Source organism: Stenotrophomonas maltophilia, from assembly GCF_002799245.1.
Taxonomy (GTDB): Bacteria; Pseudomonadota; Gammaproteobacteria; order Xanthomonadales; family Xanthomonadaceae; genus Stenotrophomonas; species Stenotrophomonas maltophilia_S.
Genome location: NZ_NEQV01000001.1, coordinates 1,166,287 through 1,222,781 on the forward strand (window position 1 = coordinate 1,166,287; position 56,495 = coordinate 1,222,781).

Consider the following 56,495-nt stretch of genomic DNA (forward strand, 5'->3'; position numbering starts at 1 on the left):
CGGACATCCGCCTCGACCTTGATTTCAGCGATCGCCTGGTCGATGTCATCGAGGAAGGTTTCGATGCCGTGCTGCGCGTCGGCGAGCCCAGCGACTCGCGCATGAACGCACGGCGCCTGGGCGTGTTCCCGCGCCGCATCGTCGCCTCGCCGGCTTACCTGCAGCGCCGCGGCATTCCGCGCACGCCGGCGGAACTGATGCAGCACACGCTGCTGCACTACCGTTTCCCCAGCACCGGCAAGCTGGAACTGTGGCCGATCCACTGGCCCGACCATGAAACACCGCAGGAACTGCCGGTGCACATGGTGGCCAACACCATCGAAGCGCGGGTGGCCCTGGCGCTGCGCGATATCGGCCTGGCCTTCGTGCCGGTGCACTCGGTGCGCGATGCGCTGGCAGACGGTCGCCTGCTCACCGTGCTGGACGAGCACGTGCATTCCTGCGGCATCTTCCATCTGCTGTGGCCCTCGGGCCGCCACGTACTGCCCAAGCTGCGGGTGTTCATCGACTTCGTCAGCGCCCGCCTGGAAACCGTGCCGTAACCCGTAGATCCACGCCATGCGTGGATGCGTCTCGCGGCGAAAGACAGCCGGGCATGGGCCCGGCTCTACAGAGGCCATCAAACCATTCAGCCTGCGCCGCTATACTGGCCGCTCATTCCTCCCAGAGGCTCGCGACCAATGCGCCATTGATGCCGCCGTCTTCCCAACAGACGGCCTGACTCTTCCCGCCCCTGCGCGCAGGGGAGAACCCGGCATCCATGGAGGTCGCATGACCACACATTCCCTCACGCTCGATCGCGTGTCGTATCGGCTGGCCGACGGCCGCCCGCTGTTTTCCGATCTGTCGTTTTCCTTCGATCCGCTCACCACCGGCCTGGTCGGTGCCAATGGCATCGGCAAGAGCGTGCTCGCACGCCTGCTGGCCGGCCGGCTGTTGCCCGACAGCGGCCAGGTACGCGGCAGCGGCCGCGTGTTCCTGCTGCCGACACCGGGCTATCCACCGTCCGGCACCGTGGGTGAGCTCGCCGGCGTCGGCGCAGAACTGGCGGCGCTGGCGCGCATCGAAGCGGGCAGCGTGGACGAGGCCGACTTCGCCTGCGTCGGTGAGCGTTGGGACCTGCGCGAGCGCCTGCAGCAGCAATGGCAGGCGCTGCGGCTGCCCGGCGATCTCGATCCTTCCCAACCCGCTGCGCGCCTCAGTGGCGGCCAGGCCATGCAGGTGGCGCTGTCCGGCGCCTGGGCCAGCGGCGCCGACTGGCTGATCCTGGACGAGCCCAGCAACCACCTCGATGCACGCCACCGCCAGCAGTTGTACGAACAGCTGCAACTGTGGCGCGGCGGACTGCTGGCGATCAGTCATGATCGCGAGCTGTTGGCACACATGCAGCAGATCGTCGAGCTCGACACGCGCGGTCTGCATCGCTATGGCGGACCCTGGCAGCACTACGCCGACGCGCGTGCCGCCGAACGCGAAGCGGCCGCGGCACAGCTCGACCACGCGCGCGCGCAGCACCGGCAGCAGCAGCGCAGCGCGCGCGAGCAGCACGAACGCCAGCAGCAACGCCAGGCACGCGGCAATCGCGATGCGAAGCAGGCCAACCAGGCGCCCATCCTGCTGGGCCGGCAGAAGCAGCGCGCCGAAGCCAGCCACGGTCGATCGCAGCAGATCCAGGCCGAGCGCCTGCAGGTCAGCGCCGACCAGCTGCGCGCAGCCGCATCGGCGGCGCACGCTGCGCCGGAACTGGCGCTGTTTGCCGGTGAAGGCGAACGTGGCAGCGCGCGCCTGCTGCAGGCAGAGTCGTTGGTGCTGCCACATGGCTGTGCTGCCCCGCTGCAGCTGGAGATCCGTCGCGGCCAGCGCATCGCCGTGGTCGGTGACAATGGCAGTGGCAAGTCCACGCTGCTGCGCGTGTTGGCCGGCCAGCTGCCTGCACGCAGTGGCACCGTGCAACGCCATGCACCACTGGCGCTGCTGGACCAGCAGCTGTTGGGGTTGTCCGGCGAGTGCAGCATTCTCGACACCGTGCAGGCCGCCAACCCGGCGGCCGATGCTGGTGAACTGCGCACGCGGCTTGCCCTGCTCGGGCTGGATGCACAACGTATCCAGCGGGCAGCCCATGGCCTCAGCGATGGCGAACGCGTGAAGGGCGCGCTGGCCAGCGTCCTGTATGCCGATCCCGCGCCCCAGATGCTGCTGCTGGACGAGCCGGGCAACGCCCTGGATCTGGGCGCATTGCAGGCACTGGAGGAACTGCTTGCGGCCTGGCCGGGTGCCCTGATGATGGTCAGCCACGACCGGCATCTGCTGCAGGCGTTGCAGCCGACGCAGGTGTTGCAGGTCGGTGCCGATGGCTGGCAGTGGCGCGACGCCCTGTAGAGCCGAGCCCACGCTCGGCTGCTGTAGATCCACGCCACGCGTGGATGCAATGATCCGACGGCCGAGCGTAGGCTCGGCTCTACAGGTGCTGTCCGCTCAGCGTTTCCACACCGGGAACGCCTGCGGCAGCTGATGCCACAGCAGCGGACCCGCCCGCAGCTCCTGTTCGTTGAGCAGGCAGGCATCCAGCTCCGCGCGTACCAGGCGCTCATCCATGTGCACGCCGATCACCACCAGCTCCTGGCGGCGGTCTCCCCACAACGGGTGCCACAGCCGCTGCATCGCCGAATGCGCGGCCGCATCCGGGAATTCTTCCAGCCCCGGCAATGGCGCGCTCCAGCAGTCGGCCTGCTGCCGCGCCCAGCCCAGGTCGCTGTAGGGCAGCGGCGTGGGAGGCAACAACGGCGCGGTGTCCTCCAGCCCGGCGCGCACGCGATCGCGCGCGGCGTACCAGAAGCCGGCCGCCTGCGTGCGCGTCGCTGCGCCCACCGTGTTCAGTTCGCCCACCCAGTCCATGCGGTTTGCCAGCCAGAACCAGCCCTTGCTGCGGATCACGCCTGGCATGCCCGACTGCAGCGCGCGCGCGAAGCGCGCGGGATGGAACGGGCGGCGCGAGCGATACACGAAGCTGCCGATGCCGTACTCCTCGGTTTCGGGCGTGTGCTCGCCACGCAGTTCCTTCACCCAACCCGGCGCACGTTGCGCACGCTCGAAATCGAAGCGGCCGGTATCGAGCAGCTCGGCCAGCGGCACGTCACCGAAGCTGGACAGCAGCAGCTTCGCGTCGCGGTTCAAGCCGCGCAGCACGGCCAGCGTGTCCTGCAGCACTTCATCGTCCACCTGGTCGACCTTGCTGATCACGATCACGTCGGCGAACTCGACCTGCTCGCACAGCAGGTCGACCACGCCGCGATCGTCATCCGGCCCGGCCTGCTGGCCACGCTCGGCCAGGCGCAAGGTCGAGCCGAAGTCGGCGAGGAACGCGCTGCCATCCACCACCGTCACCATCGTGTCCAGGCGCGCGATGTCACTCAGGCTGAAACCCTGCTCGTCGCGCACGGCGAACGTGGCTGCCACCGGCATCGGCTCGCCGATCCCGGTCGACTCGATCAACAGGTAGTCATAGCGGCCGGCGTCGGCCAGGCGCCGCACTTCCTGCAGCAGGTCATCGCGCAGCGTGCAGCAGATGCAGCCATTGCTGAACTCCACCAGCGTCTCTTCGGTGCGGCGCAGTTCGGCCCCACCCTCGCGCACCAGCTGCGCGTCGATGTTGACCTCGCTCATGTCGTTGACGATGACCGCCACGCGCAGGCCCTCGCGGTTGCGCAGGATCTGGTTGAGCAGGGTGGTCTTGCCGGCCCCGAGGAAGCCGGACAGCACGGTGACCGGAAGGCGACGGTCGGCGCGGGAAACAGTGTTCATGTCGGAGCGGGTTGGCTGTGGAACGGAAATGTTACTGTATAACATTTGTTGCGCAAGGATCCTCCCCCGATGAAGTCGCCCTCTGCCGCCCTGCTCGATGCTGGCGCGGTCGCCCTGTCCAGCCTGTGCCTGCTGCACTGCCTGGCGCTGCCCCTGCTTGCCGCCGCGCTGCCGCTGTTCGGCACCTGGGCCGAAGCGGAATGGGTACACCTGCTGTTCGTGGCCGTTGCCCTGCCGCTGACCGGCTATGCGCTGTGGCGGGCCGAGCGGCGTCATCCGCTGCCCGTGCTGGCCTGGGCCACTGCCGGTGCCGGGCTCGGGCTGCTGCTGGCCGGCGCGCTGGCGCTGCCCTGGCATGACTGGGAAACACCGATGACCGTCACCGGCAGCCTGCTGCTGGCCGCCACGCACATCTGGAACGCACGCCACCGGCACGGGTAGTGCCGGCCGCTGGCCGGCAACCTCATGAACTTCGGATGCACCCTGTGGTAGCCGGCCAGCGGCCGGCACTACTTGCCGTAGCGGCGCAGCAGCTCCACCAGCACCTCGGCCTCGGCCGCCCGCTGCTGCGGGTCTTCGGCGCCCACCACGTGTTCCTGCAGGTGCTCGTGCAGCAGCTCCATCAACAGGCTGTGGGCGGCACCGCGCACGGCGGCGACCTGCACCAGCACGTCGGCACAGTCACCGGCTTCACCCTCGGACGTGTCCAGCGCCTGCTCCAACGCCGCCACCTGACCCGCGATGCGGCGTACCCGGGTCAGCAGCTGCTTTCGATTCTTGTGTACGTGGGCCATGCCGGGATCCTATACCCTATGGGGGTATCCACTCCACCCCTTTGGTCCCCCATGCATCTGGACGCCCTCGCCGCCGCCCGTCGCCACGAACACCGCTTCGACGACGGCAACCCGCTGGCCGAACGCAATACCCGCCGCGCCATGTGGCTCACCGTCAGCATGATGCTGGTGGAGATCATCGGCGGCTGGTGGTTCAACTCCATGGCCGTGCTTGCCGACGGCTGGCACATGAGCTCGCACGCACTGGCGCTGGGCCTGTCGGTGTTCGCCTACCGCTGCGCGCGCCGCTACGCGCACGACCCGCGCTTCGCCTTCGGCACCTGGAAGATCGAGATCCTGGCCGGCTATACCAGTGCCATCGCCCTGCTGGGAGTCGCCGCGCTGATGGCCGTGCAATCGCTGGAGCGGCTGTGGGTACCGGCGCCGATCCACTACAACGAAGCCATCGCCATCGCTGTGGTCGGGCTGGGCGTGAACCTGCTGTGTGCCTGGTGGCTGCACGACAGCCCGGGCCACGCGCATCATCACCACGGTCATGACCATGGCGGCCATGGTCACGGGCATGACCACGATCACCACGATCACGGCCACCACGACCACGGCCATGCGCACGGTCACGATCTCAACCTGCGCTCGGCCTATGTGCACGTGCTGGCCGACGCCGCCACCTCGGTGCTGGCCATCGTCGCCCTGCTCGGCGGCAAGCTGCTTGGCCTCACCTGGCTGGACCCGGTGATGGGCCTGGTGGGCGCGGTGCTGGTGACGGTGTGGGCGATCGGCCTGCTACGCGACAGCGGCCGCATCCTGCTCGACGCACAGATGGACGCGCCGGTGGTGGCCGAAGTACGCGAGGTGATCGAACAGGGCCCGTGGCCGGCACGCCTGGCCGACCTGCACGTCTGGCAGGTCGGCCGCGGCAAATACGCGGTCAGCGCCAGCGTGGTCACCAGCGACGTCACTCTGGATGCCGATACCGTGCGCAATGCACTGGCGATTCATGAAGAGCTGGTGCATGTGACCGTGGAGATCCACCGCAGCTGATCCCGCCCGCCTGCGGTCGAACCTGTAGCCGAGCCCATGCTCGGCCAGCCGTTGCCCTTGTAGAGCCGAGCCCATGCTCGGCTGTCGCGGGCCATCAGCCGAGCAGGGCTCGGCCCTACAGTCAAAGCTTCAGCATCATCCGCAGCAGGTACATCAGCAGCGGCAGCGCGCTCAGCACCGCACCGCCGATGCCGATCCACGGCCAGCGCTCACCGCGCACGCGCGAGGCCACCGCCAGGCCGCAGCCCACCAACGCCGCACCCAGCACGCCCACACCCAACCCTGCGGCCAGGCCATTGCCGCCTGCAGTCACCGCGGCCTGCGCCGCCAATGTGCCTGCTCCCCAACCCACGGCGATCCCCAGCCAACTGGCTACGCCGCACCACGGTGCCTTGCCCTGCGCCATCCGAAAACCCCTGTGCTCTTGCCGAATTTCTGTACGGGCCACGCCCGCATGCTGCCTACACTAGCCGCACCCGCCCCGTAGGGACATCCCATGCGCACGCTCCGCCTGCTGCTGCCCGGTGCCCTCCTGCTGCTCACCGCCTGCGGCGAGGACGCGCGGCTTCCCTTCTCCGCCGACCCGTTGCAGGGCTGCTTCGCCACCGCCGCACGCAAACCCGCCGACTTCCGCATCGACAAGGAGGGCGGCCAGTACTTCGTTTCCTTCAGCCGTGGCGAGCAGTGGCAGCGCGAACCCAATGCCCTGCACAAGGCCACCTCCAGCGAGATCAGCCGCTACTTCCGCGACGATGCCGCACAGATCGACAGCGCCTTGATCCGCATGGCCGGCGGCTTCGGCATTTTCCACTTCAACAAGGGCGCGACGCTGAAGGGCAAGGCCAGCGACAGCGACTACATGGCACTGATGCTGATCGGCGCCGGGCCGGTGTATGCGGTGAAGTGCGATTGAGCGGAAGGGCAGCTGCAGATCCGAGCACAGGCGTGGCTCTACAACAGCTGCGGTACCATGCCCTCCCCCGAACCGCCCCGGTACCTGCCGTGCCCCATTACACCGGCCCCCTGCTGACCCGCGATAGCGCCGATACCCTGCGCCGTGCCCACGACAAGGGCGCCACCGAGTGGCAGGGCTCGCTCGACCTCGGCCGCGGCCAGGACAGCGTGGCGCTGGATGCGGACGGCTTCCACTTCCGTGGCCAGCCCTACCCCTGGCCGGGCAAGCTGAAGGACCGCACGCTGTACTACTGGGATGGCGAGGCGTTCGCGCCGATCTCGCGCTACAGCGGCTCGCTGATCAAGCTGGTGCCGACCGAATGGGGCGCACCGACCTTCGAGATCGACGGCATCAAGATGCTGCCGACCTCGAAGCTGTCGCCGTTCGAGGATGCGCGCCGCAAAGTGGAACTGGTCGCTCCGGCCGGCAAGGTCATCCTCGATACCTGCGGTGGCCTGGGCTACTTCGCCGCCTGTGCACTGGAAGCCGGTGTCGGCCAGATCCGCTCGTTCGAGAAGAACGCCGACGTGATGTGGCTGCGCACGCTCAACCCGTGGTCACCCGATCCGGACTCGGCGGCCGCCGGTGGCCGCCTGCAGTTCAGCCACGGCGACGTCTCGCAGCAGATCGAACAGGTCGCCAGCCACAGTGTCGACGCAATCCTGCACGACCCGCCGCGCTTCGGCATTGCCGGCGAGCTGTACTCACAGGTGTTCTACGACCATCTTGCCCGCGTCATCCGCAAGGGCGGCCGCCTGTTCCATTACACCGGTGCGCCCAACAAGCTGACCAGCGGCCGCGACGTACCACGTGAAGTGGCCAAGCGCCTGGAAAAGGCCGGTTTCAAGGCCGAACTGGCGCTTGACGGCGTGCTGGCCGTCAAGCGCTGAGCCTCACTCCGAATCGACCTTGGCCAGTTTCATCACCCACGCCGGCACCTCGGGTTCGCCGGCGTAGAAGTCCTTCGGCTTCTTTTCCGCCATCGCCCAGCGGTGCAGCCAGCTCGGGCCATAGCGCCCGTTGTAGCCTTCGGCGCCGCGTGCATAGGCCGGGTCGCGCATCGCTTCGTCCAGTGAAATGAAGCGATAGCCCCGGCGCTGGGTGGCCGCCACCAGTTCGGCAAACGTCGCCGCATTGAGCTCGTTGGCGTGCATCAGCCACACCTGCGGCAGCGCGTAACCCAGCAGCGCCTGCGACTGTTTCTCGTAGTAGTCCAGCTTGTTCAGCATGTACGGCACGTAGCCTTTGCGCAGTTGCGCCAGCGTTGCCTCGCGCGCAGGTGAGTCTGCCTGCTCGTTCATCACGTTGGCATAGGCGAACGCCCATACCCACTCACCGTTGTCCACCGTCACCGGCGCTACGCGGTAGCCGTGCTGCTTGAAGAACACATCCATCTGCACGCGCTCGTCCGCGGTACGCCCGGCACGCAGATAGGGATGGCGCATCCACTGCGGCACCAGCCCCTTCTCGGCCAGCAGCGGCCGCAGCACCGTCTCGCCGCGCAGGAAATCCTGCTGGAACGCTGCCACGCCCTTCGCATTCAGATCCATGTGCGAGTACGTGTGGTTGCCCAGCACATAGCCTGCATCCCGCCAGTCGCGCAGCATCTGCACCCGCGCCGGCTGTACCTGCCCGTCCACCTCAAGCTTGTTCCCGTTGACGAAGCCGACCACCGGCACACCCGCCTGATGCAGCTGGGCCATCAACGCCTCGTGCCGCGCCTGCAGGTCCGGCGGCACGATCTCGTCCAGCCGTGCCCACGGCAGATCGTCGATGGTCACCGCGATGCGGCGATCCACCTCGGCGGCGTGCACCGCCAGCGACAACAGCAGCAACGGCAACACACGCAGCAACAAGCGCATCGGGTCTTCCCTGGAGTGGCGAGGCGTCGACTGTAGCGCGATTGCCGCGCGCCGCCGAGTGCAGGCCCCGCGGGTGATGAAACCTGTTGAATCCGGATGCCGGTCAGCCCCCTGCAAATGGCGTCGCCCAGGACCGCGCGATCGCCTGCCACAACACGATGCCGCCCACCATCGTCGCCAGCAGCAATACCACCAGCACCAGTGCCAGATCATCCGGATTGCGCAGCAGCATCGCGTTCTCGCGCGTCAGAATGTGGAACACCACGTGCTGCGCCTTCGCCAACGGGGTATTGCCATCCGCCACCAGGTCCATCAGGCACGCCGCGGGTGACAGCCGCGCCACGCTGCTCCATGCGTTCTCGTACAGATGCAGCGTCCACCCGGCCAGGCCCAGTGCGCCACCGTGCAGCAGCATCAATGCCACGTTCGCCGTGCGCAGCTGATCGCGCAGCCACAGCGCGCGGCTCGCACACACCGCCAGCGCCCCCAGCAACGCCAGCACCATGCCCGCCATCGGGATCCAGCCCAGCGGCTGCCAGTCATCCAATGCACAGGCGCGCGCCATTACCTGTTCGGCCACCTGCAACCGTGCCTGCTCATCCGGGCCACCGCAGGCCGCGTTGATCGGCTCCAGCAGCAGGCCAACCCGGTAATGAAAGAAACCCGCGGCCAATGCGACGGACAGCAATGCGACCAGCTGCAGCATCAGCAGGATCGGGCCCTGCCCACAGATGCAGCGGATTCGGGAAGCGGCAGCGTTCATCGGTTCATTGCATGACAGCAAAGAGCCATCCTAACCAAGCGCCTCTTGCCTGTCGGCTGGCGGATGCGACATCGCGTCCGCCTACCAACGTCACTCCGCGTTCGGCGGATGCATGCGTACAGCGCCTGCACCCGCCTCACTGCTATCTCACGGGGATGGCAGCCACTCACTCCTTGGCGCGCCGGATCCTGTCGAAGACATCGGTATCCTGCACATCGACGAGGTCCAAGCTTTTTACGTCGAAATTCAGATAGGTCCCTGACTGCTTTTCCCGCAGCGCGGGCATCCCATAGAGGAAAACGACGCAGCGTGCCTTGCTTTCCGCAAAGCGCAGAAGCCGCCGGGTGTGCAGGGATTTCATCTCCGACGCCGCCAGTACACTGTTCCAGATCATCGCCGTGGGGCGCAAAGGTTCCGCAAGCGTTTCACCGGCAAGGGACACGACCGGTTCGCAGAAAGTGATCTTGAAGCCATCGTCGGTCTTCCGGATCCGTGCCGTGCTCCAGTACACGCGCGTGCTCCCGGAAAGATGAGGGCGCTTCTTGAAGAAGTTCTCGAACAGTTCCCGATAGCTCATGGGTTCCTGCGTACCCGCGCTGACAATCGTCGTGTCATCCACGTCGTAACGCCTGGCCTTGAGCCAGCGCGACACCAGTGCGGCGAGCGAGTAGAACTGGGTGCGGCGACTGCGCGTGCCACCCGATTCGCCGCTGCTGCTTCGGCCACCCGCACCGGGGCCGGCCCCGGTCGTTGTTCCCTGACGAACATCGAAATGTCCTGCAGGGCGCGCAAGCAGGAACCGGTCGGGGGCCGGCTGCCCCACGTCGCTGGGACGACTGTCTCCACTGCCTCCCCGTACCTCCAGCTGAGCGACATGGTGGCAGCCGTCCATGTGCGGCTCGCTTTCATGCTGGATGCGGAAATGCGGTACCTGCTTCAATTGAAGCTGTTCGGTATCCATGTTCGCGCAGGTGTACGTCGCCGGGCAGCCATTCTCATGCTCGGTGCACAGAAACGCGCGCTTGTCGGTGATCACGTCCGCCCAGTACAGCTCGTAGGCGCGTTCGGCGTTGATGGTGTCGTTGAATTCCGTACTGAAAGCCAGTTCCGTTGCCATTTCGATCTCGATGGAATGCCGCCATCGGTATCGACCGTGCCGAGCCTAGCTTCATTAACTCCAGCCAAACAGGATTTAAACCAACCACCTAATCACACAAATAATGAGAAATCCGTCACTCAACGCAGGAAGTTCAGCAGCGCCAGATTGAAGTGATCGGCATGGCTGGTGTTGCAGCCATGCGGCGCGCCTTCCAGGATCACCACCTCGCTGCCTGCAATGGCCTCATGGGTGCGCTGGCCGGAGCCCTCGAACGGCACGATGGCGTCGCTGTCACCATGCAGGATCAGCGTCGGCACGGTGATCTTCTTCAGGTCGGCGCGGAAATCGGTAGTCGCGAACGCGTGCATGCAGCCCAGCGCCGCCGCCTGGTCGGACTGATGGCACAGCGCGATCGCCGCCTGGCGCTCTTCCTCGGTGACCATCAGCTTGCCATTGGCACTGAAGAAGTCGCGGGTGAAGCCGTCGAAGAATGCCTCGCGGTCCTTCTCCAGGCCACTGCGCATTTCATCGGCCTTGTCCTGCGTCAGCGGGCCATCCGGGTTGTCGTCGCTGCGCAGCAGGTACGGCGGCACCGCCGCGGCAAATACCACGCTGTGCAGGCGCTCCTGCCCATGGTTGGCGACGTAGCGCGCCACCTCGCCGCCGCCCATCGAGAAGCCGACCAGGGTGACATCGCGCAGATCACGCTCCTCGATCACCCCCGCCAGATCCGCCGCCAGCGTGTCGTAGTCAAAGCCCTCGGCCGGCTTGTCGGAGCGGCCGAAGCCGCGCCGGTCGTAGCTGATCACCCGGTACTGGGCATCACGCAGGATCGACACCTGCGTCTTCCAGGCATCGGCAGACAGCGGCCAGCCGTGGATCAGGATCACCGGGCGGCCGTCACCACCACTGTCTTCAACATGCAGGCGGACGCGGGAAGCAGGCATGGGAGCTCCTGTGGAAGGGGAGGATTGCAGCCTAGTGACCGGGCCCTATCGCGACCGTGAGGGAAACGCGCCCGCTCATGACATCGCCTGCACACGCCGTCATCGGGCACCGCGCCGGTATTTCCCGCCTTCGCACCGCGCCTTCCCGGTTTCGTCGCAGCGCCGTACCGCCGTGGTCACCGGCATGCCAGCCTGCGCGGACCATCCCCGGGAGTTTCGCCATGTTGCTGCTCACCCTGCCCCTGCTGGCCGCCGGCCTCGCCGCCGCACCGCCCTCCACCGATGACCTGCGCGAACAGATCCGCCAGGCCGACACCCAGCTCTTTGCGGTGGCCTTCGAGGCCTGCGACGCCGACAAGGCCGCCGCGATGACCACCGAAGACATGGAGTTCTTCCATGACAAGGACGGCAAGTCGGCCAGCAGTCGCGAAGACTTCCGCCGCAGCGTGGCCAGCATGTGCGACAACGCACGCAAGGGCGGCTGGCACCTGCGCCGCGAGCTGGTGGAGCCCTCGCTGCAGGTATTCCCGCTGCACGATGAGCGGGCGCTGGAAATCGGCGACCACCGCTTCCACGAGCGCGGCAAGGACGGTGTGGAGCGCTGGGTGGGCCAGGCCCGCTTCATCCAGGTCTGGCGGCGCGTGGACGGGCGCTGGCTGGCCGAGCGGGTGATCAGCTATGACCACCGAGCGGCGGACTGACCCGCCGGGCGCGCTCCACCGGCCAGATCTATACTGACCGTGTCCACCACGCCCCACCGCTACCGTTCGATCGCCATGGCAGAGATCAGCCTCAACCACCCCGACCATGGCCTCAACCAGCAGGTCCGCCAGGGCGTGGCCGCACTGGACGCCCAGCATGGCCGCCCGTTCGACCAGTCCAGCGAGCGCCTGACCGCCAGCCTGACCGTGCTCGCCCGCGAGCAGGGCCTGCAGCAGGTCGACCACGTACTGGTCAGCAACGCCACGGCCCAGCACCCTGCCGGGCACACCATCTTCGTGGTGCAGGGAGACCCGGCCAACCCCGCGCACCTGCGCGCGATGATGCCGACCGCTGTGGCCGCGCAGACGCCGGTGGAGCAATCGATGCAGAAGCTGGGGCTGGATGTTCAGCAGCCGGTCGAGGCGCAGGCGCAAGAGATGCAGAATCCTGCACCCCGGATGGGGTAACCACACCGGCGCTCCTCGGAGCCGGCCCACACGTGACCAGGACGCCCGCGGAACTGCAGCGCCCTACCCGAGATTCAGTCCAATCGGAAGCTATCCCGATCGTAGCCCCGTTTACCTCGAACTGCGGGCGCTACTGGCCACATCTGCGCCAAACCATTCACAAACGACAAGCCTTGGCGCCAATGACTCCAGCTTGATACGCATTGCGGATCGATCCCCCTGCATGCATTAATTGTGCCTATCGAAAAGAGCGCAGGGGGCGTCGTGGGTATCAGGGACGAATTGCAGAACGTGATGGAACTGCAGCCTCAATACAGCTCATTACCGACAGCTGCCATGCAGGCGCGCGGCCAGATCATCAAGCATCAGCTGCCTAAGCTGATTAGCGAGAACGCCGAGCAACTCCGCCTTGCATCAGATATCGAGCCGGGGGATTTTTTACTCGTTGGGCGTGATGGGATCGGCAGAAAGTCCCAAGTTCCGTGGGTTCGTTTTGCATCGGAAGCGCGCTCGCCTACCGCAACCGAGGGCTGGTATGTGGTGTGGCTGTTCCGCGAGGATGGCTCCGGCGTCTATCTAGCGGTCTCCCATGCTTCCACCGAGAAGATTGATGGCGACTTTATCAAGCGTTCCCCGGGCGAGACTCAGCGCCTAACCAGATGGGCCTTGGAGATACTTGAGAATAACATCACCACGGATCCGCGACTGCTCAAATCAATGACTTTGGGCAACGGTTCTCTGGCAAAGGCTTACGAAAGCACCACAGCTGTTTCGTATTTCTACGCCAAGGATCACGTTCCATCCGATGACCAACTGCGCGCCGACATGCTCACGATGGCGCGTCTACTGAAGAGCATCTATCGAGGCGAGCCGGCCCAGAAGCGTAGCGGCCAAACCTCACCGGATGTCATTGCAGTGGTCGAGGCGATCGAAGAGGCCGCCTCGGGTCGCAAGAAGTCTGGACAGGGCTTTGGGCTCACGCAGCCTCAGCGCCGTGCAGTGGAGTTGCGGGCGATGGCACTGGCCAAGGAGCACTTCGGCAGCGCAGGATATGAAATCAAGGATACGAGTGCCAACGCCCCTTACGATCTAGAGATTAGAAAGGAAGGCCAAGTTCACTACATCGAGGTGAAGGGAACCACCGGTGGATTGGGTGACATCGTGCTCACCAAGAACGAAGTGCAGCACCACCTAAAGCATCATCCGAACAACGGCCTGTTCGTCGTCCACGGCATCCAACTGCACTCGCACGACGGCGTACCCGTTTGCGCCGGCGGAACCGCGCACATTCAGCAGCCGTGGCGAATCTCAGATGCGAATCTGCAAGCTCTCGCCTATCGATATCGTATTGCGTAGAACCCAACGAATCGGCCGCGCTTCTCTCAAGCGCGGCCGATGCTTGCTCGTTACAGCTGGATCCGCGCCACACTCTCGTCAGCGCCCTTGTCATCCTTCTCGCCGTTCTTGATGCTCACGAACAGCACGTTGTTCTTCGCATCCAGCGCCAGGCTGTTCGGGTGGGTCGGCACCGTGTAGGTGGCCACCTTCTGGTAGCTGTCACTGTTGTAGGCGGTCACCGTACCGGCTTCGCGGTTGGTCACGTACAGGCGCTTGCGCGGTGCGTCCAGCAGGATGCCCAGCGGGCCGGCGTCGGTGGGGATGCTGGCCAGTTCCTTGCCGGTGCTGCGGTCGAGCACCAGCACGCGCTGGCCTGGATGCTTGCTGACCAGGCCGCTGCTCTTGGCCTGGTAGCCCCGCAGGAATTCCGAGCCCTGGTCGGTCACGAACAGGCGCTTGCCGGCCGGGTCCAGCGCGATGTTCATCGGCTGCTCGGCGGCGATCTTGTGCTGCGCCACCACCTTGTTCGAATCGGTGCCCACCACCACCAGGTCGGCCAGCAGGTTGCTGGTGTAGACGCGCTTGTTGGCCGCATCCAGCGCCAGGCCCGGGGCCTTGGCATTGCCGAGGCCGTCGATGGTGTTGATCACCTTCAGCGTGGTGGTGTCGATCACGAACAGCACGCTGCTCACGTCCGGCTGGCTGCTGTGGCCGGTCACGTACAGGCGGTTGGCCGCGCTGTCGACCACCAGCTCGCGCAGGTCGTGGGTGTAGGCAGCCTTGCCGTCCTTGCCGGTCTTCTTCTCCATCAGCTGGATGGTGCCGACGGGTTTGTTCTGTGCGGTGTCGACCACGGTCACCGACAGGTCCACGGTGTTGCCCACGTACAGGCGGTTGTGGGCGTCATCCAGCACCACGCCAAAGGCTTTGCGCTCCAGCGGAATACGGGTTTCCACGGCCAGCGTGGACGGGTTCAGGCGCAGCACCTGGGCCGGGCCCGCGTCATCGCCGAAGCCGCCGGAAGAGGCCACGAACACGGCGTTCTGCTTCGGGCTGTAGGCCAGCTCGTACAGGCCCTTGGCCACAGCCTGGCGCTGCACGGCGGTGGTGGCGCTGGCGGCAGGCGCGTTGTCGGCGAACGCCGAAGGCGCGCCGAGGCTGAGCGAAACGGCAACGGCCAACGCGGCCGAACGGAAGAGAGGGTTACGGAACATGCGAGCGTCCTTGAATGGGCACGGGAAGGTGTCCTGGCTCGCTGGGCCGTACTGCGACGGCCCGACCTGCATCTGTCTGCGCGGGTGGGCTGGCTGGGGTTGCGGGGGAATGGTAGCAGGTGGGGGGCGTGGCGTGCGCCTGCGCGGGCGTGGCAGGCGCGCGGATTACTGCTCCTTCAACCGCAGCGAATCGGCCACATCGGTCTTGGCCGCCACCTCGGTGGCGATGCTGGCGCGGCGGTGGCCCGGGTCATCGCGGTCGCCCTGCACGATGAAGATGCTCTCGGCGGCGTGGCTGTTCCGGGTCGGCCGGCTGAGCAGCACGTGGTCCACGCGCGAGAGATTGTTCTGCTTGGCCAGCACCAGCAGGCTGGCACTGATGCGCTGGCTGGCGGCATCGAACGGGCGCCCGTGCGCCGCGTCCAGCTCGGCCACTTTCTGGATCAGCTGCGAGAACAGGCGATGGTCTGGATGCGAAGGATCCAGCAGCGTGCCGGCCACTTCGATCGGCGTCGGCGGCGGCTCATCGCTGGCACGGCCGCCCTGGCGATGATGCTCGGCCTCGCGCTCGGGCATCGCATGGTGGGTTTCGGCATTCAGATCGCTGCCCGGGAACGGCGCGGCAATGCACTGGATTTCCGGCAGGTTGAACAGCACCGCGAACTCGCCCAGGTTGCTGCCGCCGTCCAGCGGTGCCGGCAGCGGATGCAGGCCGGCGTAATGCAGCGCCGCCCAGACGAAATCGCTGCAGCGATTGATGGTGGCCGGGCGATCCACATCGAATTCGAACTCGGCCGGTTCCTCGGCGAAATCACGCAGGCAGCCGTAGTGCTCCTCGGAGATTTCCAGGGTGCGGCTGTAGTACGGGTGCAGATGCTCGTCGGCATCGTCGTGGCGCACCTGCGCGTACTGCACGCCGGCATGGGTTTCGCCCGGCGCCTGGCGCGGCGGTGCGAAGCCGTAGCTGTGGGCCTCGTCGCCCGCCGCCACCTGCAGATACATATGGCCGCGCGGCGAAATGCCTCCGCTTTTCAGCGGGGTACCGGGGGCGGCCAGATAAAGCGTTGCGGTGTAGCGTGTTGCCTGCTCCATGCCTGTTCAGCCTTGATGGGTGCTGCGGTCCTGGCCGGATGATCGCATAGGTGGGTTCGCGGGCAGGTGCAGAGCCCCGGCCGGGGCAGCCGTAATGCCTCTGTGTGGCGGCACTAGCCCATCTGCATGCCGCCTGACGTCTGCGTCGCCGCCTCACGTTGCTGCGTTTCCTGACGGGTCTGCTCAGTCACTCGCGTGTCGATCTGCTGACTGCGGGCCAGCCCCTCCTCAAGGCTTTGTTGAGGCTGGCTCAGATCCACCATGGCCCTGAAGCCAGGCGTCGTGCCCATCACGAAGATCTTCTCTTCCTGCAAAACCACATCGCGCAGCTGTTGCGGCCGGTGAATGCCGTTCTCGCGCGCGGCAACCATCGCCGACATCACCTGCGCATCGCTCACCCTCCCAGGCAAGTCCGATCGCATGCGATCAAACAGTTGCTGTGATTCCGGCGACAGTGCAGCCACGCGCTCCTGCGGCGGTAGTTCGCCTTCCACCTCGGTCAACAGCTTCTGCAATGTGGTTTGCTTCTTGGGGAGGGGATTCTCGTGCGTCGAATTGAGCTTGCTATCGGGGAACGGCTTGGGAATGCTCTTCAGCGCATCGATGTTCGGAAGCACCTTCATCGTCCCTTCGAAGCCGGGATCGGGCTTCTCGAGCTTAGGCCGCAGACCGGCCTGACCAAGGCCTGTCCATACGTAATCGACGCAGCTGTTCGACAGACCGTTGTAATAGAGATTGAAGCGGTCCTGATCGCGATTGACGCTCGCCTCGCCGTACGCCTTCAGTTTGTCGTACTGATCCTTGGTGATCTCGAGCGTGTGGGAAAACCGCGGGTTCTGGTAGGTCTCGAATTCCCCTTTGACCACATGCCCAGGCCCGGTGATCCCCGTCTTTATCGGTGAGAACCCATATCCGTCTTTCTTGTCACCATCGGCAACCATGAAGTAGGCATGGCCCGCCGAAGATGAGTGGGTCGTGCCATCCTTGCCTGCAACAGGTGTGCCCGGGGCCGCGAGGTAGACCGTGACGGTGTAGGGGCCCTTCCTGCCTTCCTGGGATGCGGCTGCACTATTCGATTGACTGTCCATAGTCCTATTTCACGTTGTAGTTGGCGACAAGAAGCTCGATGTTGAGATGTGCAACTTCCGGGTTGCCCTGAAGGTTGGTCACCTTCAGCCGGTACTTCCCGGCCGTCAGGTCCCCCGCATCGGCACGGGCCACCTCGTATTCCCTGTACGCCAGTGACATGTCGTACTTTCCTGCGTTGACCAGACTGTTCGAATCCGCGCCGACGGCGCTCCTGTATTCGTACACATCGCCCTTGGCCGGTTGATATCGGCTGCCCTGCCAGACAGCAGGCAGATCACGATTCAATACATGCAGCGCGATGGGCGTTTCGGTGTCGCCCTCCAGCTTCCACAGCTGCACCTTCAGGGGAATCCGGGCGTCTTCAAGGAAGTCGACATCTCCCGGCTTCATGTCCGGGCGCTTGGCGGGCCCACCGGTACGGAAGCCAATCAGGAACGTGCGAGGTTTGGGATCCTTCTCCCAAGGTGGCGGCAGCTCAAAACGCGCCTCTACCGTCGCGCCTGCGTGGACCAGGTCCATCGGCTTGGCAACGGGGAAGCCATCACCATACATCTGGGGTGCCTGGGACCCACAGCCGCCCATAAGCAGGGGCAGTAGTACCATCCATGGCCTCAGTAGATATCGCATCCGTTCCTCACATTCGGGCACTCCCTTGTCAGCAATTTATACATCGCACCGGGCGGCAGGACCTGAACTGGCTTCACATAACCCCGGGGCGGGATGGGCATTCCTGCCAATGACCCCGGAATGGAAACCACGCATGCCCCGTTTGAACACCACCCTTGCACTGAACCTTGTTCTGATGCTGCTGGGCGCGACACCTGCCATGGCCATGGCAGCAGACCCACAGGTTTCCACCGAAGTGTTCGTAGAGCGCGGTGACAACCCCAGCTTCGAGCTGCAGCGGGCGCCTGCGGTTGTGTACTCGACGGCCCCCGCTACGCCGCCGGACACCTGGCTGCAGGCTCCCATGGAGGTGCTGCTGGTTGCGCAGTTGAATGCGCTGGGCCACGTTTCCAACGTGATGGTGGTGCGGTCCAGCGGACTGCGGCAGATTGATCGTGCGGCCTTTACCGCTGTGGACCAGTGGCGCTTCGAGCCAGTCGTGGTTGAGGTGGCTGCGGTGCCTGCGCGGGTTCGGGTGCGTGTGAGCTTCGCGGCCACGGCCGAGGCGCCGCCCGGCTGAAGCGCTGCTCCAATCTGTCGTAATTGGTCCTATGCCGTGGCCCTGGCTGCGGGCATCCCTGCACTTGGGGCCAATAGCGCCAAGCCCCTGTAGACCGTTGCGGCGCAATCGCTTGCCGGCTTAACACCGTGTGCGACAATGCCGAAAGCGTCAGGACCGGTAGGCGCCGGTTCTGCAGTTTCTTGGCATTTCGCATCAGCGCGGGTACATCTTGGCATGCCACCGAAAAAGGGTGGCGCGGGTGTCGAAAACCCGTTCTGTAGCGATGTGTTTACGCTTGTCAGCCGGCGTCGCCTTTGCGTGGCGCCGGCTGGCAATCCGTTCGCGTTCCATGGCGGGCGGTGCGTGGGGGTCTTCGGACCCACCGGCTTCGCTACAGACCGGTTTTCGAGCCACGCATCGTCCGCCACCTTTATCGGTGGCGCTGCTGTCTGTCCTGTACGGAGCATTGCCATGAACACATCGGACTTCCGGTCCCTGCACACGCGGTTCGATCCGGTCGAGGCCGAAGCCGAGCGCGAACCGTCCGTCGATCCCAACACCTTCGTCGCCACGCTGCGCCGCATCGGCGCCGGTGCGGCAGCGGATGGCCAGCCCTGGCCGGAGCGGCATCAACTGCCTGGGCGCTGCCTGCAGCTGGCGGATGCGGATTGCGCGCTGGCCGGGCTGCGCGTGGTGGCCGAGCTGATGCTGGCTGCAGAGCGCACGCGGCAGAACGGTGCGCCCGAGGAGTACCTGGGGGATCGGGTGATGGAAGGGTTGAAGATGGCTTGTGTGGCGTTGACGGCGCAGGTGGGTGAGCGGTTGCAGGTGCGGGAGTAGAGCCGAGGGCTTGAATCTTAAGCAATAGGCTGCGGGCTGTCGTCGCGGCCCCATTGTTCGTTCGTCCCTGATCTGCAGGACTTCCAATGAAGTCTCTGAGGTACGCAATACTGTATTTGGTAGCGCTGTTCGGTTCAGCGCGCGCCCACTTCCACCTGCCAAAAGGCGATCTGGAGCTGAAGACCTACCCCAAGGTTTCGGCTGCAGAGCTTGCTGTCATGCACTAGGAAGCCCTAAGCCTAGCGGCTGAAGATGCAGCCCTTGGTGCCGGACGCTTTGAAGCAAGGTACTTCGAGCTCACTTGCCGAGGTGAGCCCGCTCTGCTGGTGGACAACTCCTCATCACAGTTGCTCTTCCTAGGCTTCATAGGCCGAGCCAGTGAGATGCCTTGCGTTCAACCTCTACTCCAACGCTGGAGCAGCCGACTACTTCCGGCCGACTAGGTCTTTGCAACTGAACTCCACATACGAGACGTACCGACGGGCCTGAACAGTCTGCGGTTTGCGCTGACAGCGCTACGCTCTTTCGTCCCAAGCCATTAGCGACTCATTGTGTCGTTTACGACACACTTCCCCAAGGTCGCTACGTGCGGTCGCGGACAGGGGAAGGCTGTGAGTAGGTGGACTGAAGACGAACTGGCTGCTGCTGTTGAGGCGTATCGCCAACTGGAGGCCCGTCTTGCCAATGGATCAGCCCTTGAGAAGGCGAGGGTCTATCGGGAACTGGCGGCCCGCCATGGACGTACGTCCAAGGCCTGGGAGTACCGCATGCAGAACATCTCCCATGTTCTGGATCAAGCAGGCATGTCTTATCTCCCTGGTCTTGTTCCAGCATCGAAGGTGGGTGCGAACGTTGAGCCGAAACTTGCCAAGCTCCTCGGGCTTTCTGATGAGACGCTCACGTCGGTCTCTGGTCCTACAAGGGGACTGTTGGAGCAGGAGGCCACAGCGGCGGAGGCATCTGGCAGTTTCTCCCCAACAGAAGGGGTGGACGAGAGGCAGCGTGTGCTGGCAGCTATCGTGCGGCGCCGCGGGCAGCCTGCCTTCCGTAAGGCACTGTTAGAGGCCTATGCGGGTCGATGTGCAATGACTGGATGCGATGTGGTTGACGCACTTGAAGCGGCCCATATCCGCCCGTACTCCGGCCGATCAAGCAATGTGATCAGTAATGGTCTACTGCTGCGAGCGGACATTCACACTCTTTTCGATCTGTATCTAATAAGTGTCGATGACACTTCATCGAAAATTGAGGTTGCTCCAAGCCTGCGACCATCCGCCTACGGAGAGCTTCAAGGACGTGAACTGCGACCCCCACAATCGGCACAATTCGCAGTAAGCACAGACTCACTGAGGTGGCATCACTGTCAGTGCACTTGGACCCAAAGACTAAGCGGCCTTCCTTAGACACTTATTGATCGAAATGTCAGAAAATATTAGGCACTGCCGATAAACGCAAGAAATGCCACCGGCACACGATCGCCGCAGATTCCATATATTTTAGATTAAGTTTACGCTCGTCATATCGCATTTTTTACTAATGTGCGGGGAGGGCAACTTCCTCCCCGCAAACAACCAAACAGCCACCCTCAAAGAGCCCCCGCGTTATTCACGAAATATCTTACATATAGGGCGAAGATGAAATTAATCTTAATTGACGATTGATCTGAGAAATTCATCCTTAAGGCTCATGGTTCTTATTCTGGATCGGAGATCCTCATCCATGAGGCTGCCATATATGGAGACAGCACACGCAACTAATAGACCGGCCTCATCACCACAAGGAAGAGGAAATGCAGGAGTACTTTCATGAACCTCCCAATTGCTCACAGGAGTGCCCACAACTCCGGCGTTCGATATGTTTTTGCTGAACTGTGCGTGCCGGTAACCATGCCTGCCTCGATGAGGGCTCTCAAATCGGAAATGAAATGCCTTGCCATATCCTTGAACGTAGCTCACCTCAATCTTTGCACTTGGGTTTTCAGACTCAAAATCCCAACCGGCCCATATCGCTATTAGCCAGTTACTAAATTTATTAGCATTTGGCGACGCTATAGGCATGAGTGCAGGCCCGAAGTCCCCCTTCATGCTCTTCGTGATCGCGGCGAGCTCTCTTTCAGTGGAGAGCAACCTACCACCCGTCATCCAGCTATATGCATGGACAGGAGGTGGCGACTTCAACCCCTGTTGAAAGAGAGAAGAAAGAAGCGACGAGAAGCTTCCATGCTGGCTCTTATGTTTATCCATTTCAGCTCACTCAAAGTGCCAATCTAATGAGCGGACCATAGTTGGCATCGACATCATCTCGATTCTTTCGGATATACCTTCTATCCCACAGGTTACCAAAATCAGCGAGATAACCTTCCGACTCTTCATCTTCAGCAAAGCATGAGGAATCCTCTTGGAAGACAAAACTCGGCAACTCGATTTGGGACAAAATTGCGGCACCGCTGGAGAGACGGGGATCTGACTGGAGGCGCGGCCAATCAAAACACTCCCGATCGCCCCAATAGGATTGATTCACAAGATATTCCGCAAGCCAGGGCTCACGCTCAAAGACTCGGTCCAGCGAATTAATCGATCCATTCCACTCGCTGAGGTCAGCGATTTTATCAGGCCCGAGCAGCCACGGACATCTAGCGATTAGATGTGGCATGTCCACATAAATGTCCTGCCCAGCAACAAGCTGCTCACGGAACCAGCGAGCCAAATCAAATGCCAGCGCCCGAATCGCCACCTCATATACTTTATCATCTCCTCCATATGCATCCTGAAGCTTCACGCAACTGTCGGGAAGAAGAACACGCATCCCGCTGATAATGAAATCGTGTAACGTGAGGCGTTGCTCAGAAGAAATGGAGGGTGAAAGCGCACCGATAGCTCGCTGAGACAGGCGCGACTTCGCAATATCAGAAATATCAAGAAAGTCGAATACGTTCGCCTCTTTCCAATCCACCTTACGGAGGGCCTCAATTCTCTTTTCGCTCCGCGCCCGAGCATTTCTCTTCCGAAGCCATGACCAGGGTCTAAATGCGCCTGCTTGGGACTTGACGTCTGCGGTCCAGAATTCAGGGCGAGTAATTGAAACCTGGGGTACCTGCAAATCAGCCGGGCCATCCCAACCCGCCAACATTGTCAGATCAAAGGCCGTCCTTGGAGGGCGATTAAGAACAATTACACAGGGACAATTTGTAAATACCCTAACAAACCCTGCCAAACTATCGGCCGTCAGCCATTGGTGTCCATTTAGCGTGCGCAGATCGTAATCGATACAAAGAACGTCAAATCCTGAAATAAGCTTGACGAGTGCACTATCTCCAAAGAATTGCAACTTTTCAACGAACCCCTCAATCTCCGTTACAGATTCTGTAATTTCCGCGGCAGAGCAACGAACAAGCTCCCACCGCCCCTCTATGTTCAGGCAGGCCTCAACCTTTGCCGAAAGCGCCTCCAACTCTTCCTTACGATCGTCCCATATGGCCACTCGAAGCATAAAACCTCCCTTTTTTACTTCCATTTCATCTCGAACGTCGTGCGGTATCCAGGCCTAGGCTGAACAAATGACACCCTGCACTTCCTGCTATCTGCAATCATTCGAACGATTGTTAGACCCAAACCCAGCCCCCCGAGACCCAGTCGATTTGATTGCTGAGCTGTACGCCTAAACGGATCGAACAGAGCTTCCGATGCGCTCAAATCGATACCAGAACCATCGTCGCTAACCCACAGAACACCTGCGCGGCCGCCCTCCGACTGACCTTCAATCAGAATATTGAGATCCCGTCGGCTTGATGGAATTGCATTAACGGCATTAACTAGCAAATTCTGAAGAATGGAGCTCCATTCTGCAACGCTACCTTCGGGAAACCTCAGATCCCGATCGACGTCCACCTCAATGACGGCCGCCTCAGTGAAAGCCTTAGTGGAGGCTATAGTTCTTTCTACAATTTTTTCCACAAGCAATCGATGACCTGCCGAGCGATCCTCATTGCTGAGAAGTGGCGTAAAGACACTACGCGTCTCCTTAACTCTTCTGACCCAAGCGCGGAGCGAATCTGCGGTAGCTTGAGGATCAAATTTCTTGCCCTTTGTACCGGCAATCTGGTCGGCTATTGAATCCAGGATAAGCAGCTCGCGATTCGTCTCGTGCTCAAGTGCCAAAGCGGCCATGCCTGCAGATGCAAGCGGCCCAAGGAGCTGCTGGATCGACTCGACGTATTCGGCTTCACGCCTGCTAGCAGCTACAAAATCATCAATTTCTTGCTTTAATGATATATAGATCTCTGGCTGAACTGCCCCCTCATATGTACTGAGAACAGAGGACATCCGCGATATACGCTCTGAGGGCTGTTCACTTGGACGATTCGCATGCGCCGACTGAATCCTTCGAAGCATAGACCTCGTCGCGTAATAGTCGATCGACCTGCGCACGCCGTCTCGCAGCTGATCATATGCTGCATTCGACACAAGCCTGTCGCGAGTCACCTGAATCTGCAGATGCTCTACTGAAGACTCATCGAACTCGCTTGAATGCCGTTGCTCAATGCCGGTATTAATCCTGACAACACCGAACAAACGCCCCTGCGTCGGTAGGTCGTTGAGTGCACGCTGGACATGTAGGGCGTCTGGCAATAGCTTAGACTTGACGCGTCTATGCGAATGATCGAATTCCAGAGACAACCAATCCTGATTTACGCCGTAATACGGGAGGCGGAATGGACCATCATAAACATGAACGCCGCCATAACGCTCAAGATAGATCCGCGCCTCATTAACCGGAACGTCATTTGCGAGACGCCCTCGCAAGTTATAGACTTTGATTTCCCAATCCGCCTTATTTAACAAGCAGTTGTCTATAGGAAAACTCTCCGAATAACTCTGCCCATCAGAAAAATCGACCACAACTCGCTCTATCGCGGAGCCAGATGAGTCGCGAACTATCTCCCCCCGAATTCGAGCCGTCCACTGCTCAAGCGCGGCTCTCAACTGCGATGAAAATCCACTTGTTAGCTCACCGCCATTGCTTGAAGATACAGATACTCTAAAGGAATTTCTGTCCTGCTCCTCAAAGGGAGGGACAAGCTCCCAAACCTCTCTGGCAACCGCGCGCAACGCTCCAGTATTCCATTCGTGATTTAGTCCACTGAGCGTGATCCGCATTCCATGCGCGGCGCCATCTGCGAAGAAAACTGAGCTTTGATCTTCAATATCGTAGTCCACTGCGGCCTCCACAAGCTGGCTCGCGGCCACTGCTGCAGGCCAGTTGACACGTACCGTCAGTAGTTCACGCCTTCCCTTTGCGCGCGTTTCAATTTTCAGGTGTTGTGCTAGGAACTGAACGGCCAGTCGCCCAACACCCTTCGATCCAGTTAGAGGCCGTTTCAATTCAATTGAGGCAGCCTGGGTCGCCTTATGTGTGGTGCCTACTCTCATCCAGAACGACTCAAAATCAGCCGGAGTCATTCCATGGCCATCGTCGCACAAGATGATCTGGTCTTCGCTGAAACGAATCTCACAGTTGCGAGAGTCCGCGTCGTAAGAATTTTTTATCAGCTCCCCCAGAGCCACGTGCGCCTGACCCACTAGCCGCTCGCCGAGCTCCCTCAGAAGTGCTGCGTCGACCGAGAACTTTAGCCTTCCATTCCTATCCATCTTGTGCTCCTAGCAGGCCCTTGCACAAAACTGCTTTATCAATCAGTTTTTCGCGCAACTTCCCATAAACTCACAACAACCATCACGATCAATTTGCCAGCGACCGCGCGTGTCTAACAATAGCCCCGCCAATGACTTCACCGAGTCGAACCGGAACTGCGTTCCCAATTAGGCGCCCAAGTACCCTGAAGTTGTTCTTTTCTGTGTCGGGAGCAAACTTGTAGGACCCAGGGAACGTCTGAAGCAATGCAGCTTCCCGTAATGAAATGGCACGATCATCTATTGGATGACCGAAGCGGCCGTTACCATAGCCATAGCAGAGAGTAGTCATGGTTGGCGCGGGCTTGTCCCACTCCATTCGAGCGTATACACCCGGATAGGTTTTACCTGAATCACGCCGATGACAGTCAGCCAGCAGACTTTGATCCCAGTCACGCCAGGTCCCTCCAGGCACCGACTGCCTGATTCTCTTTAGATTCAAGCTCGACAATGTAGCCGATTGATGCATGGAATCAGCCTCACACATTGCTCCTGCCCTGAGCGAAGGGAGATTGCCGATTGCGTCTCGGACCGTGCGTTGTTCGTGTTTGGAATGAGTCGGCAGAGGCATTTCAATCTTTCCATGCTTTGACGCAAGTAAAACTAATCTTCGCCGACTTTGTGGGACGCCATAGTCTTGACAGTTCACCACATCAAACCAGACCGAATATCCTTTAAACGCTTTAAGAAAATCGTCGAATACCGAATGCCCAGGCAACTGAGGCACGTTCTCCATCGTCACGAAATCGGGCTTTACACTTCTAACTAGTCGTCCAAACGACCTAAGAAGTCCCCACTTTCGATCGCCCGTCGTATCTCGACCTTGGCTATAGGAAGAGAACGGCTGACAAGGTGCGCAACCCGCCAAGAGTGAATATGCACCAGGGCGAAACAGCCCAACTACATCTCGCCCCTTAAGCTCCTCCACATTCGCGGCAATAAACTTTGAACCTTGGTTGTTTATCTCGTAGGGATACTCGCAGGCCAAGTCGAGATCGACCCCTGCTTCGACTTCAATGCCAGCAGCGCGTAATCCATGCGTAAGGCCGCCAGCCCCACAGAACAAGTCCACGCAGCTGATTTCCATTTTGCTCTCCACCGAGACACCTTCCCTGCAACTATAAAGCGCTCCAGAGTTGCCTCTGGAGCGCCCCTTTGATCTGATTTCCTGACTATCAAACCCCAACAGGATTAGCCTTCTCCGGATCAATCTTGTACTGCTTGATCGCCCGGGCCACATCCTTCGCGGTCATCTTCCCTTCCTTCGCCAGCGCCGCAATCGCGGCATGCGCGATGTAGTAGCGGTCAACTTCAAAGAACCGGCGCAGGTTCGCACGCGTATCCGAACGGCCGAAACCATCGGTACCCAGCACGGTGTACGACATCGGCACGAACGCGCGGATCTGGTCCGCATACGCACGCACGTAGTCGGTGGCGGCAATCGCCGGGCCCTGGCGGCCTTCCAGCAGCTCGGTCACGTAGGCCTTGCGCTGCTCACCTTCCGGATGCAGGCGGTTGGCACGTTCCACGTCGAAACCGTCGCGACGCAGTTCGTTGAAGCTCGGGCAGCTCCAGATGTCGGCGGTCACGCCGAAGTCCTTGTCCAGCAGCTCGGCGGCGGCAATGGCTTCGCGCAGGATGGTGCCCGAGCCCAGCAGCTGCACGCGCAGCTCGCCCTTCTTCGGCTTGCCGGCGTCGGTCAGCAGGTACATGCCCCTGACGATGCCTTCGGCCGCGCCTTCCGGCATTTCCGGGTGGGTGTAGTTCTCGTTCATCAGGGTGACGTAGTAATACTCGTCCACCTGGTCTTCCATCATGCGCTTGGTGCCGTGCTGCAGGACCACCGTCACTTCAAAGCCGAAGGTCGGGTCGTAGCTGCGCACGTTCGGGATGCCACCGGCCACCAGATGGCTGAAGCCATCTTCGTGCTGCAGGCCTTCACCGTTCAGCGTGGTGCGGCCGGCGGTGCCACCCAGCAGGAAGCCGCGGGTACGCATGTCGGCGGCCTGCCAGGCGATGTCGCCCACGCGCTGGAAGCCGAACATGCTGTAGTAGATGTAGAACGGCAGCATCGGCACGTTGCTCACCGAGTAGCTGGTACCGGCGGCCATCCACGAGCTGATCGCGCCCGGCTCGCTGATGCCCTGCTGCAGCACCTGGCCACTCTGGTCTTCGCGGTAGAACATCAGCTGGTCGGCGTCGACCGGCTTGTACTTCTGGCCGAACGGCGCGTAGATGCCGATCTGGCGGAACAGGCCTTCCATGCCGAAGGTACGGGCTTCGTCGGCCACGATCGGCACGATGTGCGGGCCCAGTTCCTTGTCGCGCAGGGTGATGTTCAGGCTCTGCACGAAGGCCATGGTGGTGGAGTAGCTGCGCTCGCCGCTGCTCTTCAGCAGGCGGTCGTAGGCTTCCAGCTTCGGCGCCACGAAGGTCTTGTCGGCCTTGCGGCGGCGCTGCGGCAGGTAACCGCCCAGTGCGGCACGGCGTTCCTGCAGGTACTGCACTTCCGGCGAATCCGGGCCCGGGTGGTAGAACGGCACCTGGCCGTCGGCCAGCTGCGCGTCGGTCACCGGAATGTTGAAGCGGTCGCGGAAGTGGCGCACCGCTTCGTCGTCCAGCTTCTTGGTCTGGTGGGTCGGGTTCAGTGCCTCACCGGCGCTGCCCATGCCGTAACCCTTCACGGTCTTGGCCAGGATGACGGTCGGCATGCCCTTGGTGTTCACGGCCTGGTGGTAGGCGGCGTACACCTTGTGCGGGTCGTGGCCACCACGGTTCAGGCGCCAGATGTCGTCGTCGCTCAGGCCGGCGACCATCGCAGCGGTTTCCGGGTACTTGCCGAAGAAATGCTCGCGGGTATACGCGCCGCCGAAGGCCTTGCAGTTCTGGTATTCGCCGTCGACGGTTTCCATCATCAGCTTCTTCAGGACGCCGTCGCTGTCCTTGGCCAGCAGGGCATCCCAGTAACCGCCCCACAGCAGCTTGATCACGTTCCAGCCGCCGCCACGGAACACGCCTTCCAGTTCCTGGATGATCTTGCCGTTGCCGCGCACCGGGCCGTCCAGGCGCTGCAGGTTGCAGTTCACCACGAAGATCAGGTTGTCCAGGCCTTCACGGCCGGCCAGGGCGATGGCACCCAGGGTTTCCGGTTCGTCGCTCTCGCCGTCGCCGATGAAGCACCACACCTTGCGGTCGGACTTCTCGATCAGGCCACGGTTTTCCAGGTAGCGCATGAACTGCGCCTGGTAGATGGCGGCCAGCGGGCCCAGGCCCATCGACACGGTCGGGGTCTGCCAGTATTCCGGCATCAGCCACGGGTGCGGGTACGAGGACAGGCCACCGCCGTCCACTTCCATGCGGAACTTGTCCAGCTGCTCTTCGCTGATGCGGCCTTCCAGGAAGGAACGCGCGTAGATGCCCGGGGCGCTGTGGCCCTGGATGAACAGCAGGTCGCCCGGGTGGTTCTCGCTCGGGGCGCGCCAGAAGTGGTTGAAGCCCACGTCGTACAGGGTGGCACCGGAGGCGAACGAGGCGATGTGGCCGCCCAGGTCACCCGGCTTGCGGTTGGCGCGCACCACGGTGGCCATCGCGTTCCAGCGGATGATCGAACGGATGCGCCATTCCAGCTCGGCATTGCCCGGGCTCTTGGCCTCGAGCTGCGGCTCGATGGTGTTGACGTACTCGGTGGTGGGAGAGAACGGCAGGTAGGCGCCCGAACGACGGGTCAGTTCCACCATGCCTTCCAGCAGCTGATGCGCGCGCTCGGAGCCCTCGACATCAATAACGGCCTTCAACGACTCGATCCACTCCTGGGTTTCCACAGGATTCGGGTCGTTGTTCAGCACCTCGTTCAACCAGTTCATTAGCGCTCCCATAACCGCACGCACGCGCGCGACTGTTGTATAGATTTCTAGACCGCAAAGTGTAGCGCACCAAGGGCTTTCGTCACTTGGCTACGCAGGCGTATGGATGCAACCGGCCAGTGTCCGCAAGGGGCTTGCCGGGCCCGTTGAGGGCCCTGCGGCGGGCCTTGATGGCTGCTTGGGCTGTCGCTTTCGGGCCGCTGCGCCCATGTGCAGGACGCAGTGTTACTGCTGCCGATGACGGTTGTAGGGCAACTCCGGCAACGCTGTAGGGGCGATTCGAGCAACGGTGCTGAACCGGCGACAACATGTCGCATCTGCCTCTGGATGGGCGGCGGCAGCGGGTCCAGTGTGGGCCCTGAGTGAGGGGCCTGGCGGCCCTGATCCCTTCCACGGTTTCGCCGGGGCGCCCTGCAAGGGGCGCCCCTTTTGCTGTGCGCGCAGCCCGGCGTGGCCCAAAACAGACCTGCTTGTGGCCGGATCGATGATTGCCGGCTTCGATATATCGATATATCGTTTGCACACTCGTTTACCGATATATCGAAATGAGCCGAAACCCTTCTCCCCGGGCCCGTTCCACCGATCCGGCGGTACCCCGCCGCAACGGCCAGCCGCGGGTGCTCAGCCGGGGCGACCTGCGCCTGCTGGTGCTGGCCCTGATCGGCGAGCAGCCGCGCCATGGCTACGAGCTGATGCAGCTGATCAGCAACCAGTTCATGCAGGCCTACACGCCCAGCGCCGGCACCATGTACCCGCTGCTGGCCAGCTTCGAGCAGGCCGGTTGGATCGAGGCCGAGGAAGTGGACGGGAAGCGGATCTTCCGCATCACCGCCGCCGGCGAGTTCGAGCTGAAGGTGCAGCGCACCCAGGTGCGGCTGGCGCAGCGGCGTGCCTTCGACCGCGCCCGCGAGATCACCAAGGCCTCGCTGCCGCCGCCGCTGGCCTGTGCCCTGCGCGACTTCAAGCGGGCGCTGGTGCACCACCACGGCCGCTGGGCCGAGGGCGAGGCGGAAGAAGTGGCGGCGCTGCTGACCCGGGCGTCTGCGCTGCTCAACGGGACTGCCGGTAGCGAGAACCCACCCTTTTCAACGACCCAGCCAGACTGAATCCAGCCAGGTCTCCCCCATGCCGCGCCCCCGGCGCGACACCTTTGCAGGTACTCCCATGACCGAACACAACAACACGCGCCTGCGCCTGGACGTGCGCTTCCGTGAACTGACCGTGCTGCGCACCGAAGAAGTCACCCCGCACATGCGCCGCATCGTGCTGGGTGGCGACGAGCTGGCCGGTTTCGATTCGCCCGGCGCCGACGACCACATCAAGCTGTTCTTCCCCAACGCTGCGGGCGAGATGGTGCTGCCGGTGCTGACCGCCGAAGGCCGCAGCTACCCGGATGGCAAGGAGCCCTCGCCAGCGCGCGATTACACCCCGCGCTGGTGGGACCACGAAACCGGCGAGCTGGCCATCGACTTCGTGCTGCACGACCAGGGCATTGCCGGGCCGTGGGCCGAACGCGCGCAGCCGGGCGACAGGCTGGTGATCGGCGGCCCGCGCGGCTCGTTCGTGGTGGCCGACACCTACGACGCCTATGTGCTGATCGGCGATGAGACCGCGCTGCCGGCCATTGCCCGTTGGCTGGACGTGCTGCCGGAGCGCGCCGAGGTGCAGGCCTACATCGAAGTGGGTGATGAGGCCGAACGCCAGGACCTGCCGCAGTACGAGAACGTGCGCATCCACTGGCTGGAGCGCAACGGTTTCCCCGCGGCCAGCAGCACGCTGCTGGAAGACATGCTGACCGACTTCGAGGCGCCGGAAGGCGACGTTTACTACTGGATCGCCACCGAATCGCGTCGCGCGCGGATGATGCGCAAGTTCATCGAAGGCCACCTGGGCGTGCCGCGCGACTGGATCCGCTCGGCCGGCTACTGGAAGGCGCATCCGGACGAAACCGACGGCGATTGACCGGCTCGGGGCCAGATCCCTTTCCCTGTGGAAAAGGGTTCTGACCCCATGCAGCTTCCCCATGCGTTTGGGTGGGTGCAGAACCTGTCTGGTGGGTTCAGAGCCTGTCTGGTGGGTGCGGACCGTTGGTCCGCACACCTTTGACTGTGTAGAGCCGAGCCCACGCTCGGCTGCTTCCCGCCCCCCCTCGCGCTGCGCGCGATGAGCCGAGCATGGGCTCGGCTCTACAGGGGGCCACCGGCGGTCATGCACCTCCTTTGGTGGGCGCGGACCGTTGGTCCGCACGCCTTTGACTGTGTAGAGCCGAGCCCACGCTCGGCTGCTTCCCGCCCCCCCTCGCGCTGCGCGCGATGAGCCGAGCATCGGCTCGGCTCTACAGGAGGCCACCGGCGGTCATGCACCTCCTTGGGTGGGTGCGGACCGTTGGTCCGCACACCCTTGACTGTGTAGAGCCGAGCCCACGCTCGGCTGCTTCCCGATCCCCCTCGCGCTGCGCGCGATGAGCCGAGCATGGGCTCGGCTCTACAGGGGCTCCGGCAATGCGACAATCGCGCTCCTTTCCTGCAGCAACGAGGCCCACATGGCCAAACTGACCCTGGCCGGCGTGGATGCGCTGCGTACCCGCTTCGCCGATGACGCCGCCTGCGATGCGGCACTGGCCGCGTTCGCCGACACCGCCGCACTGCGCATACCGCTGCGTGAGCTGGTGGAGGCACAGCACCGCTACCTGCAGGCCGAATTCGAAGTGGCGCAGGTGGCTGATGTACTGCGCCGCGACCAGAAATATGCGCCGGTCGGCCGGCCCTCGATCAACATCGTGCAGCTGCGCAAGCAGCAGGCCGCGACCAAGCAGGCGGCACTGATCGCACGCCAGGTGGTGGCGCAGGCCGCGCAGACCTTCGTGCGCGTGAGCGGGCTGGCAGTGAAGGCCAAGCAGAGCCCGAGCGAGGCGTGCGGTGCGTGGCTGGGCGCGTTGCGTTGAGAAATCCTGCCTCGGAGGGATTGTGCGGACCAACGGTCCGCACCCACCCAGCTCGGGGTCACACTTACCCCGTCGGGTAGTGCCGGCCGCTGGCCGGCAACCACATCAGCATTGCGCACCTCGCATGCAGCCGGCCAGCGGCCGGCTCTACCAGCCCCCCAAAAAAGAAGGCCCGCTTTTCAGCGGGCCTTCTGCCTTCTCACGACGAGTGAGCGGGGTGCATCAAGCAGCCGGCTTTTCGCCGGTGGCTTCGGTGGTGATGCGGATCTTCACTTCATCGCTGACGTTCGGGGCGTAGGCGCCGACGCCGAAATCGCTGCGCTTCAGGGTGGTGGTGGCATCGAAGCCGGCGGCCGGAACCTTGGCCATCGGGTGCTCGCCGCCGCCATTGACGGTGACGTCCAGGGTGACCGGCTTGGTGATGCCCTTGATGGTCAGGTCACCGGTAACGGTCAGCTTGTTGGTGCCAGCGGCTTCCACCTTGGTGCTCTTGAAGGTGGCATCGGCGAACTTGGCGGCGTCGAAGAAGTCGGCGCTCTTCAGGTGCTCGTCGAACTTGGCGGTGAAGCTGTTCAGGCCGCTCAGCGGCAGCTTCACTTCCACGGTGGACTTGGTCACGTCTTCGGCGTTGTACACCAGGGTGCCTTCGACGTTGCCGAAGTGCGCGCTCGGGTTGGAGAAGCCGAAGTGGCTCCACTGGGCCAGCACGTCGGTGTGGCTCGGGTCCAGCTTGTAGGTGCCCGAGGCGATCTTGATCGCTTCGGCGGCCGGCGCAGCGGCGGCGGCATCAGCAGCCGGGGTGGCAGCCTGCTCGGTGGTGGCCGGGGCGGCGGCATCGGCAGCCGGGGCAGCGGTGTCGGCCGGCTTGGAGCAGGCGGCGATTGCCAGGGTCAGGGCCAGCGGCAGCAGCAGTTTACGGGTGGCGCTCATCTGAGGAACTCTCCGGATCGTAGGGTGGGTACACGGTGCAGCAAGAGCCCGCCGCATGCGGGCGGGCCCGAAACCGATACAGCGACTTACGCGATGCGCGCCGCTTCGTCGAACGACAGGCGCGGCAGACGCGGGAACAGGCCCGCCGGGTCACCGTAACCCAGGTTGACCAGGAAATTCGACTTGATGGAGGTGCCGGCGAAGAACGCTTCGTCCACCTTGGCCGCATCGAAGCCCGACATCGGGCCAGCATCCAGGCCCAGCGCGCGTGCGGCCAGGATCAGGTAGGCGCCCTGCAGGCTGCCGTTGCGGATGGCGGCTTCGTGGCGGCCTTCCTGCGGGCCGTCGAACCAGGCCTTGGCATCGGTGTGCGGGAACAGGTACGGCAGCTTCTCGTGGAAGTCCAGGTCGAAACCGATGATGACGGTGACCGGGGCGGCCATGGTCTTGGCCAGGTTGCCTTCGGACAGGGCCGGGGCCAGCTTTTCCTTGGCTTCCTTCGAGGTGACGAAGACGAAGCGGGCCGGCGTGGTGTTGGCCGCAGTCGGGCCCCACTTCACCAGGTCGTACAGTTCCTGCAGCAGGCTGGCCGGGACCGGCTTGTCGAGGAAGGCGTTCTGGGTACGGGCAGTACGGAACAGCTGGTCGAGGGCGGCAGCGTCGAGCGCGTGGGACATCGGTGGATCTCCAGGGCGGCGAAAGGAAGTCAGTGCCCGCGGGCGGCGCGGGGCGAAACGACGAGCCGCAGTGTAGAGTGTCGCGACTGTTGCAACACCCAGCAGGGCTGAAACGAATTAATGCCAATGGTGAAACGATCGAGCGCGCCCTGGACGGTCACTGACGGCCGTGCAGGCAATGTCCGCCAGGCGGTCGCACTGGCCTCGGCGCTGCGCCAGGGCACCCATCGGCCGCTGGTCCTGCAGCCCCGCGCACCCTGGCGCTGGCTGTCGCCGCGCCGCCTGCCGGGTGATGTGAACGGCTACGGCGAGGCCTTCGCGGCACTGGCCAACGAAGCCCCGGCGCTGGCGATCGGCTGTGGCCGCCAGGCGGCCGGTGCCCTGCGCGTACTGCGCGCGCGCGGCAGCCAGGTGGTGCAGATCCTCGACCCGCGCATCGGCGCCCGCCACTGGGATGTGGTGGTGGTGCCCGAACACGACGCCCTGCGCGGCAGCAACGTGCTGACCCTGCTCGGCAGCCTCAACCCGGTGGACGATGACTGGCTGGCCTGGGGCCGCGCCGCGTTCGCCGGCTTCAGTACCCTGCCCGGCCCACGCACCGCGCTGCTGGTGGGGGGCCCGACGCCGCTGGCGCCGTGGGACGAAACGGCGATGGTCGGCGTGTTCCAGGCGCTGGCTGAGCAGATCCGCAGCGAGGGCGGCAGCCTGCTGGCAACCACCTCGCGACGCACGCCACCGGCGTTGGCCGAGATCCTGCGCGCGAAGTTCGCCGACCTGCCACACGTGATCTGGGGCGATGGCGGTGACGGCACCAACCCCTATGGCGGCCTGCTCGGCTGGGCCAACCGCGTGGTGGTCTCGCCCGATTCGGTGAACCTGCTCTCGGAAGCCTGCGCCACGCGCATGCCGGTGATGGTGGCACTGGCCGATACCGCGCAGGGCCGGTTGGCGCGCTTCCAGCAGCAGCTGCGCGAGCGTGGGCGGTTGCAGGCGCACTGGCTGGACTGGCAGTGCGACCGCATCGAGCCACTGCGCGAAACCGCGCGGGTAGCGGCAGAAGTGAAACAGCGCCTGGCACTGGGGTAGTGCCGGCCGCCCAGCGATTTCTGAACATTTCGATCCAGCTGCACGGTTACAGTCCAGCTTCCCCCATCACACTGAACGTCTTCATGCGTAGCCTGCTCCTGCTGCCCCTGGCCCTGCTCGCCGCGTGTTCCACCGCGCCCACCGAGCTGGACCCGATCTCCTATCAGTGCCAGCAGCAGCTGGATGCGTACCGCGAACAGCCGGCACTGCGCGACCCGAAGGGCCAGCGCCCGCCGTTGCCGGTAGCCCCGATCAGCGATGCCTGCGACAAGGAACTCAAGCGCAAGGGCGTGGATCGCCCGCTGCGCTGAGCAGCGTATGATCGGCGCGCGGGCCTGCCCGCCGTTGAAGGTATCGACATGGATCGTTTCTCCCGCCTGCCCGGCGCCCTGTTGCTGACCGCCAGCCTGCTGCTGGCCGCACCGGCCTGGGCCGACAGCACCGCCTGCCGCGAGCGCTACCCGAGCGTTGCGTCGCAGGCGGCGATGCTGGACGTGGCCTGGACCACCGCCGAGCGGCTGGACGCGCTGCCCGATGTGGACGTGGTGGTCGCCGCACGCGGCGGCCAGGACCTGAGCCGTTATGGCCTGCGCCACAGCCACCTGGCGTTCCTGCTGCGCGAGGACGACGGCCGCTGGCGCGCGATGCATCTGCTCAACCGCTGCAAGACCGACAGTTCGCAGCTGTACCACGAGGGCCTGGGCAACTTCGTCGGCGAGAGCGGTGGCCATACCGACCTGCGCATCGGCGTGCCGTCGGCACCGTTGCGTGCGGCCCTGCGGGCGATGCTGGTGTCACCCTCGATCCAGCCCAAGGCGCTGCACGAAACGAAGTACAACGTAGTCGCCTACCCGTTCGCCACCGACTACCAGAACTCCAACCAGTGGGTGCTGGAAGTGCTGGCGGCGGCCATGGCGCAGACCGGAGGCGCGCCGGCCATCGTCAAGCGCGAACAGGCGCAGCAGTGGCTGCGCCAGCAGAAGTACCAGCCCAGCGTGCTGCATATCGGCCTCGGCAAGCGCGTGGGTGCACGCTTGTTCGTGGCCAACGCCACCACTACCGACCATCCGGCCGGCGAGCGCATCTCCGGCAACTATTCGGTGGTGACGGTGGAATCGGTATTCGACTTCCTGCACCAGCACAGCCAGCTGCAGCAGGAACTGGTGATCCCCCATGTGCCGGTGGCCGGTGCCGCTGCCGCCACGCCCTGAATCCCGCGAGGAGAACGACATGCGTCCATTGCATACCGCCCTGTTGTCGATGGCGATCGTCACCGGCCTGGCCTGGTCGACGGCCGCACACGCCGAACGCCGCATCGTGATCATCCATGACCCGGGCCCGCAGGGGCCGAGCCTGGAGATGTCCACGCAGATGGTGGACTCGGCCCGCGCCGCTGCGGCGAAGGAAGCCCAGGACGCCGCCGATGCCGGCCAGCCGCTGGCCCGCCCGCAGCAGATCAAGCTGCCGCAGATGGAGGTGAGCGCGATCGCCACCACCGTCGATGGCCGCCGCGAAGTGCTGCTGCGCGATGCCAATGACCCGCAGAACACCGCATCGATGCAGTACCCGCGCGGCCTCGGCGATCCCGCCGTGCAGTTCACCGTGGGCCAGACCGTGAACTTCGAGCCCACCGGCGCGGACCAGGGCTGGCAGCTGAAGGACAACCAGGGGCGTGCGCTGGAGTACCTGCCCGAGGCCACCGGCCCGCGTGACATCTTCGATACCCGGCGCTGAGCCGCCGTTTCCACTCTGACCAGGAGGTCTCCATGTTCCGTTGCCTGCGCGTTCCCGCTTCTGCCCTGCTGCTCTCCGCGCTGCTGGTGCCCACCGTCCATGCCGGCGCCGCGCCGCAGTTGAACAGCAGCGAGGCCAGCGTCCTGATCACCTCGTTGATCGTGGTCTCGGTGCCCCTCGCCGCATCGGCGGGCCTGTCCGAACTGTCCAAGGCGCCGTTCAAGGCCAGCGAGCGCAGCGCCAAGGCGGCGCGCACCAAGGCGGTGCCGCTGCCGCCGATGGAAGTGAAGAAGGTGGAAACCACGGCGGCGGGCGAGCGCCAGGTGCAGCTGCAGGTGCCCGACAAGGCCGACCAGACCGCCACCCTGCGCTGGCCTGCAAAGGTGCACGAGGACCAGGCCGCCGCCTTCGTGGTCGGCCAGCAGGTGCATTTCGACCCCACCGAGGCCGGCGCCGGCTGGACCGTGAAGAGCGCACAGGGCCAGGCCCTGGCTTACGTGCCCACCGCCTATGCCGCAGGCGATGTGATGAGCGAAGCGCTGTAAAGCTGAACGACCGGTTTTGGCTTTGCTGCGGGCCGGGCGGATAATGGGCGATTCCCTTTGTCCCCCCGGCTCGCCATGTCCGTGCGTCCTGCCCCTGTGTTTGCCCCGCTGACCCCGCGCGCCCTGGTGCTGGCGGTGCTGGCGATGGGCGCGGTGGTGCTGCTGTCCAACGTACTGGTGCAGTACCCGATCAACGACTGGCTGACCTGGGGTGCCTTCAGTTATCCGGTCGCGTTCCTGGTCAGCAACCTGATCAACCGCCGCTTCGGCCCCGGCCCGGCGCGCCGCGTGGCGTGGATCGGTTTCCTGGTGGCGGTGCTGTTGTCGATCTGGGTGGCCACGCCGCGCATCGCCATTGCCTCGTGCTCGGCCTTCATCGTGGCCCAGCTGCTGGACATCACCGTGTTCGACCGCCTGCGCCGTGGCAGCTGGTGGCGCGCACCGATGGTGGCCACGACCTGCAGTGCGACGGTGGATACCACCATTTTCTGGTCGATCGCGTTTGCCGGTTCCGCCCTGCCGTGGGTGAGCTGGGCCGCCGGCGACCTGGCGGTGAAGCTGGCGATCGGCGTCTGCCTGCTGGCCCCGTTCCGCGCGTTGCTGTGGAAGATGGCGCCGCTGCGCGCCGAGATGCGCTAGGCCCTGGTAGATGCCAACCTTGGTTGGCGCCTGATCAGGGTGGGTGCCGACCTTGGGTCGGCACGCTCCTGCAGAGTCCATCACCACTGACAGATTGTGCCGACCCACGGTCGGCACCTACCAACGGCGGGTCATCACCTGGGCCATCGATCTGATGGATGCCAACCAAGGTTGGCGCTGGATCAGGGTGGGTGCCGACCGTTGGTCGGCACGCTCCTGCAGAGTCCATCACCACTGACAGATTGTGCCGACCCACGGTCGGCACCTACCAACGGCGGGTCATCACCTGAGCCATCGATCTGATGGATGCCAACCTTGGTTGGCGCCTGATCAGGGTGGGTGCCGACCGCGGGTCGGCACGCTCCTGCAGAATCCATCACCCCTGACAGATTGTGCCGACCCACGGTCGGCACCTACCAACGGCGGGTCATCACCTGGGCCATTGATCTGATGGATGCCAACCAAGGTTGGCACCTACCAACAGCGGGCATCACCTGGCCGATGCTCTGGTGGCTGCCCGTCAGCCGAACGGCAACTCCACTGCAATGCACGCGGCGCTGATCGCTGCGCACGCCTCTTCAATCGCCGGTGTGGTCGGCGCCAGCCGCGGCCGCCGGTCCAGCGTGCAGGCCAGGCCTACCTCCAGCAGCGCGGCGTGCGCTCCATGCAGCGCCTGCGCGGTGTGTTCCGGCAGGAAACCGGCAACCGCCAGCGCATCGATCAACGATGGCGTGTCGCGCGGCTGCAGCAACGCCGCATGCTGCGCGCTGCGCGCCAGCACGCCGGTCTGCAGCAGGAACTCCAGGTCCACCACGCCACCGGCACCCTGCTTCAGGTCCAACCGCGCGGCATCGCTGCGGTCCAGTTCGGTACGCATGCGGCCCCGCATCTTCAGCACATCGGCATACAGCGTGGCCGGATCGCGTTCGCGGCCCAGCGTCTGCGCACGCACCTGCTCGAAGTCGGCCAGCAGGCTGGCATCACCCGCCACGCCACGCGCGCGCACCAGCGCCTGGTGTTCCCAGGTCCACGCACGCTCGCGCTGGTACTCGGTATAGCTGGCCAACGAGGACACCAGCGAACCCTTGCCGCCATCCGGGCGCAGGCGCACGTCGATGTCGTACAACCGGCCAGCGGCGGTGACCGCGCCGAGCAGGGCCATCACCTTCTGCGCCAGGCGCGCATACCAGCGCCCCGGTTCCAGCGGCCGTGCGCCGTCGCTGGCGTCCACGCCGGCCGGGTTGTCGTGCAGGAACACCAGGTCCAGATCGGAACCGAAGCCCAGCTCCAGCCCCCCCAGGCTGCCATAGCCGATGATCGCGAAGCGCCCACCGGGAATCGCGCCGTGTGCGGCACGCATGTCTGCCTCGGCCATCGCCAGCACGGTGACCACCACCGCCTGTGCCAGTTCGGCCAGTTGCCGTGTGCTGTCCACCGCGCCCTGGCGCCCGTCCAGCGTGGCCATCGCCATGCGGAAGCTGAGCGCCAGCCGCGTCTCGTTGAGCCAGCGCAGTGCGGATTCGGGATCTTCCACCGCCAGCACCTGCTCGCACTCGGCCAGCATGCCGGCGGCATCGGGCATCGGCCCGGACACGCGCACGTCCAGCAGTTCATCCAGCAACAGCGGATACGCCACCAGGCGCTCGGCCAGCAGCGCGCTGCGCGCCAGCACATCGACCAGGCGCGCCAACGCGCTCGGTTGTTCGTCCAGCAGCGCGAGATAACTGGTCCGGCGCAGCACGGCCTGCAGCAGGCCAAGCACGCGCTTGAGCGCGGCATCGGGCTGTGGCGAGCGCGTGGCCGCATGCAGCAGTGCCGGCAGCACGCGGTCCAGCCGTGCACGCGCCGCGTCGGACAGGGACTTCACGCCGGTGCCCTGCGCGAAATCACGCAATGACTGGTCGGCGCCGTTGGCATCGAAGAAGCCGGCTTCGGCCAGCAACGCTGCGTTGCTGCCCTCGGGCAGGCTGCGCCAGTAACTGGCCAGTGCGTCGGGCGCCGCCTGGCCCTTGCGCGGCGCGAGCAGTGCGGCGAATTCGGTACTGACCCGCTGCTGCTGTTCGGCCAACGCCGTGCGCAGCATCTCCCAGCCCGGATAGCCCAGGCCAACGGCGATGCGCTCGCGGTCCAGCGCGTCGCTGGGCAGCACGTGGGTCTGCGCGTCGCGCAGCATCTGCAGGCGGTTCTCCAACCGGCGCAGGAACAGGTAGGCCTCGCGCAGCGCACTGCCATCCCCGGGCGCGATCTGCCCGGCGGCCACCAATGCATCCAGCGCCACCAGCAGGCGGCGCTCACGCAGCGCCGGCTCGCGGCCACCGCGGATCAGCTGCAGCGCCTGGCACAGGAACTCGATCTCGCGGATGCCACCGGCGCCGCGCTTGATGTCTTCATGCAGCTCGCGGCGCGCGACTTCGGCAGTGATCGCCGCCTTCATTTCGCGCAGGCCATCGAGTGCGGTGAAATCCAGGTAGCGGCGGTACACGAACGGGCGCAGGGTCTGCAGCCACGCTTCACCGGCATCGACATCGCCAGCGACCGCGCGCGCCTTCAGCCATGCGTAGCGTTCCCAGTCGCGGCCTTCGCGCTGGAAGTACTGATCCATCGCGGCAAACGACAGCGCCACGCGGCCGGCACTGCCGAACGGGCGCAGGCGCAGGTCGACGCGGTGGCTGAAGCCATCGACGGTGGTTTCATCCAGCAGCTTGGCCAGGCGCTGGCCGAGGCGGGCGAAATACTCTTCTGCGGCCAGCGCGCGCGCGCCGTCGGATTCGCCGCCGTGCGGGTAGGCGTAGACCAGGTCGATATCGGAACTGAAGTTGAGTTCGCCACCGCCGAGCTTGCCGAGGCCGAACACCACCAGCTGCTGCTGGCGGCCTTCGCCATCACGGACTACGCCGTGGCGCTGGGCGAATTCCTGCTGCAGCGCGTCCAGCGCCAGCCGCAGGCAGTCCTCGGCCAGGGTGGTGGCGCCGGCCAGGGTCTGCGCCACGTCGTCCAGCCCGGCCAGATCGCGCCAGATCAGCCGGGTGGACATTGCGGTGCGCCAGCGCCGCAACTGCGCCGGCCAGTCGCTGGGCTGCAGCGGGTCGAGCACCGGGGCGGGAATCGGCGGGCAACCGGGCGCGGCCAGCTGCGCCAGCAGCGCTGGCTGCCGCACCAGGGTGTCCAGGGCGAAGTCGCTGGCCACCGCCAGCCGGGTCAGCAACGGCTGCAGCTCTGCCGGGATGGGCTCGGGCAGCGCCTGGGCCAGACGCGATAAGGCACGGTCGACAATGGGCTGCAGCGGGGCGGGCAGTTCAGCGGAGGCGAGGGTCATGGGCTGATTGTATCGACCGGCCGGGGTCGGATCCCTTTGCCATAGGCAAAGGGCTCTGACCCCAGGAAAGCCGCAGTTGGGTCAGAGCCTTATGCCCGTAGCAAAAGGATCCGACCCCGATGGGCATCCCCGTATTCATACTGGGCGACAGGCAATAAAAAAGCCCGCTTGCAGCGAACTGCCAGCGGGCTCTGCTCCCTCCCCCACGTCGGGATGCAGGGCCATCGTGCGGGCTGCGAAAGCACTTTGCACGCTGCACTGCAAAACAGAACCGGCGGGTATGGGTGACCCCTGCCGGGAAAAGCCATTCCACAAAGGTAGAACCCCCCGTACGGATGAGGATGGCCGATAATCGGGCTTCCCCCCAGAAACACTGTCGTCATGTCTGTTGATCGCATCGCCAACGCGCGTCTCCGTGACCGCGTGGTCTCCGCCGAGGCCGCAGCCGCGCTGATCCAGCCCGGTGAAACCGTGGCCATGAGCGGCTTTACCGGCTCCGGGTATCCCAAGGCCGTTCCCGTGGAACTGGCCCGCCACATCGAATCGGTGCATGCCCAGGGCCAGCCCTTCCAGATCAGCCTGATGACCGGCGCCTCCACCGCGCCGGAACTCGATGGCGCGCTGGCCAAGGCCGATGGCATCGCCATGCGCATGCCGTTCCAGAGCGACCCGGATGCACGCAACCGCATCAACGAGGGCAAGCTGGATTACATCGACATCCACCTCAGCCACGTTGCCCAGCATGTGTGGTTCGGCTTCTACGGCGAGATCGATACCGCCGTGATCGAAGTCTCGGCCATCCGCGAAGATGGCTCGCTGGTGCCCTCTACCTCGGTCGGCAACAACAAGACCTGGCTGGACCTGGCGAAGAAGGTGATCGTCGAGGTCAACGAATGGCAGCCGGCCGGCGTCGACGGCATGCACGACATCTACTACGGCACCGCGCTGCCGCCGCACCGCAAGCCGATTCCGCTGGTGAACGCCAACGACCGCATCGGCGACACCGCGCTGCGCTGCGACCCGGACAAGATCGTGGCCGTGGTGCGCACCAACGGCCCGGACCGCAACAGTCCGTTCAGCCCGATCGATGCGACCAGCGAACAGATCGCTTCGCACCTGATCGAGTTCCTCCAGCACGAAGTGAAGAAGGGCCGCCTGCCGCCGAACCTGCTGCCGCTGCAGTCGGGCGTGGGCAACATTCCCAACGCAGTGCTGGCCGGCCTGGCCAAGAGCGGTTTCCGCGACCTGGCTGCGTTCACCGAAGTGATCCAGGACGGCATGCTCGACCTGCTGCGCGACGGCGTGCTCAGCTATGCCTCGTGCACCGGCTTCGCGCTGAGCCCGCAGGCCAACGAGACGTTCAAGGAGAACATCGATTTCTACCGCGAGCGCATCATCATGCGCACGCAGGAAATCTCCAACCATCCGGAGCTGGTGCGCCGCCTCGGCTGCATCGGCATGAACGGCATGATCGAGGTGGACATCTACGGCAACGTCAATTCGACGCACGTGATGGGCACCCGGATCATGAACGGCATCGGCGGTTCCGGTGACTTTGCCCGCAACGGTTTCCTGTCGGCGTTCCTGAGCCCGTCCACCGCCAAGAACGGCACCATCTCGGCGATCGTGCCGATGGCCAGCCATGTCGACCACACCGAGCACGACGTGTCGGTGATCGTGACCGAACAGGGCCTGGCCGACCTGCGTGGCCTGACCCCGCGCAAGCGCGCGCAAGTGCTGATCGACAACTGCGCGCATCCGGATTTCCGTCCGCAGCTGCAGGACTACTTCGACCGTGCCAGCCGCGAGAGCTACGGCAAGCACACCCCGCACCTGCTGCCGGAAGCGCTGTCGTGGCACCAGCGTTGGCTGGATACCGGCACGATGAAGGGCTGATTGCGTTCGGGGTCAGAGCCCTTTTCTGCCGAAAAGGGATCTGACCCCGGTCATGCGCAACGTTGGGGTCGGATCCCTTTCCATCGGAAAGGGCTCTGACCCCAGGCAAGCGTCAGCCGCGCAGCGCCGCCAGCGATTCGGACTGCAGCCGCTCGTAGATCTCGAACTCGTCGTTCACCGCTACGCCCAGCGCCTGCTCGAAGGCCTCGCGGTTGGCATGCGCGGCATAGGCGCGCTGTTCTTCGCCCCCCAGGTTCGACTGGAAGATGCCCGCAGCGCTGACCGGCAGGAAATCCTCGTAGACGATGGGGTCGGCCGTGGCCAGGCCGGCGGCCACCAGCACTTCGGCCGGCAGATCGGCCACGCGGTCGGGCGCGGCGCGGCCAGCGTCGGTCAGCTGGTAACGGTAGTAGCCCAGTCCTTCCTGGCGCAGCGTGTCATGGTCATCCGGGAAGCTGGCGAACACCGCCTGCAGGCGCTGGCCGTAGTCGCCGCCGGTACTGCCAGCACCGCCCGCATCGCGCGCCTGCGCCAGCAGCTGGTCGTACAGCGCGCGGCCCTTCGGGGTCAGCGCAAGGCCACGCTGCTCGATTTCGCCGAAGCGCGCGGTATGGGTGCCTGCATCGCCTCCCTCGCTGTCCGGGAAATGCACGGCTTCTTCCAGTGCCTTGAAGCTGGTCTGGCGCAGCAGGATCGGGCAGGCGCGGCGCGGCGGGCCTTCGATCACTGCCTTGGCCGCCATGCCGTGCTCGATCATCGCCGCCTGCGCAGCGTCGATGTCCAGCGTGCGCGGGGTCAGGTGGTTGATGTGCGGGCCACGGAAACTGACCACGTCAGCCACCAGGCGGTGTGCGTTGTGCAGCGCGTGGTAGGTCGGCAGGTCGACCGTGGCATCGCCGTGCCAGCGGAAGGTTTCCAGTGCTTCCTCGACGAAGCGCTTGGCATCGGCCTGCGACAGGCCACCGGCACGTTCGGCCTGGTCGATCAGGGCCAGCGCGCCGTCGGTGAAGATGCGGCGGCGGGCCAGGATCTTCGCCGACTCGGCACGCAGTGCCTCGTCTTCGATCAGCTCCAGGCGCAGCAGCGAGGTGAACACGCGGAACGGATTCTGTGCCAGCGCAGCGCCGGTCAGCGGGCGGAACGCGGTGGAGTGCACCGGCACGCCGGCCACTGACAGGTCGTAGTAGCCGACCGGATGCATGCCCATCACCGCGAACAGGCGGCGCAGCGTCGCCAGCTCCTGCACGGTGCCGACGCGGATCGCGCCATGGCGCTCTTCATCCAGGCGCGCACGCTCGTCGTTGCGCTGCAGCTGCGCGGCCAGCGCCGGGTCCTGCTCCAGCACCTGTGCGTTGATCCGCTCCACCAGTTCCACCAGCGTGCCGTACAGCGGCACTTCGGTGCGGTACATGCGGGACATGGCCTGCGCGAACAGGCGGCGGATCACATCAGGCGAAACGAAAGAGGCGCTCATCAGTCACTCGATTACGGGAACGGGGAACAGCTCGGACCCGTATTGTCGCCGGAGCGCGCGGCAGGGGCGATATGCAGAGCAACATGACAACAGCCCGCTAGTGCCGGCCGCTGGCCGGCAACCTCTGGACGCCGGCAGGAGTGCAGTTGCCGGCCAGCGGCCGGCACTAGCGTTTGAGCTGCCGCTTCAGGGTGGCATCCAGGGTGATCGGCCGGTCCCAGTGCTGGTAACTGGCCACGATGGCGTGGCGCACGGCGCGGTAATGCAGGTTCTCCGGCTTGGCCGGCATGCGCTTCACCACCGCTTCCCAGCCGCCCTCCGGATCCTGGCTGAAGGTACGCACGCTGTCGCGGCAGGTCTGGCCGCTGGCCTTGGCCCAGAAGCAGGCGAAATAGATATCCCCGGCCTGCCAGCCATGGGTGGTGAACAGCGCGCTGACATAGCCGCGTGGCACGTCGGCGTAGCGCGCCACCTCGTCCAGGAAGGCATCGGGGTAGCGTTCGGCGTAATGGTTGATGTCCTGCAGCTGGGCATCGACCCAGCGGTCACCGGTTTCCACCGTGTAGCCCGCCGAACGCTCGGCGGTCTGCTGGGCCAGCACGGTGGCCGGCGCCAGCAGCAGGGACAACAACAGCGCGCGCAAGCGGAGATTCATGCCCCGATTCTGCCGCAGCCGCCGGCCCCTGTCAGGCCGCCGCAGCGGCCTTGGCCTCGATCGTCGCCAATGCGGCCGGCCAGTCGTGGGCGGTATCGGCGGTGACCATGCGCGGTTCGTCGTCGGCCACGCCGTGCTGGGTCTCGTGTGCCCAGGTCACCGCGTACGGGGTATGCACGCCCCAGCCACCGAGGGTGACCACCGGTTCGATGTCCGACCGCAGCGAGTTGCCGACCATCACGAAGCGCTCCATCGGCAGGTCGAATTCGGCCAGCACGCGGGCGTAGGTTTCCGGATCCTTCTCCGAGACGATCTCGATGCGCGGGAACAGTTCGCCCAGGTTGGCGACCTTGATCTTCGCTTCCTGATGGAACAGGTCGCCCTTGGTGATCAGCACCACCGGGTAGTGCTCGGCAATGGCCGCCACTGCTTCGCGCACGCCGTCGATCAGCTCCACCGGGTGGCGCAGGGTATCGTGGCCGATGTCGAGAATGCGCTGGATGTCCCTGGCCTCGATGCGCTGGCCGGTGATGTCGATGGCCGCTTCGATCATCGACAGGGTCATGCTCTTCACGCCGTAGCCGAAGGTGCCCAGATGGCGCTGCTGCACTTCCAGCAGGTGGCGCGCGGTCTGGGTGTCATGCACGTCGACGTAGCGCGACAGCAGGTCAAGGTAATCCTGCTCGGCCTTGCGGTAGTAGTCCTCGCTCTTCCACAGCGTATCGTCACCGTCAAATCCGACCAGGCCGATGGCGCGCGACGGCGCAGGCGTGGAGGTGTTCATCGGCCAAGGATACAGGGGTGGCGATGATGAGAAAAACCCGGGCGGCCGCAGCCGCCCGGGTCCCCATGCACCGGTTCCCGAATCAGGTCTGGATCAGCGGCCCTGCGCCGCGCCGGCACCCGCGCCGGCCTGCTGGGCGGCCACGTAGGCCTTGTACTCGTCGGCGCTCAGCTCGCCGTCCTTGTTGGTATCGGCCTGGTCGAACACCTGGGCCAGGCCCGCGTTCACCTGCGCCTCGGCCTTGCTGATGGTGCCGTTGCCATCGGTATCGATGCTGGCCCAGGTCTGGCCACCGCCGTTGGCCTGCGCCGATGCCGCCGCGGCCGCATCGGTCGCCTGGTCAGCGGCCTGGCCCGCCTGGGCCGCGGCCTGCTGGGCGTGCGCCGCTTCGTTCTGCGCATGCGCGGCCTGCTGCTTGGCCGACTGGGCCATCGCCGGGATGGCCAGCACGCTGCCGGCGGCGACGATCAGGGCGATCAGGGGCTTGCGGTTGCGAATAGTCATCAGGGGTGTCTCCTACCTATTGGGTGGTGTTGCGCGGCCTGTTGTTTCCGCACGGCACCTACCCTGCCACCGCGTTTCTGAATCGATTTTGCCCCGCGACCGGCACCCACACGCACGATTAACCACTCGCCACCCTGCATGCATTAGCGCGGTGGTTAGCACGAAGTGAGCGGCCCATAAGATGAGCATTCAGCGCCGCCGGATTTAACCGGCAACCAACGAAAAACCTGCGTCAGTCGACGTTCTGTGTCGATGACCGCGAACTGAACATCACCCATCCCAGCGCAACACCGGCCAGCGCGCCGGCAATTTCCAGCACCACCCGGCTGCCAAGCTCGTTCGGATCGTGGATGGTGGCCAGGAACAGGCGCGCATACAGCGGCGACTCCAGCCGCACGATGCCCATGTAGAACAGCTTCCATGCATCGATGCCGGCGGAGATCACCACCGAGATGACGCAGGACCAGCCGATCGCATGGCCCACCGTCCAGTGCAGCAGCCGGCACAACCGCGACCACAGGAAGTACACCAGCAGGCCGACCAGCAGGGCGATGGCGCCAGCTTCCAGGGTGCCGAGCAGGCCGAAGTGCAGGGGAAGATTCATCGGGTGGGCTGCGGTGGGAAGGCAGCCAGTGTAAGGGTATCGATAGGAGGGCGCTCTGCACCTTCGGTGGTGCCGGCCACTGGCCGGCAACATCAACGAGAGATCGCGCGCGAAATCGTTGCGAGGGTCGGGGGCAGATCCTTTTTCCTATGGAAAACGGATCTGACCCCAGTCCATGAAGGGTGCCAGCTACCGCACAGGGACGTCGTACGCGGTGCCGGGGTCCGGCTCGGGCTGCAGGGTGTAGTGCCACCACTCCTGCGGGTAGTTGACGAAACCACGCCGGGCCATCGCCTGCAGCAATTGCTGGCGGTTCGCCTGCTGCGCGTCACTCAGCCCGCTCGTCTGCGTATGCGCGCGTGGCCCGAAGAAATCGAAGTCGGTACCCATGTCCAGCGGCGTGCAGACGCCACGGCGGCAATCCAGCAGGCCAAGATCGACGGTGGCACCGCGGCTGTGGCCGGAGCGCTCGGCGATGTAGCCGTCGGCCAGCAGTCGCGGTTTGTCCAGGCCCGGGTACTGCAGTGCCTTGCGCGAGAGCTCGCGCGGGTCGTTCACCCAGGCCATGAACGCCTGCACCGAACGCACCGGCCGGTAGCAGTCGTAGAGCCGCAGGCCGAAGCCCTGCGCGCGCAGGTCCTGTTCCACCTGTGCCAGTGCCTTCGCCACCGGCGCCAGCAGATAGCACGATGGCGCCTCGTAGCCCGGCACCCGCGCACCGGTGAAGTTGTTGGCACCGGCATAGCGGATGTCCATGTCGATGCCTGGCGACAACGTGCGGATCTCCACCAGGCCGGCGCCAGCCGCGTCGGTGGCCGGTGAAACGCGCGGTGGTTCAGCGGCGCTGGCGGTCGCCGCCAGCGCAGTCGCCAGTACGAGTGAAATGCAGGTCCTGGAAGTCATAGCTGAAGTCGATGTCCGGATCGATGGCGCGCAGGTCCAGTGTCGGTGCCGGGCCTTCGCCCGGCTGCAGCCACGCCTGCGCCTCGTCGCCCAGCGTATCCCAGCGCAGCAGCCAACGCCCCTGCAGCTGCAGCACGGCCGCCTGCAGCTTTGGCGACTTGTCCACGCTGAAACGCAGGCCGCCCTTGCCCGGGCACAGCGACGCTGCGCCCAGCCAGGGATCGCTGTAGCGGCCCTGCCAGTGCGGCAGAGCGGAATCCGACGCCGGCCGTGCGTCGGAGGTCAGCGGCCGCTGATGCCCGGATGCCGCACCTGCGGCCTGGTCAGCCTTCAGTTCGGCCAGGTACTCCATCGCCGGGCGCGCATCGTCGGGGGCGGTGAAGCGCTTGAGCGTGGCCTGCATCAGCGCGGTGCGCGCGTCTTCGCCTTCACCGTTGATCAGCATCACCACGCCCACCCTGCGGTCGGGCAGCAGGGCCAGCGATGAGTACATGCCCGACAGCGTGCCGGTGTGCGCCACCTTCCACTGCCCGTCCATGTCGGACACGCGCCAGCCATAGCCATAGCCGTAGAAGTGCGCGTTGTCCCAGCGCCGCTGGCGCTCACCCAGCGGCATCGGCATGTGCAGGGTCCACAGGGTGCGGCGCTGCTCGGTATCCAGCCAGTCCGGCACCAGTGCGGGATCCAGCAGGACCTGCATCCAGCGTGTCATGTCGCGCAGTGAACAGCGGATGCCGCCGGCCGCCATCGATGGCAGGTCCGGGCTGATTGCACCCTCAGCGTTCACCACTGCATTGCGATCGCCATCCCAGGCATGCGGCTGCGCCACGTTGCCCACGCGCTTCACCGACCACGCCCCCACCTGACAGCGTGACAGGCCCAGCGGCTCGAACACCTGCTCGCGCATCAGCTGGTTATACGGTTTGCCACCAGCTGCGGCGGCTACTTCGCCGGCCACCACGTACATCAGATTGTCGTAGGCGTAGTGACTGCGGAAACTGCTGACCGGTTTGAGATGCGCCAGTCCGGCAATGATGTCGGCGCGGGTGAACGTGTTCGGTTCCGGCCACAGCATCAGGTCACCGGCACCCAGGCCGAGGCCGCTGTTGTGGACCAGCAGGTCGCGCACCTGCATCTGCTGGCCCACCCAGGCGTCATGCATGCGGAAGCCGGGCAGATAGCGCTGCACCGGGTCTTCCCAGCGCAGCTTGCCCTGTTGCACCAGCCGCGCCAGCAGCGCGGCGGTCATCGCCTTGCTGTTGGAGGCGATCTTGAACAGCGTGTCCTCGTCAACGCGGCCGCCATCGCCGCGCGCACCATCGGCGTGCCGGTACACCACCCGCCCCTGTTCGATCACGGCCATGGCCAGCGCGGGCAGATGCTCGTGCTGGACCACGGCCGCGATGTCGGCATCGATCGAGGCGGTCGCGGTGGTCTGCGCCGCCACCACCGGGAACACCGCCAACGCCGCTACGCAGAAGCAGCATCGAGCATGCCGGGCGGGCTTCAGTAAGCCCATGTGACGGTCAACTGCGCATAGCGCGGTGACTGGAAGCCGGTGCCGTAGCGGTACAGCGGGTTGGGCGAACCGATGCCGTTCTGCGGCTCGTAGTCCTGGTCCACGGTCACCACGCGCTGCTGGTTCAGTACGTTGTACACCGCCAGCTTCAGGCGCAGGTCGGTGGGAATCGGCACCTTGTAGGAAACGCTGACATCGAGATCGTAGGTCCATGGCGTGCGTCCATCACCGCCGCGCGGCGAATGCACGAACACCCGTTCAGACGGTACTGTTGCCTGGCAGTTGGATACGCAGACGTAGTAGCTGTGGAAATCGGTCGCATCGAACGGATTGCCTGCACCGAAGCGGGTGATCGGACTGCCCGACTGCACGCCCAGGGTCGCCGCTACGCTCAGGTTTTCGGTCAACGCATAGCTGCCGCGGAACTTGAACTGGTGGCGGCGATCATTGGCCAGGTAGCCATAGCCCCTGTAGTTCACCCACGGATTGTCGAAGTTCTCGGTGCGGCCGGCATCGGCAAAGTCGGTATCGGAGTTGACCGGCCCCTCGGCATTGCCGCGGCCATAGGCCAGCGTATAGGACGCATTGAAGCCCCACTTGCCATCCCACGCGCGGTCGACCTGCAGCTCCAGTGCCTTGTAGTCGCGCTTGGGCTTCACCCAGCCGCGCTGGCCGACATAGTTGCCGTTGTCGTCATACAGCGCCCAGCCTTCCTTCGAGGTGTCGATGCTGATCCAGCCATCGTTGCGGCCATCGCAGTCGGTGTCACCCCACACGGTGTTGGTGCGCCCCGGGTTACCCATGATCCACACGCTGCCGATGGCACCACACTGCCCGGTGGCGGTGATGTTCATGTCATCGATGGCGTTGTGCAGGCGCCGGTAGGTCACGCTGGCGCCCACCGACCAGGCCTCGTTGATCATCTGCTGGAAGCCCAGGATGGCTTCGTCCTGGTAGACCGGGTCCATGTCCCGGTTCACTTCCGCACGCAGGTCCGGCACGCTGCCATCGCCCTGCGAGTTGTCCACCGGGCCGATCTGCGCACCCAGGTTCGGGATGTTGTTGGCTGCGCCGGTATAGCCGAGGAATTCGTACCAGGTCCGCTCGTCGAGGAAGCCGCCGGCCTGCTTGATGTTGATGACGTTGGCCACGGGCAGGAAGTAGCGGCCGAGATTGCCGAACACCTTGGTGGTGCCATCGCCGCGCACGTCCCAGGAGAAGCCGGCGCGCGGGGCCAGCATGTTGTCGATCTTGATATAGCTGTTGCCGTCGCCGCCCTTGTTGTCGAACGCCTCCATGCGCAGGCCGAGATTGAGCAGCAGGTTCGGCGTGACCTGCCAGTTGTCTTCCAGGTAGTAGGCCGAGTTGATGGTCTTGAACGCACCTTCCACTTCATAGCGGCGGGTGCGCACGACCACGCCGCTGGCCGGCACCACGCCACCGTTCAGCGAGCTGCCGGGGGTGCGGTAGTAGATGTCGTACCGGAAGCCGCCCGGGCCGGGGTAGGCGCGGCTGTAGTCGGATGTGTTCTCTTCCCGGTCCAGGCCGAAACGCAGCAGATGGTTGCCCAACGTCCATTCGAAGTCCGCGCGCGCCGCCTTGCGCGTGTCCAGCGCCGACTCCAGCTGCGAGCTGCTGGTGCAGCTGCGGTCGCCCTGCAACGACGGCGGCACGCCCTGGCCGGCCGTGCGGTTGTCGAAGACACGGTTGCAGTTCTCGTCCATCAGCGAGCTCTGCACGCGGTTGCGCTTGTTCTCGCCGTACATCAGCTTCATGGTCAGGTCGTTGTTGACCTGCCAGCTGTAGGTGCCCGACCAGTTGCGGCCACCCACGGTGTTCATGATCTGGTTGGCACGCTCGCCCACGCGGCTGCCAAGATCGTAATCGTAGGCATAGACGTCGGTGAGCGTCTTGTTGCGATCGGAGAAACCGAACAGCGAGAACATCTGGTTGTCGGTGATGCGCCAGTCGATCTTGCCGCCCCAGAACGGATCATCGGCCTTGCCCTGGTTGAAGCGCGTGCCGGCGTCGTTGGTCGATGTCGGGCGGTAGTCGCGCGCTTCGTACATGCCGAAGAAGAACAGCCGGTCCTGCACCAGCGCACCGGAGGCGAACACGTTCAGCGCGCTGCGGCTGTAGTCGTCGCGGCTGGCGGTGATGTAGCGGCTGCCGTTGCCGTCATAGCGGTCACGCGCCTGCGACTGCCACGCGCGCGGCTCGAACACCAGCTCGGCGCCCGCCTTGAAGTCATTGCTGCCCGAGCGGGTCACCGCATTGATGACACCGCCGGTGCTGCGCCCGAACTCCACCGAGTAGCCGCCTGTCTTGACCTGGAATTCCTGGTAGAACGAGAACGGCACCGACGAAAAGCCGACCCGGTTGTAGAAGTCAGTGACGTTCAGGCCATTGATGTAGACCGTATTCTCGGCCACCGACGAACCACCGAAGGAAATGCCCTGCCCGCCCAGCGACCCCTTGCCCTTCACCGCACCGGGCGCCAGCAGCGCCACGGCGGTGATGTCACGGTCCACCGGCAGGCGCGAGAGTTCCTCGCGGGTGATGTTGGTGGCAGACTCGGTGGACTTCACATCCACCATCGACACCACCTGCGGTGCCCGCACTTCGACCGTGCCCAGCGTGCTGACCGCGCCGAGCGGCACATTCACCGTGGTCGCGCTGCCGAGACTGACAGTCACCTGGCCAACACGACTGGCGCCACCACCGGGCAAACCGACCTCCATCTCGTAGGTACCTACCGGCAACAACGGGATGCGGTAGCTGCCGTTGGCCTCGGCCTGCACCGAGCGGACGAAACCCGTTGCCGGATTGCGTACGGTCACCGTGGCACCGGCCGGCACCTGCCCTGCCTCGCTCACCAACCGGCCGACCACCGAGCCGTCCTGTGCGAATGCGCTGGGCGCGATCACGCCCAGACACGCCCCGAGGGCGACGCACAACGCCGCCCGCTTGATGTTGTAAGCCTTCATCCCCTGCTCTCTCCTGCAAGAATTGAATGGTGTGGAATGCGATGTGTCGCGCTAGCGTTGCCCGGCTGGCAGTACCCGCCACTGGAAGTCGTAGCTCCATTGGTCGAAGTACAGGTTGTCGCCTGCCCACTCGGCCTCGCCACGCTGCGAGTCGACCGTTTCCGAGCGGTAATGCTGTTTGGCCGGCACCAAGGGCTGGCCGAAATCATCGTTGAAGGCGATGCGGTAGCCATCGAGGCCACCCAGGTAGAAGTCGCGCAGGGCCGGTACATCGCTGCTCAGTGCGCCGGTGGTGACGTCCATCGGCAGCCAGCCGTACGGCGCCAGGTAGACCTGCCCCCAGTCATGCAGGTTGCTGTACCCACTGCCATCGTCGGAGAACACCATGCCCGACTGCCAGCGCGCGGGAATGCCGTTCAGGCGCAGCAGCGCGATCAGCAGCAGGGTCTGCTGCCCGCAGTCGGCATGGCCGGCACGCAACGCGTAATCGCTGATGTTGCTGATCGTGGAGTATTCGCGCGCACCGGCCCAGGGAATGCGGTCGACCGCAGCAAACAGCTTGCGCACCACTTCATACGGACGCGTTTCACCCTGCAGCACCTGGTCGGAGAACAGCTTCAATGCCGGAGTGAAGCGCACATGCGGCAGCTGCTCGGACAGATAGGGTTTCAGCGCGGGATCGGCCGGCGTCGCTTGAACCTTGGCCGGATCGATCGCGGTATGCCGGGCGGAGATCGTGACCGCGTAACGGATCTCAAAGCGCGTCGGCTGCCCGGCCACCGCTTTGGCCTCCAGGTAGGCGGTCCGCTGCTGGGTGCTGGCCGGTGCCACCCGCGCCTTGCCCGGTGTGCTGCCCAGCCATTGCACCTGCTCCTGCTGGCCCGGAATCTCGCGCGGGTAGGGAATCCAGGCACGCACGGTTTCACCGGCCGGCACGGCATCGGCCTTCACCGTCAGCGATTGGGTGAATTCAACACGCTGCGGCAGCACCGAAGCCCGGCCACGCTGTTCGGCCGCAGCCACCACGCGCGCGTGGTGTGCGTTGAGCACTTCGTTCGGGCCCGGAGGCGGCATCGGTGCATCCGCGCGGCGGCGCGCACGAGCCTCGTCGCTGAGCAGGAACAGGTTCGACGGTGCGCGCTTGAAGTACCAACGCGTGCCATCGATATCGAGATGCTCGATCAGGCCAAGCTGGTCCCAGCGCGCGAATTCCTCGCCGGTCAGGTCGGGAATCCAACGGCGTATGGCGGCCTTCGCAGCAGCTTCGTCGAGGCTGAAATCCAGGCGGATGCGGCGCATGCGCTCGAACTGGAAGTCGGCCGGCGGGAAGACGCCCTGCGCGGCAAACGCCATGACCACGCTCTTGAACTGACCACTGTCGACCCAGTCGATCAGCTGCCATTCCCGCTCCCGGTCGATCGCCAGGTCGAGTGCATTGCGGGGGTCCTTTGCCCCTGCCGACCACGCCCACAGCAGCAGCGCGGCACACAGGCCGGCGGCGGCAGGCAGACGCGGTTTGCGAACGGCAGGATCCACAGCGACACTTCCCCAGCGCGGGTGGTAACGGCTGTGTAACACGGGCCGGGATGCCGGTCAATAATTTATTCTTGCTTTCGATGCCAAAAGGAATAAATATTCCAAAAGGCATTCGAGGAGGGTGTGCACCGCATGAGCCTGGCTTCCCGCGAACGGCACCGGCATTGGCCGCGCCGCCTGTCCCTGGCCCTGTGCCTGCTGGCCGCGCCGGCCTTTGCACAGGCGGCACCGCCGCCCGACCCGGGGGCGCCGTTGCCCTATGTGATCGGCCTGCACGAGGCCTATCTGACCCCGCAGTACTGGGCCGCGCGCCTGGACAACGCCGATGCGCCGATTCTGGACCGCGCGCAGATCGCGGCACAGAACGCGCGGATGCGGGCGCAGGACAGCCACATCCAGGACATCGCCGCACTGCCAGCGCAGCTTGATGCGGCGACGGTGCGGGCCAGCATCACCGCGCTGTCGAGCTGGCCCACGCGTGCCCTCTACAACGACAAGGGCCAGCCTGTCGCGCCGGCGCTGCGCAGCGCGATCGAAGCCAACCTCGGCCTCGATGCGATTCCCGCGCGGATGGCACCGGCCTACGGGCTGGTGGTGAAGCGTGCCGCCCTGCGCACCTTCCCCACCCGCGAGCGCGTTTTCAGCACCGTCGGTGACACCGATATCGACCGCTTCCAGGAATCAGCGCTGTTTCCCGGTGACAAGGTCGCGGTGGTCCACCGCAGTGCCGACGGTCGCTGGCTGTTCGTGCACAGCGAGCGCTACAGCGCGTGGATCGAAGCCGACGCCGTTGCCAGCGGCGACAGGGCCACGGTGCTCGGCTACGGCGCGAAGGGACCGTACCGGATCATCACCGGCGCCACCGCGCAGACCGCCTACACCCCGGAAGAACCCCGTGTCTCGCGCCTGCAGCTGGACATGGGCGTGCGCCTGCCGGTGCTGGCCGGCTGGCCCGCCTCGGAGCCGGTGAACGGCCAGCAGGCGCATGCCTCGTGGGTGGTGCAGCTGCCGGTACGCGAAGCCGATGGTCGCCTGAAGCTGGTGCCGGCGCTGCTGCCGCGCTCGCAGGACAGCGCCGCCGACTACCTGCCGCTGACCCCTCGCCTGCTGCTGCAGCAGGCCTTCAAGTTCCTCGGTGAGCGCTACGGCTGGGGCCACGACTACGACACCCGCGATTGCAGCGGTTTCGTATCCGAGATCTACCGCAGCTTCGGCATGCTGCTGCCGCGCAATACCAGTGCACAGGCGGTCAGCCCGGCGCTGGATCGCCTGTCGTTCACCGGCAAGGACGGCAAGGCGGTGCGCGACCGAGCCGTCACCGACCTGCATGTCGGCGATCTGGTCTACATCCCCGGCCACGTCATGATGGCCATCGGCCACGTCGACGGCCGCACCTGGGTGATCCACGATACCGCGGGCGGCAGCTGGTTCGCTGCCGACGGCACGCGCGTGCAGGCCCATCTCAATGGTGTTTCGGTCACGCCGCTGGAGCCGATGATGGCCAGCGATACCGTCCGCTACATCGACCGCATCACCAACATCCAGCGCCTGCGGGCCAAGACTCCTGAATGAAGATCACCGCCATCGAACTGGGCATGCTGCGCGTGCCGTTGAAGACACCGTTCAAGACTGCCCTGCGCACGGTGGAAACCGTGGAGGACGTGGTGGTGCTGATCCGCACCGACACCGGCCACACCGGCTACGGTGAAGCCCCGGCCACCGCAGTGATCACCGGCGATACGCACGGCTCGATCATCGAAGCGATCCGCCACTTCATTGCTCCGCGCCTGATCGGCCAGGATGTGGTCAACCTCAACCATCTGTGCACGCTGGTGCAGACCGCGATGGAGCGCAACACCAGCGCCAAGGCCGCGGTGGAGATCGCGCTGTACGACCTGTGGGCACAGCTGCATGGTGCCCCGCTGTACCAGATGCTCGGTGGTGGCGACCCGGTGATCACCACTGACATCACCATCAGCGTGGACTACATCGACAAGATGGTGGCCGATTCGCTGTCGGCGATCGAACGCGGCTTCGAGTCGCTGAAGATCAAGGTCGGCAAGGACATCGGCCTGGACATTGAACGGGTCAAGGCGATCCATGCTGCGGTGGAAGGCCGCGCCCTGCTTCGCCTGGATGCCAACCAGGGCTGGACCGCCAAGCAGGCGGTGCATGCGATGCGCACCCTGGAAGAGGCCGGCGTGGTACTGGAGCTGCTGGAACAGCCGGTGAAGGCCGCCGACATCAGCGGCCTGAAGTACGTCACGGACCGCGTCAACACGCCGGTGATGGCCGACGAGAGCGTGTTCAGCCCAAGCCAGGTGATGGACCTGATCCAGCAGCGCGCAGCCGACATCATCAACATCAAGCTGATGAAGACCGGCGGCCTTTCCAACGCGATCCGCATCGCCGACATCGCCGGCATCTACGGTGTGCCGTGCATGATCGGCTGCATGATCGAGTCCAGCATCAGCGTGGCCGCCGCCGTGCACCTGGCCGTGGCCAAGAGCGATGTGATCACCAAGGTCGACCTGGACGGGCCGTCGCTGGGCCAGTTCGATCCGGTCAGCGGCGGCGTGCATTTCAACGAATCGGAAATCAGCATCAGCGACGTGCCGGGGCTGGGCATCACCGAAGTACGCGGGCTGGAGATGCTGGGTTGAACCGATCAGTCGAGCATGGCTCGACTCTACAGGGGCCATGGGTGACTGACGCTTGGTCGGGCGTTACTTTTCTTTTCGCGAAAAGAAAAGTAACCAAAAGAAACGCTCCGCCGGCCGCGAGCCGGTGCTGCGCACCGGTTCCCTGCGCTCCTCGGCCCGTCGAGGGACGGCGCGGGAACTCGCTGCGCTCAGACACCCGCGCCTCTTCGCCCTCGCCGGACCTGCGGTGCTCGGCTCGCTTGAAGGCGGACTCAACAGCAGCTCCGGGTAGATCCAGGCCATGCGTGGATGCTTCAGCTTCTGCCCTACCCCGTAACCTCTTCGCGGCTGGCACGCGCCTGGCCCACCACATAATCTTCTCTATGCTGCCAACCGCA

General features: G+C 64.7%; 52 protein-coding genes (1 of these 52 running past the window's edge). 24 read left to right on the top strand and 28 right to left on the bottom strand.

The window, feature by feature from the left end; all coding sequences use genetic code 11:
* Positions 1-542 carry the 3' portion of a LysR family transcriptional regulator gene (locus B9Y64_RS05495; protein WP_100439792.1) on the top strand. 358 nt of this gene lie to the left of the window's left edge, so the window shows 542 of its 900 coding nt (coding positions 359-900); the start codon falls outside the window, past its left edge; its stop codon occupies positions 540-542.
* A gap of 229 nt (positions 543-771) precedes the next feature.
* Positions 772-2,379 carry an ATP-binding cassette domain-containing protein gene (locus tag B9Y64_RS05500; RefSeq protein ID WP_100439793.1) on the top strand — a complete coding sequence of 536 codons (1,608 nt, stop codon included), beginning with the start codon at positions 772-774 and terminating at the stop codon, positions 2,377-2,379.
* Between the two features lie 96 nt (positions 2,380-2,475).
* Here the strand turns inward: B9Y64_RS05500 and B9Y64_RS05505 are convergent, their stop codons facing one another.
* Positions 2,476-3,801, bottom strand: a complete 1,326-nt coding sequence (locus B9Y64_RS05505; protein WP_100439794.1) for a GTP-binding protein — start codon at positions 3,799-3,801, stop codon at positions 2,476-2,478.
* 69 nt (positions 3,802-3,870) lie between these two features.
* Between B9Y64_RS05505 and B9Y64_RS05510 the strand changes: the two genes are divergently transcribed.
* The gene (locus B9Y64_RS05510) at positions 3,871-4,242 is read left to right on the top strand and encodes a MerC family mercury resistance protein (RefSeq protein WP_100439795.1); all 372 of its coding nucleotides are present in this window, start codon (positions 3,871-3,873) and stop codon (positions 4,240-4,242) included.
* Between the two features lie 68 nt (positions 4,243-4,310).
* Here B9Y64_RS05510 and B9Y64_RS05515 read toward each other — a convergent pair whose 3' ends face one another.
* The gene (locus tag B9Y64_RS05515; RefSeq protein ID WP_100439796.1) at positions 4,311-4,595 is read right to left on the bottom strand and encodes a metal/formaldehyde-sensitive transcriptional repressor; all 285 of its coding nucleotides are present in this window, start codon (positions 4,593-4,595) and stop codon (positions 4,311-4,313) included.
* Positions 4,596-4,646: 51 nt separating this feature from the next.
* On the opposite strand from B9Y64_RS05515, the gene dmeF reads away from it, so the two are divergent.
* Entirely contained in the window at positions 4,647-5,636 is a 990-nt protein-coding gene (gene dmeF / locus B9Y64_RS05520) for a CDF family Co(II)/Ni(II) efflux transporter DmeF (protein ID WP_100439797.1), read from the top strand.
* 121 nt (positions 5,637-5,757) lie between these two features.
* Here the strand turns inward: dmeF and B9Y64_RS05525 are convergent, their stop codons facing one another.
* The gene (locus B9Y64_RS05525; protein WP_100439798.1) at positions 5,758-6,042 is read right to left on the bottom strand and encodes a hypothetical protein; all 285 of its coding nucleotides are present in this window, start codon (positions 6,040-6,042) and stop codon (positions 5,758-5,760) included.
* Positions 6,043-6,132: 90 nt separating this feature from the next.
* Here B9Y64_RS05525 and B9Y64_RS05530 point away from each other — a divergent pair, with 90 nt between their 5' ends.
* Both B9Y64_RS05530 and B9Y64_RS05535 read left to right on the top strand, forming a co-directional pair.
* Positions 6,133-6,549 (top strand): hypothetical protein, encoded by a 417-nt coding sequence (locus tag B9Y64_RS05530; protein WP_100439799.1) that lies wholly within the window; start codon positions 6,133-6,135, stop codon positions 6,547-6,549.
* Between the two features lie 89 nt (positions 6,550-6,638).
* Positions 6,639-7,481 carry a class I SAM-dependent methyltransferase gene (locus tag B9Y64_RS05535; protein WP_100439800.1) on the top strand — a complete coding sequence of 281 codons (843 nt, stop codon included), beginning with the start codon at positions 6,639-6,641 and terminating at the stop codon, positions 7,479-7,481.
* Positions 7,482-7,484: 3 nt separating this feature from the next.
* On the opposite strand, the gene B9Y64_RS05540 is transcribed toward B9Y64_RS05535, so the two are convergent.
* The 4 genes from B9Y64_RS05540 to B9Y64_RS05555 form a co-directional block, all read right to left on the bottom strand.
* The gene (locus tag B9Y64_RS05540) at positions 7,485-8,453 is read right to left on the bottom strand and encodes a polysaccharide deacetylase family protein (RefSeq protein WP_100439801.1); all 969 of its coding nucleotides are present in this window, start codon (positions 8,451-8,453) and stop codon (positions 7,485-7,487) included.
* A 103-nt stretch (positions 8,454-8,556) separates the two neighbouring features.
* Positions 8,557-9,216 (bottom strand): hypothetical protein, encoded by a 660-nt coding sequence (locus B9Y64_RS05545; protein WP_100439802.1) that lies wholly within the window; start codon positions 9,214-9,216, stop codon positions 8,557-8,559.
* A gap of 166 nt (positions 9,217-9,382) precedes the next feature.
* Positions 9,383-10,333, bottom strand: a complete 951-nt coding sequence (locus B9Y64_RS05550; RefSeq protein WP_100439803.1) for a hypothetical protein — start codon at positions 10,331-10,333, stop codon at positions 9,383-9,385.
* Positions 10,334-10,452: 119 nt separating this feature from the next.
* A complete protein-coding gene (locus B9Y64_RS05555) occupies positions 10,453-11,262 on the bottom strand; it encodes an alpha/beta fold hydrolase (protein ID WP_100439804.1) in 810 nt (269 codons plus the stop codon).
* 221 nt (positions 11,263-11,483) lie between these two features.
* Here B9Y64_RS05555 and B9Y64_RS05560 point away from each other — a divergent pair, with 221 nt between their 5' ends.
* From B9Y64_RS05560 to B9Y64_RS05570, 3 genes are all read left to right on the top strand, one after another.
* The gene (locus B9Y64_RS05560) at positions 11,484-11,963 is read left to right on the top strand and encodes a nuclear transport factor 2 family protein (RefSeq protein WP_100439805.1); all 480 of its coding nucleotides are present in this window, start codon (positions 11,484-11,486) and stop codon (positions 11,961-11,963) included.
* 75 nt (positions 11,964-12,038) lie between these two features.
* Positions 12,039-12,431, top strand: a complete 393-nt coding sequence (locus tag B9Y64_RS05565) for an XVIPCD domain-containing protein (RefSeq protein WP_100439909.1) — start codon at positions 12,039-12,041, stop codon at positions 12,429-12,431.
* Positions 12,432-12,665: 234 nt separating this feature from the next.
* Positions 12,666-13,787, top strand: a complete 1,122-nt coding sequence (locus tag B9Y64_RS05570; RefSeq protein WP_100439806.1) for an MrcB family domain-containing protein — start codon at positions 12,666-12,668, stop codon at positions 13,785-13,787.
* A gap of 50 nt (positions 13,788-13,837) precedes the next feature.
* Here B9Y64_RS05570 and B9Y64_RS05575 read toward each other — a convergent pair whose 3' ends face one another.
* From B9Y64_RS05575 to B9Y64_RS05590, 4 genes are all read right to left on the bottom strand, one after another.
* Positions 13,838-14,983 carry a YncE family protein gene (locus B9Y64_RS05575; protein ID WP_100439807.1) on the bottom strand — a complete coding sequence of 382 codons (1,146 nt, stop codon included), beginning with the start codon at positions 14,981-14,983 and terminating at the stop codon, positions 13,838-13,840.
* A gap of 165 nt (positions 14,984-15,148) precedes the next feature.
* The gene (locus B9Y64_RS05580; RefSeq protein ID WP_100439808.1) at positions 15,149-16,075 is read right to left on the bottom strand and encodes an XVIPCD domain-containing protein; all 927 of its coding nucleotides are present in this window, start codon (positions 16,073-16,075) and stop codon (positions 15,149-15,151) included.
* Positions 16,076-16,188: 113 nt separating this feature from the next.
* The gene (locus B9Y64_RS05585; protein ID WP_238379840.1) at positions 16,189-17,163 is read right to left on the bottom strand and encodes a lytic enzyme; all 975 of its coding nucleotides are present in this window, start codon (positions 17,161-17,163) and stop codon (positions 16,189-16,191) included.
* A gap of 4 nt (positions 17,164-17,167) precedes the next feature.
* Positions 17,168-17,716, bottom strand: a complete 549-nt coding sequence (locus tag B9Y64_RS05590; RefSeq protein WP_238379841.1) for a hypothetical protein — start codon at positions 17,714-17,716, stop codon at positions 17,168-17,170.
* Between the two features lie 208 nt (positions 17,717-17,924).
* Between B9Y64_RS05590 and B9Y64_RS05595 the strand changes: the two genes are divergently transcribed.
* The 3 genes from B9Y64_RS05595 to B9Y64_RS22520 all read left to right on the top strand — a co-directional run bounded on the left by B9Y64_RS05595 (position 17,925) and on the right by B9Y64_RS22520 (position 20,575).
* Positions 17,925-18,350, top strand: a complete 426-nt coding sequence (locus B9Y64_RS05595) for an energy transducer TonB family protein (protein WP_100439810.1) — start codon at positions 17,925-17,927, stop codon at positions 18,348-18,350.
* Positions 18,351-18,803: 453 nt separating this feature from the next.
* A complete protein-coding gene (locus B9Y64_RS05600) occupies positions 18,804-19,172 on the top strand; it encodes a hypothetical protein (protein WP_100439811.1) in 369 nt (122 codons plus the stop codon).
* Between the two features lie 1,085 nt (positions 19,173-20,257).
* Positions 20,258-20,575, top strand: a complete 318-nt coding sequence (locus tag B9Y64_RS22520) for an HNH endonuclease (protein WP_413482555.1) — start codon at positions 20,258-20,260, stop codon at positions 20,573-20,575.
* A 243-nt stretch (positions 20,576-20,818) separates the two neighbouring features.
* Here the strand turns inward: B9Y64_RS22520 and B9Y64_RS21885 are convergent, their stop codons facing one another.
* The 5 genes from B9Y64_RS21885 to aceE all read right to left on the bottom strand — a co-directional run bounded on the left by B9Y64_RS21885 (position 20,819) and on the right by aceE (position 28,722).
* Positions 20,819-21,415, bottom strand: coding sequence for a hypothetical protein (locus tag B9Y64_RS21885; protein WP_157804484.1), 597 nt, complete (start codon positions 21,413-21,415; stop codon positions 20,819-20,821).
* Between the two features lie 10 nt (positions 21,416-21,425).
* Positions 21,426-22,685, bottom strand: coding sequence for a hypothetical protein (locus tag B9Y64_RS21890; RefSeq protein WP_157804485.1), 1,260 nt, complete (start codon positions 22,683-22,685; stop codon positions 21,426-21,428).
* Entirely contained in the window at positions 22,676-24,820 is a 2,145-nt protein-coding gene (locus B9Y64_RS05610; RefSeq protein ID WP_100439813.1) for an ATP-binding protein, read from the bottom strand. The genes B9Y64_RS21890 and B9Y64_RS05610 overlap by 10 nt, the downstream gene beginning before the upstream one ends.
* 88 nt (positions 24,821-24,908) lie before the next feature.
* Entirely contained in the window at positions 24,909-25,946 is a 1,038-nt protein-coding gene (locus B9Y64_RS05615; RefSeq protein ID WP_100439814.1) for a DNA cytosine methyltransferase, read from the bottom strand.
* 88 nt (positions 25,947-26,034) lie between these two features.
* Positions 26,035-28,722 carry a pyruvate dehydrogenase (acetyl-transferring), homodimeric type gene (gene aceE / locus B9Y64_RS05620; protein WP_100439815.1) on the bottom strand — a complete coding sequence of 896 codons (2,688 nt, stop codon included), beginning with the start codon at positions 28,720-28,722 and terminating at the stop codon, positions 26,035-26,037.
* Between the two features lie 545 nt (positions 28,723-29,267).
* Here aceE and B9Y64_RS05625 point away from each other — a divergent pair.
* The 3 genes from B9Y64_RS05625 (at position 29,268) to B9Y64_RS05635 (ending at position 31,666) form a co-directional block, all read left to right on the top strand.
* A complete protein-coding gene (locus B9Y64_RS05625) occupies positions 29,268-29,828 on the top strand; it encodes a PadR family transcriptional regulator (protein ID WP_100439816.1) in 561 nt (186 codons plus the stop codon).
* A 58-nt stretch (positions 29,829-29,886) separates the two neighbouring features.
* Entirely contained in the window at positions 29,887-30,684 is a 798-nt protein-coding gene (locus tag B9Y64_RS05630; RefSeq protein ID WP_100439817.1) for a siderophore-interacting protein, read from the top strand.
* Between the two features lie 580 nt (positions 30,685-31,264).
* Positions 31,265-31,666, top strand: a complete 402-nt coding sequence (locus B9Y64_RS05635; RefSeq protein WP_100439818.1) for a hypothetical protein — start codon at positions 31,265-31,267, stop codon at positions 31,664-31,666.
* Between the two features lie 222 nt (positions 31,667-31,888).
* Here B9Y64_RS05635 and B9Y64_RS05640 read toward each other — a convergent pair whose 3' ends face one another.
* Positions 31,889-32,596 carry a YceI family protein gene (locus B9Y64_RS05640; protein ID WP_005415047.1) on the bottom strand — a complete coding sequence of 236 codons (708 nt, stop codon included), beginning with the start codon at positions 32,594-32,596 and terminating at the stop codon, positions 31,889-31,891.
* Between the two features lie 86 nt (positions 32,597-32,682).
* Positions 32,683-33,273 (bottom strand): malonic semialdehyde reductase, encoded by a 591-nt coding sequence (locus B9Y64_RS05645; protein ID WP_006438279.1) that lies wholly within the window; start codon positions 33,271-33,273, stop codon positions 32,683-32,685.
* 126 nt (positions 33,274-33,399) lie between these two features.
* Between B9Y64_RS05645 and B9Y64_RS05650 the strand changes: the two genes are divergently transcribed.
* The 6 genes from B9Y64_RS05650 (at position 33,400) to B9Y64_RS05675 (ending at position 37,277) form a co-directional block, all read left to right on the top strand.
* Positions 33,400-34,359: a mitochondrial fission ELM1 family protein gene (locus B9Y64_RS05650; RefSeq protein WP_100439819.1), complete on the top strand. Its 960-nt coding sequence runs from the start codon at positions 33,400-33,402 to the stop codon at positions 34,357-34,359.
* An 83-nt stretch (positions 34,360-34,442) separates the two neighbouring features.
* Positions 34,443-34,670 carry a hypothetical protein gene (locus B9Y64_RS05655; RefSeq protein ID WP_100439911.1) on the top strand — a complete coding sequence of 76 codons (228 nt, stop codon included), beginning with the start codon at positions 34,443-34,445 and terminating at the stop codon, positions 34,668-34,670.
* A 48-nt stretch (positions 34,671-34,718) separates the two neighbouring features.
* Positions 34,719-35,570: a DUF2145 domain-containing protein gene (locus B9Y64_RS05660; RefSeq protein WP_100439820.1), complete on the top strand. Its 852-nt coding sequence runs from the start codon at positions 34,719-34,721 to the stop codon at positions 35,568-35,570.
* Positions 35,571-35,589: 19 nt separating this feature from the next.
* Entirely contained in the window at positions 35,590-36,093 is a 504-nt protein-coding gene (locus B9Y64_RS05665) for a hypothetical protein (protein ID WP_202909041.1), read from the top strand.
* 32 nt (positions 36,094-36,125) lie between these two features.
* Positions 36,126-36,638 (top strand): hypothetical protein, encoded by a 513-nt coding sequence (locus B9Y64_RS05670; RefSeq protein WP_100439822.1) that lies wholly within the window; start codon positions 36,126-36,128, stop codon positions 36,636-36,638.
* A gap of 75 nt (positions 36,639-36,713) precedes the next feature.
* Positions 36,714-37,277 carry a queuosine precursor transporter gene (locus tag B9Y64_RS05675; protein ID WP_100439823.1) on the top strand — a complete coding sequence of 188 codons (564 nt, stop codon included), beginning with the start codon at positions 36,714-36,716 and terminating at the stop codon, positions 37,275-37,277.
* 520 nt (positions 37,278-37,797) lie between these two features.
* Here B9Y64_RS05675 and glnE read toward each other — a convergent pair.
* A complete protein-coding gene (glnE, locus tag B9Y64_RS05680; protein ID WP_100439824.1) occupies positions 37,798-40,593 on the bottom strand; it encodes a bifunctional [glutamate--ammonia ligase]-adenylyl-L-tyrosine phosphorylase/[glutamate--ammonia-ligase] adenylyltransferase in 2,796 nt (931 codons plus the stop codon).
* A 381-nt stretch (positions 40,594-40,974) separates the two neighbouring features.
* Here glnE and B9Y64_RS05685 point away from each other — a divergent pair, with 381 nt between their 5' ends.
* On the top strand, positions 40,975-42,489 hold the full coding sequence (locus B9Y64_RS05685; protein ID WP_100439825.1) for an acetyl-CoA hydrolase/transferase family protein: 1,515 nt from the start codon (positions 40,975-40,977) through the stop codon (positions 42,487-42,489).
* A gap of 112 nt (positions 42,490-42,601) precedes the next feature.
* On the opposite strand, the gene hglS is transcribed toward B9Y64_RS05685, so the two are convergent.
* From hglS to B9Y64_RS05730, 9 genes are all read right to left on the bottom strand, one after another.
* On the bottom strand, positions 42,602-43,963 hold the full coding sequence (gene hglS, locus B9Y64_RS05690) for a 2-oxoadipate dioxygenase/decarboxylase HglS (RefSeq protein WP_100439826.1): 1,362 nt from the start codon (positions 43,961-43,963) through the stop codon (positions 42,602-42,604).
* A 166-nt stretch (positions 43,964-44,129) separates the two neighbouring features.
* A complete protein-coding gene (locus B9Y64_RS05695) occupies positions 44,130-44,618 on the bottom strand; it encodes a hypothetical protein (RefSeq protein ID WP_100439827.1) in 489 nt (162 codons plus the stop codon).
* 31 nt (positions 44,619-44,649) lie between these two features.
* Positions 44,650-45,402 carry an HAD family hydrolase gene (locus tag B9Y64_RS05700; protein WP_100439828.1) on the bottom strand — a complete coding sequence of 251 codons (753 nt, stop codon included), beginning with the start codon at positions 45,400-45,402 and terminating at the stop codon, positions 44,650-44,652.
* A gap of 93 nt (positions 45,403-45,495) precedes the next feature.
* Positions 45,496-45,906, bottom strand: coding sequence for an EF-hand domain-containing protein (locus B9Y64_RS05705; protein ID WP_100439829.1), 411 nt, complete (start codon positions 45,904-45,906; stop codon positions 45,496-45,498).
* Between the two features lie 232 nt (positions 45,907-46,138).
* Positions 46,139-46,510, bottom strand: a complete 372-nt coding sequence (locus B9Y64_RS05710; protein WP_100439830.1) for a hypothetical protein — start codon at positions 46,508-46,510, stop codon at positions 46,139-46,141.
* A 189-nt stretch (positions 46,511-46,699) separates the two neighbouring features.
* A complete protein-coding gene (locus B9Y64_RS05715; protein WP_100439831.1) occupies positions 46,700-47,413 on the bottom strand; it encodes a M15 family metallopeptidase in 714 nt (237 codons plus the stop codon).
* Positions 47,346-48,932 carry a serine hydrolase domain-containing protein gene (locus B9Y64_RS05720; RefSeq protein ID WP_202909042.1) on the bottom strand — a complete coding sequence of 529 codons (1,587 nt, stop codon included), beginning with the start codon at positions 48,930-48,932 and terminating at the stop codon, positions 47,346-47,348. Before B9Y64_RS05720 ends, B9Y64_RS05715 begins: the two co-directional genes overlap by 68 nt.
* Positions 48,920-51,919, bottom strand: a complete 3,000-nt coding sequence (locus tag B9Y64_RS05725; protein ID WP_100439833.1) for a TonB-dependent receptor — start codon at positions 51,917-51,919, stop codon at positions 48,920-48,922. The genes B9Y64_RS05720 and B9Y64_RS05725 overlap by 13 nt, the downstream gene beginning before the upstream one ends.
* Before the next feature lie 51 nt (positions 51,920-51,970).
* Positions 51,971-53,455: a transglutaminase-like domain-containing protein gene (locus tag B9Y64_RS05730; RefSeq protein WP_100439834.1), complete on the bottom strand. Its 1,485-nt coding sequence runs from the start codon at positions 53,453-53,455 to the stop codon at positions 51,971-51,973.
* Positions 53,456-53,587: 132 nt separating this feature from the next.
* On the opposite strand from B9Y64_RS05730, the gene B9Y64_RS05735 reads away from it, so the two are divergent.
* Both B9Y64_RS05735 and B9Y64_RS05740 read left to right on the top strand, forming a co-directional pair.
* A complete protein-coding gene (locus B9Y64_RS05735) occupies positions 53,588-55,027 on the top strand; it encodes an SH3 domain-containing protein (RefSeq protein WP_100439835.1) in 1,440 nt (479 codons plus the stop codon).
* Positions 55,024-56,118 (top strand): dipeptide epimerase, encoded by a 1,095-nt coding sequence (locus B9Y64_RS05740; RefSeq protein WP_012478950.1) that lies wholly within the window; start codon positions 55,024-55,026, stop codon positions 56,116-56,118. The genes B9Y64_RS05735 and B9Y64_RS05740 overlap by 4 nt, the downstream gene beginning before the upstream one ends.
* Positions 56,119-56,495: the final 377 nt, after the last annotated feature.

Bases quoted from the DNA above. Each gene is read 5' to 3' on its own strand.
- B9Y64_RS05575 (WP_100439807.1), bottom strand. From the start codon at position 14,983: ATGTTCCGTAACCCTCTCTTCCGTTCGGCCGCGTTGGCCGTTGCCGTT.
- B9Y64_RS05705 (WP_100439829.1), bottom strand. From the start codon at position 45,906: ATGACTATTCGCAACCGCAAGCCCCTGATCGCCCTGATCGTCGCCGCC.
- B9Y64_RS05595 (WP_100439810.1), top strand. From the start codon at position 17,925: ATGCCCCGTTTGAACACCACCCTTGCACTGAACCTTGTTCTGATGCTG.
- B9Y64_RS05500 (WP_100439793.1), top strand. From the start codon at position 772: ATGACCACACATTCCCTCACGCTCGATCGCGTGTCGTATCGGCTGGCC.
- B9Y64_RS05635 (WP_100439818.1), top strand. From the start codon at position 31,265: ATGGCCAAACTGACCCTGGCCGGCGTGGATGCGCTGCGTACCCGCTTC.
- B9Y64_RS05740 (WP_012478950.1), top strand. From the start codon at position 55,024: ATGAAGATCACCGCCATCGAACTGGGCATGCTGCGCGTGCCGTTGAAG.
- B9Y64_RS05555 (WP_100439804.1), bottom strand. From the start codon at position 11,262: ATGCCTGCTTCCCGCGTCCGCCTGCATGTTGAAGACAGTGGTGGTGAC.
- dmeF (WP_100439797.1), top strand. From the start codon at position 4,647: ATGCATCTGGACGCCCTCGCCGCCGCCCGTCGCCACGAACACCGCTTC.
- B9Y64_RS05615 (WP_100439814.1), bottom strand. From the start codon at position 25,946: ATGGAAATCAGCTGCGTGGACTTGTTCTGTGGGGCTGGCGGCCTTACG.
- B9Y64_RS05610 (WP_100439813.1), bottom strand. From the start codon at position 24,820: ATGGATAGGAATGGAAGGCTAAAGTTCTCGGTCGACGCAGCACTTCTG.
- B9Y64_RS22520 (WP_413482555.1), top strand. From the start codon at position 20,258: ATGACTGGATGCGATGTGGTTGACGCACTTGAAGCGGCCCATATCCGC.
- B9Y64_RS05580 (WP_100439808.1), bottom strand. From the start codon at position 16,075: ATGGAGCAGGCAACACGCTACACCGCAACGCTTTATCTGGCCGCCCCC.
- B9Y64_RS05545 (WP_100439802.1), bottom strand. From the start codon at position 9,216: ATGAACGCTGCCGCTTCCCGAATCCGCTGCATCTGTGGGCAGGGCCCG.
- B9Y64_RS05590 (WP_238379841.1), bottom strand. From the start codon at position 17,716: ATGTATGGTGATGGCTTCCCCGTTGCCAAGCCGATGGACCTGGTCCAC.
- B9Y64_RS05695 (WP_100439827.1), bottom strand. From the start codon at position 44,618: ATGAATCTCCGCTTGCGCGCGCTGTTGTTGTCCCTGCTGCTGGCGCCG.
- B9Y64_RS05670 (WP_100439822.1), top strand. From the start codon at position 36,126: ATGTTCCGTTGCCTGCGCGTTCCCGCTTCTGCCCTGCTGCTCTCCGCG.
- B9Y64_RS05685 (WP_100439825.1), top strand. From the start codon at position 40,975: ATGTCTGTTGATCGCATCGCCAACGCGCGTCTCCGTGACCGCGTGGTC.
- B9Y64_RS05655 (WP_100439911.1), top strand. From the start codon at position 34,443: ATGCGTAGCCTGCTCCTGCTGCCCCTGGCCCTGCTCGCCGCGTGTTCC.
- B9Y64_RS21890 (WP_157804485.1), bottom strand. From the start codon at position 22,685: ATGGAAGTAAAAAAGGGAGGTTTTATGCTTCGAGTGGCCATATGGGAC.
- B9Y64_RS05650 (WP_100439819.1), top strand. From the start codon at position 33,400: ATGGTGAAACGATCGAGCGCGCCCTGGACGGTCACTGACGGCCGTGCA.
- B9Y64_RS05515 (WP_100439796.1), bottom strand. From the start codon at position 4,595: ATGGCCCACGTACACAAGAATCGAAAGCAGCTGCTGACCCGGGTACGC.
- B9Y64_RS05645 (WP_006438279.1), bottom strand. From the start codon at position 33,273: ATGTCCCACGCGCTCGACGCTGCCGCCCTCGACCAGCTGTTCCGTACT.
- B9Y64_RS05505 (WP_100439794.1), bottom strand. From the start codon at position 3,801: ATGAACACTGTTTCCCGCGCCGACCGTCGCCTTCCGGTCACCGTGCTG.
- B9Y64_RS05525 (WP_100439798.1), bottom strand. From the start codon at position 6,042: ATGGCGCAGGGCAAGGCACCGTGGTGCGGCGTAGCCAGTTGGCTGGGG.
- B9Y64_RS05675 (WP_100439823.1), top strand. From the start codon at position 36,714: ATGTCCGTGCGTCCTGCCCCTGTGTTTGCCCCGCTGACCCCGCGCGCC.
- B9Y64_RS05710 (WP_100439830.1), bottom strand. From the start codon at position 46,510: ATGAATCTTCCCCTGCACTTCGGCCTGCTCGGCACCCTGGAAGCTGGC.
- hglS (WP_100439826.1), bottom strand. From the start codon at position 43,963: ATGAGCGCCTCTTTCGTTTCGCCTGATGTGATCCGCCGCCTGTTCGCG.
- B9Y64_RS05550 (WP_100439803.1), bottom strand. From the start codon at position 10,333: ATGGCAACGGAACTGGCTTTCAGTACGGAATTCAACGACACCATCAAC.
- B9Y64_RS05720 (WP_202909042.1), bottom strand. From the start codon at position 48,932: ATGGGCTTACTGAAGCCCGCCCGGCATGCTCGATGCTGCTTCTGCGTA.
- B9Y64_RS05665 (WP_202909041.1), top strand. From the start codon at position 35,590: ATGCGTCCATTGCATACCGCCCTGTTGTCGATGGCGATCGTCACCGGC.
- B9Y64_RS05585 (WP_238379840.1), bottom strand. From the start codon at position 17,163: ATGGACAGTCAATCGAATAGTGCAGCCGCATCCCAGGAAGGCAGGAAG.
- B9Y64_RS05630 (WP_100439817.1), top strand. From the start codon at position 29,887: ATGACCGAACACAACAACACGCGCCTGCGCCTGGACGTGCGCTTCCGT.
- B9Y64_RS05700 (WP_100439828.1), bottom strand. From the start codon at position 45,402: ATGAACACCTCCACGCCTGCGCCGTCGCGCGCCATCGGCCTGGTCGGA.
- B9Y64_RS05600 (WP_100439811.1), top strand. From the start codon at position 18,804: ATGAACACATCGGACTTCCGGTCCCTGCACACGCGGTTCGATCCGGTC.
- B9Y64_RS05625 (WP_100439816.1), top strand. From the start codon at position 29,268: ATGAGCCGAAACCCTTCTCCCCGGGCCCGTTCCACCGATCCGGCGGTA.
- B9Y64_RS05640 (WP_005415047.1), bottom strand. From the start codon at position 32,596: ATGAGCGCCACCCGTAAACTGCTGCTGCCGCTGGCCCTGACCCTGGCA.
- aceE (WP_100439815.1), bottom strand. From the start codon at position 28,722: ATGAACTGGTTGAACGAGGTGCTGAACAACGACCCGAATCCTGTGGAA.
- B9Y64_RS05510 (WP_100439795.1), top strand. From the start codon at position 3,871: ATGAAGTCGCCCTCTGCCGCCCTGCTCGATGCTGGCGCGGTCGCCCTG.
- B9Y64_RS05540 (WP_100439801.1), bottom strand. From the start codon at position 8,453: ATGCGCTTGTTGCTGCGTGTGTTGCCGTTGCTGCTGTTGTCGCTGGCG.
- B9Y64_RS05565 (WP_100439909.1), top strand. From the start codon at position 12,039: ATGGCAGAGATCAGCCTCAACCACCCCGACCATGGCCTCAACCAGCAG.
- B9Y64_RS05725 (WP_100439833.1), bottom strand. From the start codon at position 51,919: ATGAAGGCTTACAACATCAAGCGGGCGGCGTTGTGCGTCGCCCTCGGG.
- glnE (WP_100439824.1), bottom strand. From the start codon at position 40,593: ATGACCCTCGCCTCCGCTGAACTGCCCGCCCCGCTGCAGCCCATTGTC.
- B9Y64_RS05560 (WP_100439805.1), top strand. From the start codon at position 11,484: ATGTTGCTGCTCACCCTGCCCCTGCTGGCCGCCGGCCTCGCCGCCGCA.
- B9Y64_RS05735 (WP_100439835.1), top strand. From the start codon at position 53,588: ATGAGCCTGGCTTCCCGCGAACGGCACCGGCATTGGCCGCGCCGCCTG.
- B9Y64_RS05715 (WP_100439831.1), bottom strand. From the start codon at position 47,413: ATGACTTCCAGGACCTGCATTTCACTCGTACTGGCGACTGCGCTGGCG.
- B9Y64_RS05660 (WP_100439820.1), top strand. From the start codon at position 34,719: ATGGATCGTTTCTCCCGCCTGCCCGGCGCCCTGTTGCTGACCGCCAGC.
- B9Y64_RS05530 (WP_100439799.1), top strand. From the start codon at position 6,133: ATGCGCACGCTCCGCCTGCTGCTGCCCGGTGCCCTCCTGCTGCTCACC.
- B9Y64_RS21885 (WP_157804484.1), bottom strand. From the start codon at position 21,415: ATGGATAAACATAAGAGCCAGCATGGAAGCTTCTCGTCGCTTCTTTCT.